The organism is Actinoplanes sp. NPDC024001, assembly GCF_040638955.1.
Lineage (GTDB): Bacteria > Actinomycetota > Actinomycetes > Mycobacteriales > Micromonosporaceae > Actinoplanes.
The window spans coordinates 1-57,671 of sequence record NZ_JBEZZB010000028.1 but is presented as its reverse complement, the minus strand read 5'-3'; the positions used below and the strand labels follow the sequence as shown (position 1 = coordinate 57,671).

44 protein-coding genes and 2 pseudogenes (1 of these 46 running past the window's edge) are annotated in these 57,671 nt (G+C 70.6%); 29 read left to right on the top strand and 17 right to left on the bottom strand.

Annotation, left to right across the window (positions count from 1 at the left end; genetic code table 11):
• Positions 1–10, bottom strand: the 5' end (the start) of a protein-coding gene (locus AB0F81_RS13810; RefSeq protein ID WP_360196018.1) for a DUF6186 family protein. Its footprint begins 191 nt before the window's first position; 10 of the gene's 201 nt are visible here — the first part of the coding sequence; its start codon is at positions 8–10; the stop codon falls past the left edge of the window.
• On the bottom strand, positions 7–387 hold the full coding sequence (locus AB0F81_RS13805; RefSeq protein WP_360196015.1) for a hypothetical protein: 381 nt from the start codon (positions 385–387) through the stop codon (positions 7–9). Before AB0F81_RS13805 ends, AB0F81_RS13810 begins: the two co-directional genes overlap by 4 nt.
• A gap of 93 nt (positions 388–480) precedes the next feature.
• On the opposite strand from AB0F81_RS13805, the gene AB0F81_RS13800 reads away from it, so the two are divergent.
• The 6 genes from AB0F81_RS13800 (at position 481) to AB0F81_RS13775 (ending at position 5,985) form a co-directional block, all read left to right on the top strand.
• Positions 481–1,323 carry a nucleoside hydrolase gene (locus AB0F81_RS13800; RefSeq protein WP_360196012.1) on the top strand — a complete coding sequence of 281 codons (843 nt, stop codon included), beginning with the start codon at positions 481–483 and terminating at the stop codon, positions 1,321–1,323.
• Between the two features lie 145 nt (positions 1,324–1,468).
• Entirely contained in the window at positions 1,469–2,035 is a 567-nt protein-coding gene (locus AB0F81_RS13795; protein WP_360196009.1) for a VanZ family protein, read from the top strand.
• A gap of 231 nt (positions 2,036–2,266) precedes the next feature.
• Complete coding sequence (locus AB0F81_RS13790; RefSeq protein WP_360196006.1) at positions 2,267–2,812, top strand: DUF1062 domain-containing protein; 546 nt, start codon at positions 2,267–2,269, stop codon at positions 2,810–2,812.
• Between the two features lie 59 nt (positions 2,813–2,871).
• Positions 2,872–3,864, top strand: coding sequence for a hypothetical protein (locus tag AB0F81_RS13785; RefSeq protein ID WP_360196003.1), 993 nt, complete (start codon positions 2,872–2,874; stop codon positions 3,862–3,864).
• A gap of 73 nt (positions 3,865–3,937) precedes the next feature.
• Positions 3,938–5,098, top strand: coding sequence for an FAD-dependent oxidoreductase (locus AB0F81_RS13780; protein ID WP_360196000.1), 1,161 nt, complete (start codon positions 3,938–3,940; stop codon positions 5,096–5,098).
• Entirely contained in the window at positions 5,095–5,985 is an 891-nt protein-coding gene (locus AB0F81_RS13775) for an RNA polymerase sigma-70 factor (RefSeq protein ID WP_360195997.1), read from the top strand. The genes AB0F81_RS13780 and AB0F81_RS13775 overlap by 4 nt, the downstream gene beginning before the upstream one ends.
• A 519-nt stretch (positions 5,986–6,504) precedes the next feature.
• Here AB0F81_RS13775 and AB0F81_RS13770 read toward each other — a convergent pair.
• Both AB0F81_RS13770 and AB0F81_RS13765 read right to left on the bottom strand, forming a co-directional pair.
• On the bottom strand, positions 6,505–18,141 hold the full coding sequence (locus AB0F81_RS13770) for a LamG-like jellyroll fold domain-containing protein (RefSeq protein WP_360195994.1): 11,637 nt from the start codon (positions 18,139–18,141) through the stop codon (positions 6,505–6,507).
• 162 nt (positions 18,142–18,303) lie between these two features.
• Positions 18,304–19,200 (bottom strand): alpha/beta hydrolase, encoded by an 897-nt coding sequence (locus tag AB0F81_RS13765; protein WP_360195991.1) that lies wholly within the window; start codon positions 19,198–19,200, stop codon positions 18,304–18,306.
• Positions 19,201–19,279: 79 nt separating this feature from the next.
• Here AB0F81_RS13765 and AB0F81_RS13760 point away from each other — a divergent pair, with 79 nt between their 5' ends.
• The gene (locus AB0F81_RS13760) at positions 19,280–20,053 is read left to right on the top strand and encodes an aminoglycoside phosphotransferase family protein (RefSeq protein WP_360195988.1); all 774 of its coding nucleotides are present in this window, start codon (positions 19,280–19,282) and stop codon (positions 20,051–20,053) included.
• Between the two features lie 120 nt (positions 20,054–20,173).
• Entirely contained in the window at positions 20,174–20,914 is a 741-nt protein-coding gene (locus tag AB0F81_RS13755) for a hypothetical protein (RefSeq protein WP_360195985.1), read from the top strand.
• Here AB0F81_RS13755 and AB0F81_RS13750 read toward each other — a convergent pair.
• Positions 20,844–21,743 (bottom strand): universal stress protein, encoded by a 900-nt coding sequence (locus AB0F81_RS13750; RefSeq protein WP_360195982.1) that lies wholly within the window; start codon positions 21,741–21,743, stop codon positions 20,844–20,846. The two genes, AB0F81_RS13755 and AB0F81_RS13750, sit on opposite strands and share 71 nt — an antisense overlap.
• A gap of 201 nt (positions 21,744–21,944) precedes the next feature.
• Between AB0F81_RS13750 and AB0F81_RS13745 the strand changes: the two genes are divergently transcribed.
• From AB0F81_RS13745 to AB0F81_RS13700, 10 genes and pseudogenes are all read left to right on the top strand, one after another.
• On the top strand, positions 21,945–22,784 hold the full coding sequence (locus AB0F81_RS13745) for a MerR family transcriptional regulator (RefSeq protein ID WP_360195979.1): 840 nt from the start codon (positions 21,945–21,947) through the stop codon (positions 22,782–22,784).
• Complete coding sequence (locus AB0F81_RS13740; RefSeq protein ID WP_360195976.1) at positions 22,765–23,682, top strand: ABC transporter ATP-binding protein; 918 nt, start codon at positions 22,765–22,767, stop codon at positions 23,680–23,682. The genes AB0F81_RS13745 and AB0F81_RS13740 overlap by 20 nt, the downstream gene beginning before the upstream one ends.
• On the top strand, positions 23,679–25,262 hold the full coding sequence (locus tag AB0F81_RS13735) for a hypothetical protein (RefSeq protein WP_360195973.1): 1,584 nt from the start codon (positions 23,679–23,681) through the stop codon (positions 25,260–25,262). Before AB0F81_RS13740 ends, AB0F81_RS13735 begins: the two co-directional genes overlap by 4 nt.
• Positions 25,263–25,367: 105 nt before the next feature.
• Positions 25,368–26,366, top strand: a complete 999-nt coding sequence (locus AB0F81_RS13730; RefSeq protein ID WP_360195970.1) for a nitroreductase — start codon at positions 25,368–25,370, stop codon at positions 26,364–26,366.
• A gap of 86 nt (positions 26,367–26,452) precedes the next feature.
• Entirely contained in the window at positions 26,453–27,859 is a 1,407-nt protein-coding gene (locus tag AB0F81_RS13725; RefSeq protein WP_360195967.1) for a DUF4389 domain-containing protein, read from the top strand.
• A gap of 98 nt (positions 27,860–27,957) precedes the next feature.
• Positions 27,958–30,597, top strand: a complete 2,640-nt coding sequence (gene ppdK, locus AB0F81_RS13720) for a pyruvate, phosphate dikinase (protein WP_360195964.1) — start codon at positions 27,958–27,960, stop codon at positions 30,595–30,597.
• Between the two features lie 24 nt (positions 30,598–30,621).
• Positions 30,622–31,137 (top strand): flavodoxin domain-containing protein, encoded by a 516-nt coding sequence (locus AB0F81_RS13715; protein ID WP_360195961.1) that lies wholly within the window; start codon positions 30,622–30,624, stop codon positions 31,135–31,137.
• 9 nt (positions 31,138–31,146) lie between these two features.
• Positions 31,147–32,634: an alpha/beta hydrolase gene (locus AB0F81_RS13710; protein WP_360195958.1), complete on the top strand. Its 1,488-nt coding sequence runs from the start codon at positions 31,147–31,149 to the stop codon at positions 32,632–32,634.
• Positions 32,635–32,636: 2 nt separating this feature from the next.
• Positions 32,637–32,906: pseudogene (locus AB0F81_RS13705) on the top strand (wax ester/triacylglycerol synthase domain-containing protein); the annotation flags it as partial.
• 82 nt (positions 32,907–32,988) lie between these two features.
• Positions 32,989–33,657, top strand: coding sequence for a WS/DGAT domain-containing protein (locus tag AB0F81_RS13700; RefSeq protein WP_360195955.1), 669 nt, complete (start codon positions 32,989–32,991; stop codon positions 33,655–33,657).
• On the opposite strand, the gene AB0F81_RS13695 is transcribed toward AB0F81_RS13700, so the two are convergent.
• On the bottom strand, positions 33,620–34,894 hold the full coding sequence (locus AB0F81_RS13695) for a DUF1479 domain-containing protein (RefSeq protein ID WP_360195952.1): 1,275 nt from the start codon (positions 34,892–34,894) through the stop codon (positions 33,620–33,622). The two genes, AB0F81_RS13700 and AB0F81_RS13695, sit on opposite strands and share 38 nt — an antisense overlap.
• Positions 34,895–34,983: 89 nt before the next feature.
• Between AB0F81_RS13695 and AB0F81_RS13690 the strand changes: the two genes are divergently transcribed.
• Complete coding sequence (locus AB0F81_RS13690; RefSeq protein WP_360195949.1) at positions 34,984–36,093, top strand: ROK family transcriptional regulator; 1,110 nt, start codon at positions 34,984–34,986, stop codon at positions 36,091–36,093.
• A gap of 19 nt (positions 36,094–36,112) precedes the next feature.
• Here the strand turns inward: AB0F81_RS13690 and AB0F81_RS13685 are convergent, their stop codons facing one another.
• Positions 36,113–36,589 carry a cyclic nucleotide-binding domain-containing protein gene (locus AB0F81_RS13685; RefSeq protein WP_360195946.1) on the bottom strand — a complete coding sequence of 159 codons (477 nt, stop codon included), beginning with the start codon at positions 36,587–36,589 and terminating at the stop codon, positions 36,113–36,115.
• A gap of 162 nt (positions 36,590–36,751) precedes the next feature.
• Between AB0F81_RS13685 and AB0F81_RS13680 the strand changes: the two genes are divergently transcribed.
• Positions 36,752–36,937 (top strand): hypothetical protein, encoded by a 186-nt coding sequence (locus tag AB0F81_RS13680; protein WP_360195943.1) that lies wholly within the window; start codon positions 36,752–36,754, stop codon positions 36,935–36,937.
• On the opposite strand, the gene pflA is transcribed toward AB0F81_RS13680, so the two are convergent.
• The 4 genes from pflA to AB0F81_RS13660 form a co-directional block, all read right to left on the bottom strand.
• Positions 36,924–37,730, bottom strand: coding sequence for a pyruvate formate-lyase-activating protein (pflA, locus tag AB0F81_RS13675; RefSeq protein WP_360195940.1), 807 nt, complete (start codon positions 37,728–37,730; stop codon positions 36,924–36,926). The genes AB0F81_RS13680 and pflA overlap by 14 nt on opposite strands.
• Positions 37,727–39,988, bottom strand: coding sequence for a formate C-acetyltransferase (pflB, locus tag AB0F81_RS13670; protein WP_360195937.1), 2,262 nt, complete (start codon positions 39,986–39,988; stop codon positions 37,727–37,729). Before pflB ends, pflA begins: the two co-directional genes overlap by 4 nt.
• 80 nt (positions 39,989–40,068) lie before the next feature.
• Positions 40,069–42,204: a bifunctional acetaldehyde-CoA/alcohol dehydrogenase gene (gene adhE / locus AB0F81_RS13665; protein ID WP_360195934.1), complete on the bottom strand. Its 2,136-nt coding sequence runs from the start codon at positions 42,202–42,204 to the stop codon at positions 40,069–40,071.
• Positions 42,114–42,662 carry an aldehyde dehydrogenase family protein gene (locus tag AB0F81_RS13660; RefSeq protein ID WP_360195931.1) on the bottom strand — a complete coding sequence of 183 codons (549 nt, stop codon included), beginning with the start codon at positions 42,660–42,662 and terminating at the stop codon, positions 42,114–42,116. Before AB0F81_RS13660 ends, adhE begins: the two co-directional genes overlap by 91 nt.
• A gap of 363 nt (positions 42,663–43,025) precedes the next feature.
• On the opposite strand from AB0F81_RS13660, the pseudogene AB0F81_RS13655 reads away from it, so the two are divergent.
• A pseudogene (locus AB0F81_RS13655) lies at positions 43,026–43,190 on the top strand (winged helix-turn-helix transcriptional regulator); the annotation flags it as partial.
• A 101-nt stretch (positions 43,191–43,291) separates the two neighbouring features.
• Here AB0F81_RS13655 and AB0F81_RS13650 read toward each other — a convergent pair.
• The 5 genes from AB0F81_RS13650 to AB0F81_RS13630 all read right to left on the bottom strand — a co-directional run bounded on the left by AB0F81_RS13650 (position 43,292) and on the right by AB0F81_RS13630 (position 49,675).
• Positions 43,292–43,627, bottom strand: coding sequence for an STAS domain-containing protein (locus tag AB0F81_RS13650; RefSeq protein ID WP_360195928.1), 336 nt, complete (start codon positions 43,625–43,627; stop codon positions 43,292–43,294).
• Positions 43,620–44,393 carry an ATP-binding protein gene (locus tag AB0F81_RS13645; protein ID WP_360195925.1) on the bottom strand — a complete coding sequence of 258 codons (774 nt, stop codon included), beginning with the start codon at positions 44,391–44,393 and terminating at the stop codon, positions 43,620–43,622. The genes AB0F81_RS13650 and AB0F81_RS13645 overlap by 8 nt, the downstream gene beginning before the upstream one ends.
• A 223-nt stretch (positions 44,394–44,616) precedes the next feature.
• A complete protein-coding gene (locus AB0F81_RS13640; protein WP_360195921.1) occupies positions 44,617–46,104 on the bottom strand; it encodes a non-reducing end alpha-L-arabinofuranosidase family hydrolase in 1,488 nt (495 codons plus the stop codon).
• A gap of 19 nt (positions 46,105–46,123) precedes the next feature.
• On the bottom strand, positions 46,124–47,593 hold the full coding sequence (locus tag AB0F81_RS13635; RefSeq protein WP_360195918.1) for an endo-1,4-beta-xylanase: 1,470 nt from the start codon (positions 47,591–47,593) through the stop codon (positions 46,124–46,126).
• A gap of 36 nt (positions 47,594–47,629) precedes the next feature.
• Complete coding sequence (locus tag AB0F81_RS13630; RefSeq protein ID WP_360195915.1) at positions 47,630–49,675, bottom strand: family 43 glycosylhydrolase; 2,046 nt, start codon at positions 49,673–49,675, stop codon at positions 47,630–47,632.
• Between the two features lie 330 nt (positions 49,676–50,005).
• On the opposite strand from AB0F81_RS13630, the gene AB0F81_RS13625 reads away from it, so the two are divergent.
• Both AB0F81_RS13625 and AB0F81_RS13620 read left to right on the top strand, forming a co-directional pair.
• Positions 50,006–51,298 carry a cation:proton antiporter gene (locus AB0F81_RS13625; RefSeq protein ID WP_360195912.1) on the top strand — a complete coding sequence of 431 codons (1,293 nt, stop codon included), beginning with the start codon at positions 50,006–50,008 and terminating at the stop codon, positions 51,296–51,298.
• Between the two features lie 76 nt (positions 51,299–51,374).
• On the top strand, positions 51,375–52,379 hold the full coding sequence (locus AB0F81_RS13620) for an alpha/beta hydrolase (RefSeq protein ID WP_360195909.1): 1,005 nt from the start codon (positions 51,375–51,377) through the stop codon (positions 52,377–52,379).
• Here the strand turns inward: AB0F81_RS13620 and AB0F81_RS13615 are convergent.
• Positions 52,376–52,741 carry a metalloregulator ArsR/SmtB family transcription factor gene (locus tag AB0F81_RS13615; RefSeq protein ID WP_360195906.1) on the bottom strand — a complete coding sequence of 122 codons (366 nt, stop codon included), beginning with the start codon at positions 52,739–52,741 and terminating at the stop codon, positions 52,376–52,378. The genes AB0F81_RS13620 and AB0F81_RS13615 overlap by 4 nt on opposite strands.
• A gap of 89 nt (positions 52,742–52,830) precedes the next feature.
• Here AB0F81_RS13615 and AB0F81_RS13610 point away from each other — a divergent pair, with 89 nt between their 5' ends.
• The 6 genes from AB0F81_RS13610 to AB0F81_RS13585 all read left to right on the top strand — a co-directional run.
• Positions 52,831–53,049: a hypothetical protein gene (locus AB0F81_RS13610; protein WP_360195903.1), complete on the top strand. Its 219-nt coding sequence runs from the start codon at positions 52,831–52,833 to the stop codon at positions 53,047–53,049.
• Positions 53,046–54,293, top strand: a complete 1,248-nt coding sequence (locus AB0F81_RS13605) for a M28 family peptidase (protein WP_360195900.1) — start codon at positions 53,046–53,048, stop codon at positions 54,291–54,293. Before AB0F81_RS13610 ends, AB0F81_RS13605 begins: the two co-directional genes overlap by 4 nt.
• 15 nt (positions 54,294–54,308) lie before the next feature.
• A complete protein-coding gene (locus AB0F81_RS13600; protein WP_360195897.1) occupies positions 54,309–54,638 on the top strand; it encodes a metalloregulator ArsR/SmtB family transcription factor in 330 nt (109 codons plus the stop codon).
• Positions 54,635–55,138, top strand: a complete 504-nt coding sequence (locus tag AB0F81_RS13595) for an N-acetyltransferase family protein (protein ID WP_360195894.1) — start codon at positions 54,635–54,637, stop codon at positions 55,136–55,138. Before AB0F81_RS13600 ends, AB0F81_RS13595 begins: the two co-directional genes overlap by 4 nt.
• 30 nt (positions 55,139–55,168) lie before the next feature.
• Entirely contained in the window at positions 55,169–56,581 is a 1,413-nt protein-coding gene (locus AB0F81_RS13590; RefSeq protein WP_360195891.1) for an NAD(P)-binding domain-containing protein, read from the top strand.
• A partial coding sequence (locus AB0F81_RS13585; RefSeq protein ID WP_360195888.1) for an MFS transporter occupies positions 56,578–57,671 on the top strand: 1,094 nt, incomplete at its 3' end. The genes AB0F81_RS13590 and AB0F81_RS13585, both read left to right, overlap by 4 nt.

Below are 57,671 nucleotides of genomic sequence, written 5' to 3'. Positions count from 1 at the left end.
GCGGCGTCACCGGGTCACCAGCCAGAGGCCGCCGCCGAGCCAGAGCAGATAGCCGAGCACCCGGCCCGGATAGGTGCTCAGCAGCGGATCCGCGAGCGTGCTCAGCGTGGGGTGCGCGGCGTCGTCCGGGCCGAGCCAGACACCCAGTTCAAAAGCCACGGCCAGCGCGGCCGCTCCGAGCCAGACGGCCGCCGAGCGACCACCGGCCGGCTCGGCGCGGCGCGGCCGGCGCCACACGCCGATCAGGACCAACGGCAGACCCGCGAGGAGTACGGCGACGAGCGCCGAACCGGTCAGTGGGCGGCACAGGGCGGCCACCAGGGCATAGGCGACGACGGCGGCGGCGACCGCGGCACGTCGCCGCGCGGAGTGACGGACCGGGTCCATCCCGGGATTGTCGCCCGGCCGTTTGACCCGCACCGGCTGCGGTATTTCCCGACCTGTAACGGCCGGCTCTCACCCGTCGGAGGCAGTCCCGCCATGGAGATCGTTCTCGACACCGACATCGGCAGCGACGTCGACGACCTGCTCGCTCTCGCCATGCTGCTCGGCTCGCCGGAGTGGACGGTGACGGCAGTGTCCACCGTCTACGGCGACACGCTGCTGCGGGCTCGGATGGTGCACCGGGCGTACCGGCTCGCGCGCCGCCCGGCGCCGCCGATCGCGGCCGGAGCGCGCGAGGCGCACTCCGGGCGGCCGGTCTGGTGGGCCGGCCACGAGGGCAAGCTCATGCCGGACCTGGCCGGCGAGCAGGTCGACACGAGCCTGGACGCCACGTCGATGCTGCGCGACGGTACGACGGTCGCCGCGATCGGGCCGCTGACCAACGTGGCCGACGCGCTCGCCGGACCGCACCGCATCGAGCGGCTGGTCATCATGGGCGGGAACTTCACCGCGGGCGAACCGGAACACAACATCAAGTGCGACGTGACGGCGGCGCGGACGGTCTTCGACGCGGGCGTGCCGGCTCTCGTCACCGGCATCGACCAGACCGAACGCGTCGTGCTCGACGACGACTCGATCACGGCCGTGCGCTCCTGCGGGGCGCTGGGCGAGTTGCTGGCCGCGGAGATCCGGCAGTTCCGCACGTGGCTCGGGCGGCCGGACAGCCCGCACGACGCGGTCGCCGTGCTGGCGGCGACGCGGCCGGAGCTGTTCACGACCGTACCCGGCTGGATCCGGGTGGACTCCGAAGGAGTCACCACGCTGGAACCGCAGGCGGGCGGACCGCACCGGGTGGTCGTCGACCTCGACGCGCCGGCGGTGCTGCGCGAGATCGTCAGCCGCGTGTGCCGGGCGGCCACGGTCGAGGCCGATCGCTGAATCGCCGCTCGGCCACGCCGTCGCGCCGGCCAGGACCCGGACGACCCGGCCGGCCGCGGCTCGCACCCGCGCCACCGGATCTTCGGCCACGACGCTCGCGGCGGCCGTCTACGCTGCCTGCCGTACCGACGGGAACGGGGGCGGCATGGTCCGGGGCTGGCACGACTGGTTCGGCACGATCACCGGCGTCGTACTGATCACGATCGTCGTGCTGCCGCTGGCCGCGCTGGTGGTGTGGGTGCTGGCGCGCCGGCGGATCGCCGGCGGCGAGACGCCGGCGTGGGCGTGGCGGCGGTCCCTGGCCGAGGTCGGCATCGTCTACGGGACCGTGCCGTGGGTGTGGATGATCCTGCTGCCGGGTGCGGAGGCCCGCGTGAGCCTGGTGCCGCTGCGGGACCTGTTCACGGTTCTCGCCGCCGGCCCGCTGACGGTGGTCGGACAGGTGGGCGGCAACCTGCTGGTCTTCGCGGCGCTGGGGTTCTTCGCCCCGATGCGGTTCGCGGCGCTGGCGTCGGTGCCGCGCATCCTGGCGCTTGCGGCCGGCTGCTCGGCCTTCGTCGAGGCAGCGCAGTACGTCCTGCGACTGGACCGGGTTTCCTCGATCGACGACGTACTGATCAACGCAGCCGGCGCCGCCCTGGCGGCGCTGGCGTCGCGCCGCTGGTGGCGTGAGCCGGATATTCGATGGAGTCGCCCGGCGGAGCGCTGTTAGCGTCGGCCTCGCGTTTCTGGTCGCCGGACAAGGACGGGCCGTTGTACATCTGCTGAGACATTCCACTGCGCCGAGCTAGCGGCTCGGCGCACGGACCTCCCCGCATGAGCCAAGCGAGTGCGGCGCGCCGTCGTGACACCCGGCCCGCCCCTCGCTGCTGCGTCATGCGCGGAATCTTTCCGCGGAGCGTGGTCTCCGCACGGAAATGTCGCAGCAGATCGGTTTCCATCAGTGACGAATACGCAGTGGGTGGTGTGCCCGACCGGGGTGCCGCTCATCCGTCGCCGCTGCCTGCGCTGCAGGTCGGCGCGGTATCAGACCCACGGGAAGTTCCGGGTCAACGCCAATCACAAACTCCTGGACGTGTGGCTTCTGGCGCTCTGCGCCGGATGCGGGGAGACCATCAAATTGACCGTCCTGGAACGGGTCAATGTTCGCGCCATCGATTCATCGATGCTGGACCGGTTCCACGACAACGACATCACCCTCGCGGCGACATTGCTGGGAGATCCGGGCCTGTTGCGCCGGAACGGTGTCGCGCTCGACTGGGACGGTGCATGGGACCTCCGGAGTACGGATATGCCGGACACCGGAGTCATTGACATATCGGTTCGCTTCATTCAGCCGATTCCGGTTCGACTGACCCGATTGCTGGCCGCCGGATTGGGGATCTCGCGGTCGCAGGTGCTCCGGCTGGTCACCGACGGCAACCTGTCGTCGGCGCGGCGCCTCACCGGGACATCGTCCAGCGATTTCAGCTTCACCCTCCGCCGGTAGGGCTGAGCCGGCGGGGACGGCGGTCGAGGCTGCCGCCCCCGCCGGTAGCGTGTGCCGCCATGATCGCGCTCAACCGCCTCGCGCCTGGCGCTGCTCAGCTCTCGTCGTTGGCGCTGGCGGCGGCGTCCGCGGCGATCTGGGCGGTCGGCGTGACCGTGCTTCAGCCGTTGAGCGAGAACATCGACCCCGGGCTTATGGTCGAAGACCACCGGTACTGGACGCGGGAGCTGCGTTTCGGTGCGCTGATGGCGCTGGTGCTCGTACTCATCGTGCTTGCCCGTGGTGGGCGCCGGGCGACCGGCGCCGTGCTGGCCGGTGGCTGCGCCTGGCTCGCGGCCGATGTGGTCCTGGACCGAATGGACCACGTCTCCGGGACTGCCCAGCTCGCGATCGGCGCGGCCGCGGTGGCGCTGCTCTGCGGTGCCGCCGCGAGCGCCACCCCGGTCTGCGGTGCCGCCGCGAGCGCCGCCCGGGCCGAACCTCGGCCTGATGCGCTGCTCACGGTGGCGACCATCGCCGCTGTCGGGTCTGGCTTGGCGACTCTCACGGATTCGCCGACCGGCACCGAACCCGAGCTCCGCGCGGGCAGCGCGGTGGTCGGCTCCCTGCTGGCGCTGGTCGCCGTCCTCGCCGCGGCGCAGGCGGCCGGACCGGTCAGCCGGTCGCGCGCTCGCACCGTGATCCCAGCCGGTGTTCTGGCCGCAGCCGTGCCGTTACTGCTGCGCTACGCGTCTCCGCGAGTGTCTGGCGGCGTGTTCCTCGCCGTTTTCGCGTTCACAGTGCTGCTCGTGGTCATCGTCGTCGCGCTGGCCAGGCCCCAGCCTCGTTCGCAGTGGCGCTGTCCGGCTGCGGCGGTGATTGCCACAGGTGCGCTGACGGTGATGTTCCCACCGCTGATGATCTTCAGCGCGCTCCTGCAGACGGGCGAGCCGTTCACCGCGCTGGCCGGCAATCCACCGGTCGACGAAGCCGAGGTGGACGCCTTGGTCGTCCTTCTGGCGGTACCGATCGGGCTTGTTCTCGGCTCCGTGCTGCGAGGCTTCACGCGGTGACCTGACTCACGTATGTCACAGGAATCGAGTTCCCGGTGTCTCGTGCTCGAAGCCGAACAACGGAGGGGACACGATGTCTGGGAAGACTGCGGTAGTGGTGGTCGGCGGCGGTTACGCGGGGGTGATGGCCGCCAACCGTCTGACGCAGCGCGACGACGTCACCGTCACGCTGATCAACCCGCGTCCGGCGTTCGTCGCGCGGCTGCGCCTGCACCAGCTGGTCGGTGGATCTCATAAGGCGGTGTACGACTACCGGGAGGTCCTGGCCGAGCCGGTTCTCCTGGTGGTCGACTCCGTGACCAGCATCGACGCGGCCGCACGGACGGTGACACCAGCCGGCGGCGAGCCGATCCGCTACGACTACCTGATCTACGCGGTGGGCAGCGCGGACACCGAACGGCGGGTGCCCGGAGCGGCCGAGTTCGCCCACCCGATCGCCACCCTGGAAGCAGCGCAGCGGCTGCGGGCTGTTGTCGACGCTGCCCCTTCGACCGCTCAGCTGACTGTGGTGGGGGCCGGTCCGACCGGTATCGAGACCGCCGCGGAACTGGCCGAGCAGGGACGCCGGGTGACGCTGGTCTGCGGTGGGGTGCTCGGCCCGTACCTGCATGAGCGTGCCCGCCGCACCGCCGCCAAGCGCCTGGCCAAGCTGGGGGTTTCGGTGATCGACGGGCCCGGCACGAAGGTCGCCGAGGTCACCGGCGCGTCGGTGCGGCTTGCCGGCGGCCGGGAGTTGCCCAGCGACATCACCGTCTGGACCGCCGGCTTCGGGGTGCCGGACCTGGCCGCGCGCAGCGGCCTGCGCACCGATGCCGCCGGGCGGCTGCTCACCGACGAGACGCTGACCAGCGTCGACGACGATCGGATTGTCGCGGCCGGTGACGCGTCGGCGCCGTCGGATCTGCCGTTGCGGATGAGCGCGTATGCCGCGGGTTGCCTGGGCGCGCACGCCGCTGACACGGTGCTCCACCGAATCGCCGGCACGCCGGCCGAGCCGGTGAGTGTGCTGTTCACGGCGATGTGCGTCAGCTTGGGGCGGCACGCGGGCATCTACCAGGTCGCGCACAAGGACGACAGCGCGATGAGGCTGTACTTCAGCGGCTGGGCGGGTGCGAAGCTCAAGGAGATGTCCTGCCAGTTCAGCGTGAAGCACCTGGTGGCCGAGGCTCGCAAGCCCGGCTCACACCGCTGGTTGAAGAACGACACCCGGCAGAAGGTACTGGCGGCGCGATGAGCGACGAAGCCACGGAGGCGTTCCTCGCCCACCGGAATCTGCTGTTCACCGTCGCTTACGAGATGCTCGGCTCGGCGGCTGACGCCGAGGATGTGCTGCAGGAGGCCTGGCTGCGCTGGGTCAGGGTCGATATGGCGCGGGTCTGCGACCCGCGCGCCTATCTGGTGCGGATCACCACACGGCAGTCACTCAACCGGTTGCGCACTCTTCAAAGGCGCAAGGAGTCGTACGTGGGGCCGTGGCTGCCGGAGCCGCTGCTGACCGCGCCGGATGTGGCCGAGGATGTGGAGCTGGCCGAGAGTATGTCGATGGCGTTGATGCTGGTCCTGGAGACGTTGTCGCCGACGGAGCGGGCCGTGTTCGTGCTGCGGGAGGCGTTCGGGATCGGCTATGACGAGATCGCCGCGGCCGTGGAGAAGAGTCCGGCGACGGTCCGGCAGATCGCTCATCGTGCGCGCCGGCATGTGGATGCCCGGCGGCCGCGGCAGGTGGTTTCGGCGGCGGAGACCCGCGTGGTGGTGGAGGCGTTCCGGAGGGCGCTGGAATCTCGGGATGTACGGGGTTTGGTCGACGTGCTCGCCAGCGAGGTGGTCGCCATCAGTGATGGGGGCGGCATACGGCAGGCGTCACCGCGGGCGATCGTCGGCGCCGAGAAGGTGGCGCGGTTCATGGTTGGAGGGCTTGGTAAGGCGGACAGCCGACATGTCATCACGCTTGAGACGAAGGTGGTGAATGGGGGTCCGGCACTGGTTCTACGTGTAGATGGAGTGGTGGATGGGGCCTTGACAGTCCGGGTGCAAGATGGTCATATCGCCGATCTCTACTACGTGCGCAATCCGGACAAGTTGCGCCACGTTACTGCGGAGAGCCCGCTTACTCTGCGCTGAGCATTTCGGATGGTCGACAGGGCTTCGCGGACTATGTCGGCTCTCTGCTGGCCCTGCGCCGTATGACCGCCTGACGAAGGTCAGCCGGGGGCCGGCACGCCGGCCCCCTTGGCTGAATCTTCACACGGGGTTACGAGGGATACGGTTCCAGTATCTGGGCGGTCCCGGCGGAATTACGAACTCCTGCGGTAGGCGACCTTGGTCCCACAGCTTGTCCAGAAGCTCGTAGAACTCATCCGGATTCAGAGCGCCCAGCTCGGTACGCGTGCAGTCAGCCAATGGATCCGTGAAAGTCAACCCTTTCCTCAGAGCGCCGGTTGATCCCGTTCTACGCCGACATGCCCTGCACCACGTTTCTACCATGACTGTGGGAATCGCGCGGCCTTTCGATCTAGTCATGTAGGCGCGAAGTGCAACCTTCCCACACGCCGGGCATTTCCGTTGCGACGTGGTTTCCGGGAAAGGCGGCAACTTCGCCATCTCCCGAAGATGATCAGGGCTGAAGTCTCGCACCTCCCATCACCTCCGACGTCGTCTGTTCTCGAACTTGTCTGCCATCATCTGACCGTATGCCTCGGCCTCAGATTCGGAGCCCTGTCTCTTCTCATATTTGAACGCGTGGTGATGGTAGATCTCGTGGAACACGGTTGCCACGCCCTCGCGCAGGTTGGGAAGCCCGGTACGGGAGATCATGATCAACGGCCGTCCGGTCTGGCCACGCATCGGCACTGGGTTTTTATCACCGATATGCGGGCTGGACCCGTGAAGCACAACCCCATCCTGCCTATTGAATAGAGTTGAAACGTATTCGATGTCGTAGTCCGAGAAAACTTGCATTCCGGCACGGCCGAGCTCCATCTTCAACGTCTTGAGACTAACTCCGCCAGACTGCTGTCCCCCCGACCTCGCCTGCGGATGAGTGTCACATGTCTCTAGCGGCGTCTGCACGTCAAGCGAGATGAAGCCGGGGTCGTTGTTGTGAACCAGGACCGGGTCGTTGCCGGCGATGACGAAGTAGGTGTGGATGTCGGCGACGGTGAGGTCGCGCATGACCTTCGAGCCGGTGAAGTTGCGGACAGCGGTGACGTATTGGAGCTGTCCGTCCGGGCCGACCAGGGTGGAGGTCCCTGGCTTGAGGTCGGCTGCGTTGACCCATTCGCCGGTGGTGGCGTCCCAGAAGGGGTGGTGTGCCGTGGTCTCGAGAACCGACGACTTGGTCGGTCCGCGGGTACTGCGGTCGCCCTTGCCCTCGTTGACGGTTCGCTTGGCTTCGGCGGCCGGCTTGTTCGAGACGGTGACGTCGGTCAGTTCGAGGTCGCGGTTGGAGTGCAGCAGGGTGACCTGACGGGTGCCCTGTTCACCGGTGACCGGGTCCTTGGCCATGACCTCGTCGCCGAGGTTGATCTCGGAGATCGGCCGGGTGGTGCCGTCGGCCATCAGCACCCGCGTCGACGGGTCGAAGCTGTGCACCGAGGGCGGCGGCGAGTACGGGCACGACCCTCCGCCCTCAGGTTCAGGGCGTTCCTCGGCCTCGCGCTCGCGGGTCTCCTGCCGCTCCTGCCGATCCTTGCGATCCTTACGTTCTTCCTTCTGCTTGGACGGTTTGGTGTCCTTCGGCTTGTCCTGCTGCTTCGGCTTCGGGTTCGCCTTCGGCTTCTGCGCCTGCTTGGACGGCTTCGGCTTCGGGTCGGCCTTCTGCTTGGCCTCGGCCTTGGCCTTCGCCTTCGGCTTCTTCTTTGTCGGTGGCTTCTTCTTCTTTTTCGGCGGCTTGGGCTTCTTCGGCTTCTTCTGCATGAGGTCCGTCAGGTGCTTCCGCGCCTGCTGGATCATGTTCTGCGCCGTGCGCATCGCGGTGCGTGCGCCGTCGACGATGCGTTGCCACATTCGGTAGCCGGCGAAGGCGTTCTGGACGGCGTTCCAGATCTGTTTGCCCATCTTGATGGCCTTGACGAAACCGACCGCACTACTGGCCAGATCCGCACAGTCCATCAGGCTGCCGCCGATGCAACCCACCAGCGCCGTGTAACCGATCAGGTCCAGCAGCAGACTGACACCGACCTGGAGCAGGATGTCGTACAGCGAGGTCTGGCTCTCGCGCTCGGCGCGGGCGTACTCCGCTTCCTGGCGGGCGATCTCGGCGCTGGCGGCCTGCATCCCGCGTTCGCGGGCCTCCATCGCCTGGTTGTACTGGGTGAGCTGGGCCTGGTACTTCTTCAGCGCGCAGGCGTAGTCGTACTCGCCACACTTACCGTCCACCGCGTTACCGGTGGTGTCGGTGTTGCCCAGCGGGTCACCCTCGGCGTAGGCGAACCGGTTGGCCGCACCCGAAGCCGGGGTGGGGCTGTTGGTCGCGGTGTCGCGGGTGTCGAAGGCGCCGGTCTCCGGGTCGTACCAGCGCGACCACATGTTGACCTTGCCGGTGCCCTGGTCGGTCCACTCCTGCTGATAACCCAGCTTGCCGACCATGCCGCCACTGGCGAGGATCTTGCCCCACGGGTCATAGGACACCGATCCGGTCAGTGTGGTGCCGGTCGAGGTGAACTCGCCGACCACATCGGTGTGGATGTCGGTCCACGCCAGCCGCTGGTTAGAGCCGGACTTGATACCGACCAGGTCGCTAGTGATGTCGCGGACGTAGGTGTTGGTGCCGTCGGCGGCCAGGTCGTTGCCCAGCCCGGTGTAGGCGAAGCCCGACTGGATGACCCGGCCCAGTCCGTCGTAGCTGTAGTTCGACTGGGATCCGGTCTTGGTGCCCTGCGAGATCACCTGGTTGAAGGCGTCGGTGACCGTGTTGGTCGTAACCCCGTTCGTCGTGCTCGACACCAACGTTCCCCGCGCCGAGTACTGGTAGCTCGTGCCCGACGAGTCGGACAGCAGCTGGTTGCGCTCGTCGTAGGTGAACGTCTTGGTACCGGCCTGCACCCGGTTACCGGACTTGTCGTAGGCGTACACCACCGGCGTGACGCCGTTGTCCCAGCCGGTCAGACGACCCGCGAAGTCGTACGTGTAGGAGTTCGTCGACGCCCCGTTGAAACCGGTGGTGGTCTTCTTCGTGAGATTGTCGTTGACGTTCCACTCGTAAGCGATCTTCGCGACACTGGCGCCGGCGGCGGTGGTCATCTCGTCGCTGGTCAGCTGGTGCAGGTCGTTGTAGCCGAAGGTGCGCTTATTGCCACCGGCGTACGAGATGGTCTTGAGCTGAGACAGGTCGTCGTAGCCGTAGGTCATGTCGACCCCGGCCGTGGTGTTGATCAGCGTGGAAAGTCGGCCCAGCCCGTCGTAGGTGTAGGCCGTCGCCCCCGCCGCGTCGGTGCGCTCGGTGAGCGCGCCGTCGGCGTTGTACTTGTACGACGAGTTGCCCGAGACACCGGTGATCGCGGTGACCAGGCCACGGTCGTCGTAGGTCACGGTGTTCTCGCCGGCGGCGCCGGTGAACGAGGTGATCCGGCCGGTCAGGTCGTAGTCGAACAGCCGGTCCTTGGTGACCGCCTGCGCGCCCGTGCCGGAACTCTTGGTGAGCCGGCCCATCTCGTCGTACTCCGAGGAGACCGACACCCCACCGGGCGAGTCCGCCCGGACCATCCGGCCGGCCGCGTCATACGACATGGTGAACGTACGGTCCGCGAGAGCGGGCGTCTTGGTGGTGGCCGGTTCGATCTGCGAGGCGACCAGGCCCCACGGGTTGTAGGTGGTGATGAACTTGTTACCCCGGCCGTCGGTGAACCGGGTCTGCTGACCCGCCAGGTCGTACCCGAAGGACGAGACGATCGCGTCCGAGCCGCTGATCGGCTCCTTCTGCGAGACCAACTGCCCAACAGCGTCGAACGAATACTCCCGCTTCACCCCCCGGGCGTCCGTCGACGAGATCGGGTTACCCGCCCGGTCGTACTCCTGCGACTGCGACCGCAGCAGCACGCCGGCAGCCGAATATTGGGCCGATCCGACTGTCCGACCAGCGAAGTCGTAGGTCGCCGTCGAGTAGGTGCCATCCGGAGCAGTTACCTTGATCGGGCGGCCGAGCGGGTCGTACGCGGTGATGCTGGTCTTGTTGTTCGCGTCGGTGATGCTGGTCTGCTCGCCGGCCCGGTTGTAGCCGAACTTGGTGATCACCCCAGCCGCCGACTTGACCTGAGTAGGCCATGGGCTGGCACCGTTGGTGCCGTAGGTGTACTCGGTGGTGTGGACCTGGCTGGTCTGCCGCACCGCCTGGCTGGTGGTGAGGGTGCGACCCAGGTAGTCGTAGGTGGCGCTGGCTACCGCCCCGTTGGGGTCGGTGTGCTTGAGCAGCTCCCCATTCGCGTTGTACTCGTACTGCGTGATCCCGGTGTCCGGCGCGATCACCTTGGTGGTGCGGCCGAACAGGTCGTACTCGTACGAGGTCTTCTTGTTCAGCGGGTCGGTGGTCGACTCGACCTGGCCCACCGCGTTGTACTCCGCGACCGTGACCGGCGTGATCGCCGTGTCCGAACCCGGCGGCGTGTACTTCGGCAGCTCCGTCTGCACGATCTGACCCACCGCGTCGTAGCGGGCGATCGTCGTGTTGCCGTTCGGATCCTGCTGATGCGTCGCCTCGCCGAAGGTGTTGTAACCCACCCGCGACACCGACACCGCACTGACCGGGTTGCCCTCACCGGTGACCGTGTTGACCGCCGGCGACGTGGTCCGCACCGTCCGGCCGACCTCATCGTTGGCCATCGTGGTGGTGTTGCCGTTCGGGTCCGTCACCGAAGTGACCGAACCGTCCTTCGTGAGGGTGTAGCTGGTCCGGGTCACCGTCGCGGTCGCCGCCGGCGCCGCACCCGAGAGCACCTGCCCGATCTCCGTGCTGGACAGCACCTTCTGGTACGCCTGCACATCATCGATCTGACCGGAGAAGAACCCACTGTCGACGTTCTGCGCACCGACCAACAGCCCGGTCGCCAGGTTGTTAAACGGCCGCGTCCCCGTCACCGACGCCGACTCCGTGCCACCGACGTAAATCTTCACCGCCCGGCTGCCCGGATCCACCGTGACCGCCAGGTGCGTCCACACCCCCGCCGTCGCCTTCACCGAAGTGGTCGCCGACTCCCACGACACGGTCCCGTCCGGGTTACGCACCGCCAACGTCGCCTGCCACGCATCAGAAGCCTTGTGGTACAGCAACTTCAGCGCCGAACTGCCGATGTCACCCGACATCGAGGCAACGAACCGGTCAGCGTCCTTGTTGTCCAGCTTCGCCCACGCGGCCAGCGTGTACGGGCGGCTGCTGTCCACCACCGGAAGGTTGGTCGCAATCGAACCGGCCGTGCCGTTGAACGACGCCGCACCGCCACGCTCGGTCGACCACGTCACCGGACCCGCCACCGCGCCCGGACCGTTACCGGCCGCGTCCACGGTCTTGGTGCCCGAACTCTGGTCCATCCGCCAGCGCAACACCGGCGTCAACCCGGACGAGTTGTACGTCGTCTGCGCCAACGCCCGCCCGAGCCGGTCGTACATCGTCTCCGAGAACCCGTACTGCGTCGACGCCTGCCGCACCGTCGTGGACAGCACCTCGTCATTGACCGAGTAGCTGTAATCCGTCGTCCGCGGGCTCTCCCCCGTCCAATACGGGTTCGACGGATCAAACGTCGCCGACGTGTTCCGCCCGGCATTGTCATAGTTGCGAGTGGTGATCGCCCCGTTGTTGTTCGTCCACTGGATCGTCTGATTACCGGCCGCGTCGTACTGATTCTTCTCCATCACGAACGACTGGCCCTTGCCGTCCAGACGCGTCACCGTCGACAGCAGATTGTTGTCCGTGTACGTGTACTCGGTCGTCCACCCCATCGCATCGGTCGTCGAGGCGAGACGACCAGCGTCGTCGTACGCCATCGACTGCACCCGCACCGCGTTCGCGTCACCGCGAGTCTTCTCCGCATACGTCGCCAGCTCGTTGCCCAGGCCGTCGTACTCGGTGCGCACCGCCGTGCCGTCCGGGTGGATCTCCCGGCTCACCCGGCCGTACGCGTCGTACTCGTACTCGGTCCGGTTGCCCAGCTGGTCAATCTCGAACTTGCGGCGGCCGAAATCGTCGTACTCATACGACACCGCACGACTCGCGTCACCACCGGTCGCGTCCGACACGCTCTCCGATGCCAGCAGGCCGTCTGCGGTGTAGGCCAGCATCGTGACCGGCGTGTGCACCGCACCGGTAACCGCGTTCGTCACCGCGGCGTCGGTGACCGTGACCACCCGGTCCAGCCGGTCGTGCGTGAACTTCCTGATGGTACGGCTGATCCCGCCCTCGATCTCGAGCTCTTCAACCGTGCGGCCGAGACCGTCGTACCGGTACTGGGTCACCGAGCCGGCCGGGTCGGTCACCTCGGCGATGTCACCGCTGGCGTTGTACAGGATCGTCTGCACCCCACCACCCGGCTTGACCACCCGCCACGGCAACCCCGCCGGCGGCGTCGCACCGGCATAACCACCCTGCGCGCTGCCGGTGGTGTACGCGATCGTCGTCACCCGGCCCAGCGGATCGGTCGCGCTGGTCCGGTTCCCCAGATCGTCATACGTGTACGTCGTCAGGTACGTGTTATCCGAAGCCGACGACGAACCCGGCCCCCGCTGCGTCATCAACCGGTCGTTCTTCGGGCTGTACGCCGGATTCTCGCTGGTCGCGTCCGGGAAGTAACTCGAATAGCTGGTCGAGCACAGATTCGCCGACCGATCCTGACAGTTCGTGATCGACACGACGTTGCCACGCACGTCATGCTCATTGATCACCATGTTGCCCAGCGGATCGGTGACCGTACGCAGATAACCCTTACTGCTGTACCCGTACCGCGTCGTCTTACCCCGCGGATCGACATCCGCGACCTTCCGCCCGTACATCAGGTCATAGAACGTCTCAGTCTTGTGCGGACCGTCGACGACGTACTTGATCTCTCCCGCATCGCCGCCGGTGGCGGCATTGCGGGACTTGAACTGGTACGACACCTGGCCCGCGTCCAGCTCGGAGCCGTAGAAGGCGACCTCGCCGATGCTGCCGTAGAAGTAGTTCATGCCAGCGACGCCGTAGCCTCCGCCGCCGACGTCGGTCCACGTCGAGGTGGCGTTGCCCGTGCCGATGTAGTAGTCAGGCTCGGTGGCGAGCGGGGTCAGGCCGGCGGTGCTCGCCGTCTGAACCTTGGCGCCGTCCACATAGAGCGTCTGCGCGGTGCCGGTGATGGTCAGCGCGACGTGGTGCCATTTGCCGTCGTTGACCGAGCCGCCGGCCAGGCCCCAGTCGAAGGCCTGCCCATACCGCTTCGCTTCGCAGACCTCCATGCCGAGGAGGGTTCCGTTCGGCCAGCGGCTGTCGTCGGACGGGCTCGGGGAGGGGGTCGGCTGCCCCGGCAGCTGGGGGATGATCCGGCCGAACAGCGGAAGCGACAGGCATCGCCCGGCGCTGGGGCTGCGGAGCCCGCCCATGGCTTCCGGCCGCCAGACCTGATTCGCGGCGCCGCTGCAGGTGTAGAGCTCGAGCACTGCGTCGTCGCCGGTGCCGGTGGCTTGGAGGCACTTGCCGTTGTTCGCCCGGACGGCGCCGCTCACGCGGTCACTGCCGACGGTCACACTCCAGTTCTGCAGGGCGGAGCCGTTACAGGCGACGTACTCGACCGGCGTGCCGTTGGCGGTACCGCCGTTGTCCGGCTGCAGGCACTTGTTCTCCGGGCCCCGCAGCGGACCGGTGGGCACGGCTGACGGGGCCATCGCACGTACCCCGCCATAGCTGTCGAGCCAGATCGTCGGCATGACATGCCGGCCGGTGCCCTGAGAGGCCAGGGACTCCCCGAGCAGCACGCCGGCTTCGCCGAGCTCGTCTGACTTGAACCACATCGACACCGACCGGGTGCCGGAGGGCAGCACGCCGGGAGGCAGATCCACGTACGATTGCGCGCCGTTGAACTCGCCCGCCGTGTGGGGTGAGCCGAACGGACCGGCCACACCGCCGAGCCCGACCGCGCTGTAGGTGGCGGTCGTGCCGTTGACCTGGTTCACCGCGTCGGTGGCGCCGGTCTCGGCCATCCGCCAGTAGTTCGTCGGTGCGCCGCTGAGCACCGCGCTCTGATGCACCTTCGCCGTCTTGGTGATCGTCGGCGCGGACGGCTTCCACACGGTGCCGTTGCCGTCGGTCAGCTGCTTCACCCGGCCGGTCGCCGTGTCGTAGGTGACCACCGCGGTCGCCTTCGCCGAAGGCCGCACCACGCGGGTGAGCTGGCTGATCGGCTCGCGGGCGGCCCACAGGGTGTCCACCAGCTGCTGGTTGACAGCGGTGTCGTAGTGCGCCACCTCGGCGATCGAGCCGGTGAAACCGTTCCTGGTTCCCTCGTTGCGAGTGTTGTTGGCGGTCGACTGGTTCGGCCAGCCACCACCGAGGTAGCCGTTACCGATGTACGAGGTGACCGCGGTCATGTCCTGCACCGTCACGCCGGACTCGGAGACGACCCGCTTGCCGTCGACGTACATCTCCTGGGTGTTGCCGGTGGACGACAACACCACGTGGTGCCAGTTGCCGTCGGCCACAACGGCCGGCGACTCCATCGGCGAGTAGTTGCGGGGCACGAACGACTGGTCGGCCCGGCGGTCCCGGCCGCAGGCCCAGATCTGCATGTCCTTGCCGGTCTCGCTGGCCAGACCGGTGCCCACCGAGTCCAGGCAGAGGCCCGCGCTCTCCCCCACGATCTTGCCGTCGGCCCGGACCTCCCACTTCTGGTTCGTCTGGCCGTTGCAGGTGTAGGTGATGACGTCGACGCCATTGGCGTAGCCGTCGCCCTGGGCGTCCAAGCACTTGACCGCGCCACCGGTGGTCACCCGCAGCTCGCGGGTGGAGGTGTAGGTCCACTGCTGGTTGGCCGCCGTCGAACAGGGCGCCAGCGCGAGCCGGACGCTGTTCTCCGCCGAGTTGCCCGGCACGGTGATGCACTGACCGGAGTTACCGGTCGCCATCAGCGTGCCGAGCACCGTGGTGGTGTTCGGCTTCGGCGCCTTCGGGAAGGTACCCATCAGCTTGCCGTTGGCGCCGATGTACAGCGTCGGGTTGTACGCGCCGATCGTCGTCGCCGCGGTCGAGCTCGTCGCCTCCCAGGACGAGCCGTACAGCACACCGTCACCGCTGCCGGTGGGCGCCTTGAACCACATGCTGATCGCCTGGTTGCTGGCGTCACCGTCCAGGTTCGCCGGCACCCGTACCTGTGAGGTGGAGGTGGCACCGGTGCCGCCGGCGAAGCCGGCCGCGGTGGCCGTCGATCCGGACAGCGGGCCGGGCTGGCCCAGCGTCACGTTGCTGTAGTAACCGTTGTCGGTGTACGCGTTCTCCAGAGCTGCGCTGTACGCCGTGGTGGAGCCACTGGGCTCGGTGAGCCGCCAGTACGACTGCGGTCGGGTGTTGCTCACCGCGGTCTGGAAGATCGGACCCGTGGAGTAGTCGTAGGTGTGGCACTCGCCCCAGTTGGTCGGCGGGCACACCTTGGCCAGCTTGTTACCCGAGTACTCGTACCACCAGGTGTTCGCCGAATCCCAGTCGCCGGGCGTCACCGGGTCGGTGGCCACGTATTCCACACGTGCCGGCGTCGTCGAGGTCCAGTACAGCTTCAGCGACCGTCCGGACGCCGCGGTGATCTGGGTCAGCTGGTTGTTCGTGTAGGTGAGCGTCTGCGTCCGCCCGCCGAGGTCCTTGACCGCGGACAGTGCGAACCGCCCGTCCGCGAGCTTGTGGCCGAACTCATAGGTCGTGCCGTCCTTCTCCACCATCCGGTAGCCGCCCGTGCTCAGCGGATAGAAGCTGGAAGCCCGTCCGGCCGGCGAGGAGTAGGTGTTGTCGTTGTTGCGGCCGAACGCCAGCTCACGACCGTTGGGGTAGGTCACCACCACCGTGTTGACCACGGTCGTGCCGTTCGGCGCCGTGGTGTAGCGCTCGACTGCCTTGGCGTCGGCGATGCTCGACCAGCCGGCACCGAACGCCTGGTCCGAGCGGGGGTCGATGCTGTTGTACGACCGGTTGATCTCCAGCGGCGGACCGACCGTGTTGACCATCGCGTCCCGGCTGGCCGTCGTGTAGTTGCCGATCGCCGGGTCGAAGCCCTGATCGGAGTTCTGCGACAGCCCGGACGTGATCGAGGGTTGCGGCACCGGCGTGACCAGCAGATGTTTCGTCAGATACGAGCCGTTGTGCAGCAGGCTGTCGGAGACCTTGACCGCCCAGTAGTAGGTCTCGCCCCACTTCAGCGTGCCCGGCGGAACGATCCAGGACTTCTTGGTGATCGGCTTCGACGTCGCGATCTGGGTCTTGGCGTCCTTGCCGTAGATGATGTACTCGTAGGTCAGCGACTTCGGCCAGTTGTCCGCGTCGTGCGCGTCCGCGATCAGTTCCGGCGTCAGCGTCGGCGCCGCGTAGCCGTAACCCGGGTACTGCTCGTTGAGCTGCGGCGCCGTGTTGGTCTCGTACGTCAGCTCGAGGTAAGGGTTGTAGACCGTGTTGGCCGAGGCGAAGCGCTTGAACGCCGTCGAGTCGGTCTCCGACGCGGTCAGCATCAGACCGTAGTTGGGCAGAGTCCCGGCCGACCACGCGTTGAACGTCGGGGTGTCCAGCGACACCGACCGCCATTCGCCGTTGTCCTGGTCGCCGCTGGTGTTCTGGCACGCCGGATAGTTGTTCGTGATCGTCATCGTGCCGATCGCGCCGGAGTAGGCCGGGGTGTTGGCGAACAGGCCGTCGTTCTCGAAGTCGGCCACGGCCCAGGGCTCGAGGATCCGCCGCACGTACAGCGGCTTGTGGCTGGTGCAGTTGTAGGACCAGGTGTGGTAAAGGAACAGCTTTGCCGCGGTGATCTGGTCGCCGCCGACGTCCTTGCCGAAATCCTTGAAGTGGATCATCGACCGGGACCGGGTGGTGCCCGCGTCCCAGGTGCCGACCGGCAGGTTGTCGCCGTTGTGGTTCGTGGTGGATCGGGTGTCGTCGACGAACACGTCACCGGTGGCGTGGGTCTCGATGGTCGGGTCGACCCGCACCGGGTACTGCCGCGCCGGGTCGTTCAGCCAGGCCCGGTCGGCGGTCATCCGCAGCGCCGGCCCACCGTCGACGGTGATCAGCTCGTAGGTGATGTTCGACGACTCGGCCGGCGCACCCGACTGCGGGTTGATCTTCGAGTCCCACATGTAGCCGCGCGGGATGCGCAGCGCCACGTCGCCCTTGGCGTCGTAGAGGTTCAGCGAGCCGTCGGCCTGCAGCTTGGCGGTCAGGCCCTCCAGCCGCAGCGGGAACACCCACTGGTTCGCCGCGGCCGGCGACTTCAGGACCAGGGTCTCCTTGAGGCCGTTCGAGAGCGTGCGCAGCTCCAGGTCGGTGCCCGGCAGGATCTCGGTGTACGTCGCGACGTTGCCCTTCACCGCCGCCGGCACGTCCGCGGCGCCGACCAGGTCGTACGCCATGGTGTGGCCGGACGCCGTCGTCACCGACGCCAGTGCGTCGTCCGGCGACTTCAGCCGCTTCGCGCCCGCCACCGGGTTCTTCGCCGCCGCCGAGGGAGAAGCGCTGGCCGATGGCGAGGCACTCGCCGACGGCGAAGCACTCGCCGAGGCCGAAGCCGACGGGGACGGCGAAGCAGCCGTCGTGGGAGCGGCTGCCTTCTCGTCGCCGGTGCCGCGCGCGCCCAGCTCCACGTCAATCGAGTTCGCGCCCATCTCCAGGCGGTCACCGTTGCGGGTCAGATCGGTGTCGATCGGCTTGAACGTGCCGTCCGACGCCCGGAAGTTCACCGGCGCCTTGTGGATCCGCCGCGTGATCGAGCCGTCCGCGTTGCGGAACTCGTCGATCGTCGCCGTCGACTTCTCCGGCAGGCGCTTGCTCGTCTTCTCGTCGAAGCTGTCCTCACCGGACTTGTTCTTCGGGGCCTTGAACGCCTTCGGCGGCGCGGGTTTGGCCACCTCCGCGTCGACCGCGCCGACCCCACGGCCCGGCGCCTTACCGGCACCACCGTTCGCCTGCGTCTCCCCCGGCGCGACGTAGTGCTCGTCGCCCGGGTCGCCGCCCCGCTCCTGCTTGGGCAGCAGACCGCTCACCTCGGCCAGCGCCGGCACCTGCCGGAACACCGAGAACAACCCGGACAGCGGCCAGCCGCCGCCCTCCGGCACCGCCCCCGGGGGAATTCCCACCGACAACGCCACGGCAACAGCAGTAACGAACGCAAACCGGCGCCGCATGGCGAGCCCCCGCTCTCAGCAAATACAAGCGCCGCGAAGCATGCGGGACACTCATTGATATACGCAAGATCTTGATTTTCTTGCGTCTGTCCACTTAGCCTTCGCGGTTGTCACTCAGGCGGGCCTGCGACGGCTGAGCTGAACCTCGGTACGCACGAATTCCTCCACCACTCCGGCGAAGGCGGCCGGCTCCTCGAGATGGGCGAAGTGCCCGCTGTTCTCGAAGACGACCAGCTCCGCGTGCGGCGCGGCGGCCCGGATCATCTCGGCGAACCGCACCCCGCAGATGAAGTCGTGCCGGCCCACCAGGACCAGGATCGGCACGTCGAGTGTGGACAGACCGGCACGGGTGTCCAGCGGGTCCGGGTTCTCGCCCTGCGCGGCGTCGAAATAGCCACGGACGGCCTGTCGCATCGGCGCGTAACGATCCTCGTCGGCCCAGTAGGCGGCGAGGTACGCGGGGAAGGTGGCACGCAACCGCCGGGTGAAGCTTTCGTCGTCGTACTCGGGGGTTGGTTGGAGGAAAGCGCGAGCGACCTGCCGGGCTTGCGGCAGGCTGGGGTGCCGTTCCGGGAAAGCGGCCATCCCGGCGAGGGCGGCCTGCCAGAACTCGTCGCCGGTGATCGGCGAGGTGTCGTAGAGGATGAGGCCGCTCACCCGGTCCGGCCGGCCGATCGCGTACTCCTGCGCCACGAAACCGCCGTAGGAGTGACCGAGCAGCAGGATCGGCCCGCCGCCCAGGTCGGTGATCACCGCGTCCAGGAAGCGCGCGTGGGTGGCGCGGGTGTAGTCGCGCGGGTCGGGCAGCCGGCCGGACCCGCCGGTGCCGACCGGCTCGACGTAGACCATGGTCAGGAAGTTCTCCAGCGGAGGCATCCGCAGGTAGCTCCAGTCGAGACCCGGCCCGCCGGGATGCGCCACGCAGAGCGGCCCGCGCCCGGCCACGTGGTAGCGCTGTACGATCCCGTCGACCGTCACCTGATGGGTGTGGAGTTGCGCGCCGTTGCTCATCGTCCGCCCCTTTCGCCATTGCCGGCATCGACCGGAAGACCGGGCGGCGCGTGGTGCTGTGACACGAGAGCGAGCCTCCATGACTGAACGGCAGGAGTTCCGTGGCGGCGTGAACGTCGTGCGCCGCCACGGCGACCTCGTCCACCGCCCGGCCTCGCCGGCCGCGCCCGCGATCCACCGGCTCCTGCGGCACCTGCACGACCACGGGTTCCACGGCGCCCCGGAGCCACGCGGCTTCGACGAGGAGGGCAACGAGCTGCTCACCTTCCTCGACGGGCAGGTGCCCGGCTCGCTCACCCCCGATCTGCGTACGCCCGAACTGCTCGCCTCCGCAGCCCGCCTGCTGCGGGGCCTGCACGACGCGAGCGTCACGTTCGTGCCGCAGCCCGGCGACCGCTGGCTCGTCCCGGTCCGGCAGCCGGCCGAGGTCATCTGCCACGGTGACGCCGCCCAGTACAACTGCGTGGTCCGCGACGGCCTGGCGATCGGCTTCATCGACTTCGACGCCGCCCATCCCGGGCCGCGGGTGTGGGACGTCGCCTACGCCGTCTATCGGTTCGCGCCGCTGCAGGGACCGGACAACCCGGAGACCTTCGGCACACCGCAGGAGCAGGGGCGGCGGGTCGCCGACTTCTGCCGGGCGTACGGGCCGCAGATCGGGCCGGAGGTCGTGGACGTCGTGCCGGACCGGCTGCAGGCACTCATCGACTTCATGCGGGCTCAGGCCGAGCAGGGCAACGAAGCGTTCCAGCAGCACATCGCGGAGGGACACGCCGACCTGTACGAGGCGGACATCCGTTACGTACGGGCCCACCGCGACACTCTGTGCGCCGCTTTCGTCGCGGCGCGTTGATTCGATTGCGCTTGACTGTCGGTAAACAATGCGCTGACTGAACGGCGCGGAATGTGCCATGCCTGATGACGACATTGCATTGATAAGCGGCACAGCAGCGACGGGCGGGCACCCCTCGCATTGTTCAGCGCTTTCATCGCCCTCGTCCTGGCGACGCTGATCTATTCGGTGCTCGCCGGCGACACGGAGGACGAAGCGCTCCCCCGGGCTGCCACCCTGGAGATGATCGACGGGTTGATCTTCGGCCTGGCGGTCGTCTCACTGCTGCAGGGCATCTACCTGGTGATGCGCAGCGCCAATATCGACGTCTCCACGGTGAAGGTCGCCCGCTTCATGGCCGTGGTCGTGTTCCCCAGCATGGCGATCTACTTCGTCGCGCAGGGGGCGTCCGACACCGTGGCGCTGCGCGCCGCCGCGGCGGGGAAGGGCTGCGTCCCGCAGATTCCGACGCTCGGCTTCGCGCTCACCGCGGCCTCCGCCGTGATACTCGCCCTCTCGCTGACGGCGCCGGCCCAGCGGGTTCTGGCCGCACACCGCACCGCCTCCGGCACGGCCGCACCGATCCTGGTGATCAGCGCCTCGATCGCCGGCGCGATGGTCGCGGGGGAAATCAGCACCTACTCGCCGGATTTCCTGATGTCGCCGTTCTATCTCAATGTGTATCTCTCCGGAGTCGCCGTCATTCTCACCACGGTGGGGTTGATGTTCTCCGCGTCGGGAGTCGCGCACCCCGACAATGATCCGCATGGCGCGAATGCGGCAGTCGGCCGAACCCTCACCGCGGAGGAAATCACGCAGGAACTGTCGGTGATCCGTGCTCGTCAGAGCGACGCGGACCGACATTCATGGGAGTCCCGGTGACCGGCCATCCCGGAGGCACGAGCAGCACCGGGCACTGTTGCCGCCCGCCCGGGGCGATGCTGCCGATGCTGTAGAGCGTCTCGACGAACCAGCCCTTGCGGCCTCGCCCGGCGACCAGCAGGCGACCGCGCCGCGACGCCCGGTCCAGTGTGTAGGCCAGCTCGGCCTCGCCGATGACCAGGGGTTCGCAGGGCACGTCCGGCCAGACGGCGGTCCACGTGGCGATCGACGCGGTCAGCCGGCTCCCGGCCGGGCCGGTGCCCGTCTCCTCAGGTGCGCGGACGTGGACCGCGACAAGAGGACAGCCGGCCAGCGAAGCCGCCTCGTAGGCGCAGCCCGCGGTGGCGGTCGGCCGGCCGGACGCGGCCACCACGACCGGACCGCGTCCCGGGGCCGAGCCGCGATGCACCAGCAGCGGGCATCGGCTGTGGTGCGCCAGGTAGGCCGCGGTCGAACCCCAGCCGTGCCGGAGGGTCGTCTCGCCGCGGTGCCCGACCACGACCAGGCAGGCCTGCGCGGAACGCTGGACCAGCGTCTCGGCGGCACTGTCGTCCACCAGTTCGGTGCGTACCAGCAGCGCCGGATGGATGTGCCGGGCACGCCGGGCGGCGAGTTCCAGCAGATGGCGTCCCTCGGCCGGATCCGGCCGCATCAGCCGTTGCCGCGGTGAGCCCGCACGGCGCCCGGGCCAGGCGTGCACGATCTCCAGCGGCACACCTCGATCGGCCGCCTCGGCCGCGGCGGCGTCCAGCACGTGCTGCCCGGCCGGCATGCCATCGAGGCCTACCACGACGGGCAGCTTCTCCTCGACCGACACGACGTTGCGCATATCCGCAGGTTAAACAGCTCAGGCGTACGCCCGGCACGGCCGCCCGGCATCAATGCGCAGTCCGTTGGACCCGCCCCGCCGGGACCTGAAGCTCTGCAGCACCTGCTGCGGCATTCCGCGTGCACCGTCGCGGTGGTCCACCGGGAACTCTGAGAACCCGTCCCTTGACTGTGACGTCACGTCACACCGGACACTGACGACGTGCGTATCAAGGAGCTGGCGGACCTGACCGGCACCACCGTCCGCACTGTCCGCTACTACCACCAGATCGGCCTGCTGCCGGTGCCGGAACGGCGCGACGGGCGCCGCGACTACGACCTGGTTCACGTCGCCCGGCTGGTCCGGGCGCGCTGGCTGGCGCAGGCCGGGATCCCGCTGGCCACCATCGCGGTGATGCTCGGCGACGGTCAGGCGCCGAGCACCACCGCCGCACCGGATCGGCGCCCCGAGTCGGTGCTGGCGGACCTGCGCGCCGGCGTCGCCGCGCTGGACCAACAGCTGCTCGAGCTGCGGACCCAGCGCGACCGCCTGAACCGGTTGATCGCCGGTGTCGAGCGGGACGGCCAGCTGTCACCGATGCCGGCGTCGATGGCGCTGTTCTACGACCGCATCGAGGCCCGGGCGCCCGACGAGAGAACGCGCCGGGTCGTCCGCCAGGAGCGGGACTTCATGGAGCTGGCCTGCTACCGCGGTGACATGCCGGCGGAGTCCGCGGTGGTCTACGAGAAACTCACCGAGGCCGGGTTGGCCCACAGCATCGCCCTCTTCGGTCAGATCGCCGAGCGGGACGAACGCCCGCAACCGCTGGACCAGCGGGAGATGGATCGCATCGCCACCGCGGTCGTCGACCGCATCACTCGCCAGCTGGGGCCCGAGATCGACGATCTCATCGCGTCGATCGACCCCGACCTGGCTCGCCGGGCTGCTGATCTCTACGTCCGTCTCATGGCGCCACCCCAGCGGCGCCTGGCCCGGACCATCGGCGACGCCCTGCTGGCCACCATCGAGAAAGGCCGAGCCAGTGATCACCAGCCGCGGTGACACACCGGTCGTCGACGTCGACGGCCTGGTGAAACGCTTCGGGACCTTCACCGCGGTCGACGGGCTCGACCTGCGGGTCCAGCCGGGCAGCGTGCACGGCTTCCTCGGGCCCAACGGGGCCGGCAAGTCCACCACTATCCGGGTGCTGCTGGGCCTGTACCGGGCGACCGCCGGGCGGGTCAGCGTGCTGGGGCTCGACCCGGCCCGGCACGCCGACCAGGTCACCCGCCGGCTCTCCTACGTACCCGGGGAGGTCACCCTGTGGCCGAACCTGACCGGCCAGGAGGTCCTCGACGCGCTGGCCGGTCTGCGTGGCTGCCGCGACGAGGCGGCAGAGCGCGAGCTGGCCGGCGCGTTCGCCCTGGACACCCGCCGCAAGGTGCGCACCTATTCCAAGGGCAACCGGCAGAAGGTCGTGCTGGTGGCGGCGCTCGCCGCGCCGACCGAGCTGCTCGTGCTGGACGAGCCCACCTCGGGCCTCGACCCGCTGATGGAGGAGCTGTTCCAGCGATGCGTGCGCGACGCCGCCGCGGCCGGGCGCACCGTCCTGCTGTCGAGTCACATCCTCGCCGAGGTCGAGGACGTCTGCGACACGGTCACCATCATCAAGGACGGCCGGCTCGTGGAGTCCGGCCGGCTCGCCGACATGCGTCACCTGGCCGCGTCCACGGTCACCGCCCGGCCGGCCGGGCATCAGCTCGCCGCCGTCACCGACCGGCTGCTCCGGCTCGGCGTCGCCCCGGAACGAACCGACGGCCTCCTGCGCGTGAGCGTGCCACGCACGGCCGTGCCGGCGGTGCTCGGTGCGCTCGCCGAGGCCGGCGCCGACGACATCACCTGCACCCCGGCGAGGCTGGAGGACCTGTTCCTGCGCCACTACGAGGTGGCCGCGCGATGACCCTGACCCGGCTTCTCGTGCGCCGGCACCGGCTCACGCTGACCTGCTGGCTCCTGCTGCTGACCGGCCTGTCCGGCGGCACCGTGACCGCCTATCAGAACACCTACGCCACCGAGCAGCAGCGCGAGGCCGCCGCGGCCCTCGCGCGCGACAACGCGGCCACCACCATGATGTACGGGCGGCTGCCCGTCCCCGGCACACCGGCACAGATGTACGTCTGGGAGATCGGCGCGTTCACCACCGTCCTGGCCGCGGTGATGGCCGTGCTCGTCGCGGTGTCGCTGACCCGCGCCGCCGAGGACGACGGCACCCTGGAACTGCTGCGCGGTTGCGGGATCGCCCCGGCACGGCCGCTGCGCAGCGCGCTCTGGGTGCTGGCCGGCTGCGCCGTCGTCCTCGGCGCCGGCTGCACGGTGGCCGCCGGCGTCCACACCGGCAGCGTCGACGGCGTCACCGGGGCCGGAGCGGCGGCGTACGGAACGGCCGTCGCCCTGACCTTCCTGCTGTTCGCCGCCCTGACCGTGCTGCTCTCCCAGATCGCACCGGCCGCCGGGCAGGCACGTCTGCTCGGCTTCACCGTCGTCGGCCTGTCCTTCGCGGTACGAGCGTTCGCCGACACCCAACAGATCGGCTGGCTCACCTGGTTCAGCCCGCTCGGCCTGCGCGCCACCGTCGAGCCGTTCACCTCCGACCGGTGGACGGCCGCGCTCCTGCCGGTCGCGGCCGCCGCCCTGACCGCCACGGCCGCCGTCCTGCTGTCGCAACGACGGGAGTTCGGCGCCGGCCTGCTGCCGCGCCGGGACCGCCGAACCGCCCGGCTGCGGCTGGGCTCCACCGTGGCCCTGACCGCCCGGCTGAACCGGGCATCCCTGCTGACCTGGACCGTGGCGGTCGCGGCGATCGGCACGGTGTTCGCCGCGATGGGCTCCGGCGCCGTCGACCGCGAGCGGGACGGCGAGGTCGGCGGTTTCCTCGGCGCACAACTGAACGGCGCCGACCCGGCCGCCGCCTTCCTGTCCTACTGCGGCACCGTCGTCGGAATCATCGTCTGCGTCTACGCCGTGCTGTCGGTGTCGCAGAGCCGGCACGCGGAACGCCGCGGGCTCACCGACATGGTGCTGGCCACCGGGGTCCGCCGCTGGGTGCCGCTGGCCGCCCAGTCCGCCGTCACCGCGGCCGGGTGCGCTGTCGTCCTCCTCGTCACCGGCGTGCTCAGTGCTCTGGTGGCGCCGGCGGTCATCGCCGGTGACGACGTCGCCGTCCGCGCCTTCGGCTACATCGCCGGGCAGTGGGGAGCGGTCGTGGCCATGACGGGCTGCACCGCGCTGATCGCCGGGACGGCGCCCCGGTGGACCGCGCTCGCCTGGCTGCCGCTGACCGCCGCCGCCGGGCTGGCCCTGCTCGGCGACCTCCTCGGGGTGCCGCAGCGCGTCCAGGATCTCGGCATCTTCCCGCACGTGCCGGACCTCGCCCTCGCCGATGCCTCTCCAGCGGGGCTGCTGCTGCTCGTCGGGATCGGCGCCGCGCTGTGCCTGACAGGTCTGTGGGGCATGGCGCGCCGTGACCTGATCATCGGGTGACCGGGTCTTCCGGCCTGGCACACGGCTCGGGTCTTTCGGCCCTGACCGGCCGGCGGCGGCACCTGCGACCGTGAACGCACCCCTACGACCGCGGAGGTGTCACCGATGGCCGAACCGGCGAAAGACGTGAGCCGCGCCGAGGCGCGCGAGGCCTTGGAGCTGGCCGCCCGGGCATCGCTGCGGGCCCCGTCCGTGTTCAACACCCAGCCCTGGAGGTGGCGCCTCACCGGCGAGGTGCTCGAACTCGCCTCCGAACCGGAACGCCGGCTCGGCGTCACCGACGCCGAGGGACGCCTGCTGCTGCTCAGCTGCGGCGGCGCCCTGCACCACGCCCGGGTCACCCTGGCCGCCGCCGGCTGGCGCGTGGAGGTGCAGCGCCTGCCCGAGGAACAGCGCCCCGACCTGCTGGCGAGGATCCGCGTCACCGGGCGCGCCGAGCCGGACCCCGTCGTCAAGGACCTCGCCGCCGCGGTCACCCGGCGCCGCACCGACCGCCGCGCCTTCGGCGACCGCGTCGTCGCCGAGCAGACGGTCAGCCGCCTGCGCCGGCTCGTCGAGGCCGAGGGCGCCTACCTGCACGTGGTCCCGGACGACCGGGTGCCCGAACTGGCCGTCTCGGTCGACCTGGCCGCCGACGCCAACTACTTCGACCCGGCGCACCGCACCGAGCTCACCGCCTGGACGCACCGGCCGGCCTGGACCGGCGACGGCGTGCCGCCCGCCACCGCGGTCGAGCCGAGTCTGCGCCGGGTGCCCGTCCGCAACTTCCTGCCCGACGGCTCCCCCGGCATGCTCGCCGGCGCCGACCACGACGAGGGCGCCGCGTACGTCATCGTCTACGGCATGAGCGACCGGCCGGTCGACCTGCTGCGCGGCGGCGAGGCCCTGTCGGCGCTGCTGCTGCAGGCCACCTGCGAGGGCCTGGCGACCGCGCCGATCAGCGAGGCCGTCGAGGTGGCCTGGCCCCGCCGGCTGCTCACCCGGCTGCTGTCCGGCATCGGCGAGCCGTACCTGATCGTGCGGCTCGGCTACGTCGAGTCGCCGGAGACGGTGCCGCCGTCGCCGCGGCGTGCCCCCAGCGACGTCATCAGCATCGAGGACTGATCCACCTCCCGGGACTCAGCGCGTGACTTCCGGCCCTGTCGTGACCGGCCGGGCCGGGGCTGTGCTGAGGGAAAGGGAGGTGTCACATGGAGCTCTACCCGTTGCGGGTGGAGGCACGCCGCGACGAATCCCTGAGCCGCTGGCTCTGGCTCGTCAAATGGCTGCTGCTCGTCCCGCACTATCTCGCCCTGCTGGTGCTCTGGACCGGTCTGGTGGTGCTCACCCTGGTGGCCTACCTGGCGGTGCTGATCACCGGCCGGTACCCGGAGCCGATCCGCGCCTACAACCTCGGGGTGCTGCGCTGGACCTGGCGGGTCGGTTACTACGGTTATCAGGCCCTCGGCACGGACGCCTATCCCCCGTTCACCCTCGCCGAGGTCCCGGACCACCCGGCCCGGCTGCGCCTCGGTGAGCAGCCGGCGCCGCCACGGTGGCTGCCCCTGGTCGCGTGGCTGGCGGCCCTGCCGCACCTGATCATTCTCGGCGCGCTGGCCGGCGCCGCGACCGGCGGCGGCGTCCCGCTCAGCCTCGTCGGCGCGGTGCTGCTGATCGCCGCGCTGACGCTGCTGTTCACCGGCCGTTACCCGAGCGGGCTGCACGACCTGCTGGTCGGCATCGCCCGCTGGGGTCTGCGCGTGACCGCCTACCTGACCCTGCTCACCCCGCGCTACCCGCCGTTCCGCCTGGACCAGGGCGGTTACGAGCCTGATCCGGACCCGGACGGCCCGGTCGCGGCGGCGCCACCGCGACAGCCCGCCTCGGCGGCCGGCTCGGTGGTCGCGCTGGTCGCCGGCGTCCTGCTGCTCGCCCCGGCCACCGGCCTGGGCATCGGCGGCGGCCTGCTGCTGGCCGTCGACGGCGACCGGGACCCGGCGGGATTCGTGTCCAGCCCGGCGCTCGTGCTGAACAGCGGCACGGCGGCCGTCACCGCGGAGAACCTCGCCATCGTGGACACCGGCCTGTGGTACCCGCGGGCCGGCGACATCGGCGTCCTGCGGGTGAGCGTGACCACGCCGTCCGGCGAACCGGTGTTCGTCGGCATCGCACCGCAGTCCGCGGTCGACGACTGGCTCGCCGGCACCGCCCATGACCGGCTGGTCGGCGTGGACTCCGGCCGGGCCGTCTACGACCGGGCTCCGGGCGCGGTGCGCCCGGCCGGAAACCCCGCCGCCCAGGGCTTCTGGCTCGCGCGGGCGAGCGGTACCGGCACGGTGAACCTGCGGTGGGACGTGACGAGCGGCGAGTACGCCGTCGTCGTCGCGAACGCCGACGGCTCACCGGGTGTCGCGGCCACCGCCCGCGCAGCTATGCGGATCCCGGACCTCACGGCGCTCGGCGCCGGCCTGCTGACCACCGGCGTCGTCCTGTTCCTCGTCGCGGTCGGGTTGATCACGCTCGGCGGCGTGGGGCTCGGCCGCCGGCACGGTCCGCCACCGCCGGCCGGCCCGGTCGGCCCGGCGCCGCGGCTGGTCCCGCTCGCACCCACCACCTAGCAGCTCGGCACTGCCGGATGGGGACCTCCGGCCCTGCCGTAGGGGCCGGAGGCGGCGGTACCACGGAGGTAGACCGACGACAGAGGCGAGGTACGAGGATGTCCCGCTACGTCTACGACTTCATCGACGGCAACAAGGATCTGAAGGACCTGCTCGGCGGCAAGGGCGCGAACCTGGCCGAGATGACCCGGATGGGCCTGCCGGTGCCGCCCGGTTTCACCATCACCACCGGGGCCTGCCGCGAGTTCCTCCGCACCGGAACACCCCCGCCGACCCTGTTCACCGAGGTGGAGGAGCATCTGCGGCTGGTGCAGGAACGGCTGGGCAAGCGGCTCGGCGACCCGTCGGACCCGCTGCTGCTGTCGGTGCGCTCGGGCGGGAAGTTCTCCATGCCGGGAATGATGGAGACCATCCTCGACATCGGCCTCAACGACACCACGGTGCTCGGTCTGGCCGCCCGCAGCGGCGACGAGCGGTTCGCCTGGGACTCCTACCGCCGGCTCATCCAGATGTTCGGCAAGACCGTGTACGGCGTGCCCGGCGAACTGTTCGACGCGGAGCTGGCGGCGGCCGGCCCCGATCCCGGCGCCGCGGCGCTGCGCGATCTCGTCGCCACGTACCAGAAGATCTTCGCCGAGCGGACCGGGCGCGACTTCCCGCAGTCGCCGCACGAGCAGCTGTACTCGGCGATCACCGCGGTGTTCCAGTCCTGGAACGCCGAACGCGCCGTGCTCTACCGCCGGCAGGAGCGCATCCCGCAGGACCAGGGCACCGCGGTCAACGTGATGGCGATGGTCTTCGGCAACCGCGGCCCCACCTCCGGCAGCGGTGTGGCGTTCACCCGCGACCCGGCGACCGGCCGCCGTGGCGCCTACGGCGACTACCTGCCGAACGCGCAGGGCGAGGACGTGGTCGCCGGCATCCGCAACACGATGGGGCTGGCCGATCTGGCCGAGATCGACCCGGCGAGCCACGCCCAGCTCCTGTCGATCATGCAGAAGCTGGAGCAGCGCTACCGCGACCTGTGCGACATCGAGTTCACCATCGAGGACGGCCGGCTCTGGATGTTGCAGACCCGGGTCGGCAAGCGGACCCCGGCCGCCGCGTTCGTGATCGCCGCCCAGCTCGTCGAGGAGGGTGTCATCACCCTCGACGAGGCGCTGCAGCGGGTCAGCGGTGAACAGCTCGCCCAGCTGATGTTCCCCAGCTTCGACACCGCTGCCGCGCCCGCGCCGCTGACCACCGGGGTGCCGGCCTCGCCCGGCGCGGCGGTCGGCGCCATCGTCTTCGACTCCGCCGCGGCCAGCGCCGCGTCCGAGCCGGTGATCCTCGTCCGGCAGGAGACCAACCCCGACGACCTGCCCGGCATGATCGCCGCGCAGGGCATCCTGACCAGCCGGGGCGGCAAGACGTCGCACGCCGCCGTCGTCGCCCGGGGCATGGGCAAGACCTGCGTGTGCGGGGCCGAGGAGCTGCTCATCGACGCCGCCGCCGGCACCCTCACGGTCGGCGGCACCGTGCTGCGCGCCGGGGAGGTGATCTCCCTGGACGGCACCAGTGGTCACGTCTACCCCGGTGCGGTGCCGGTCCGGCCGTCCGCGGTGGTCCGCTACTTCGAACGGGAGCTGTCGCCGCTCGGTGATCCGCTGCTCGCCGCCGTCCAGCGGCTGATGACGCACGCGGACCACACCGCCCGGCTCGGGGTGCACGCCAACGCCGACACCGCGGCGGACGCCGAGCGGGCCCACCGGTTCGGCGCCACCGGCATCGGCCTGTGCCGCACCGAGCACATGTTCCTCGGCGCGCGCCGCCGCCTGGTGGAACGGCTGATCCTCGCCACCGGCGACGCCGAACGCGCCGCCGCGCTCGCCGAACTGCTGCCCCTGCAGCGCGACGACTTCGTCGAACTGTTCGCGGCGATGGACGGTCTGCCGGTCACCGTCCGGCTCATCGACCCGCCGCTGCACGAGTTCCTGCCGCCCCTGGAGGAGCTCGTCGCCCGGGTGAGCCGGGCCGAGGCGCTCGGCCAGGATCCCGGCGACGACGCCCGCCTGCTGGCCGCGGTCCGCCGGATGCACGAGCAGAACCCGATGCTGGGGCTGCGCGGCGTACGGCTGGGGCTGGTCGTGCCGGGCCTGTTCGCCATGCAGGTCCGCGCCATCGCCGAGGCCGCGGCGGCGCGGGTCGCCGCCGGCGGCGACCCGCGCCCGGAGATCATGGTTCCGCTGGTCGGGGCGGTGCAGGAGCTGGAGTCGGTGCGCGCCGAAGCCGAGTTCGTGCTGGCCGCCGTCGCCGGCGCCCCGCCGATCCGGATCGGCACCATGATCGAGGTGCCGCGGGCGGCGCTCACCGCCGGGGAGATCGCGCACGCCGCCGACTTCTTCTCCTTCGGCACCAACGATCTGACCCAGATGACCTGGGGTTTCTCCCGCGACGACGTGGAAGGCGCGTTCTTCGGCCGCTACCTCAGCCTCGGCATCTTCGCGGTGTCGCCGTTCGAGACCATCGACGCCGGCGGCGTGGGCGAACTGGTTCGCATCGCCGTCGAGCGGGGCCGCGCCGCCCGGCCGGACCTGACCGTCGGGGTCTGCGGCGAACACGGCGGCGACCCCGCCTCGGTGCGGTTCTTCCACGACGCCGGTCTCGACTACGTGTCCTGCTCACCGTTCCGGGTGCCGATCGCCCGCCTGGAAGCCGGCCGCGCCGCCGGCCGGGCCGCCGGCTCCGACAGCCGGTAGGAAGCGACAGGGAAAGGAAGTCCGATGAAAGCGCTCGTCGTCTACGAATCCATGTTCGGCAACACCGCCGACGTCGCCCGCAGCGTCGCCGACGGCCTCGCCGGCGCCTTCGAGGTCACCGTCGCCGACGTCCGGGACCGGCCGTCGCCGGCCGGGGTGGACCTGCTCGTCGTCGGCGCGCCCACGCACGCCTTCGGGCTGAGCCGGCCGGCCACCCGCGCGGACGCGGCCCAGCAGGGCGAGGTCCGCGAGGGCGCGCAGGAACTCGGCATCCGCGAGCTGCTCGACGGATCGGCCCGGCTGGCCGGGACGCCGGTCGCCGCCTTCGACACCAAGGTGAACAAGGCGTACGTGCCGGGGTCCGCGGCCCGCAAGGCGCTTCGCCTGCTGCGCGGGCTCGGCGGCCGGGCGGTCCTGCCCGCCGAGAGCTTCCGGGTCACCGGCATGACCGGTCCCCTGGTCGCCGGCGAACTCGACCGTGCCCGCCAGTGGGGGCAGACCCTCGCCGCGTCGGCGCTGGCCGCACGGCAGCACGTCTGAGGCGGAGCCATGTCCGCCACCGTCGTTCCGGTCCGCCCGCCGGCACACCCGCTGCCGGCGGCGCCCGGGCCGAGGACCCGATCGGCGATCGCCTGGTCGCTGGTCGTCTGCTCCGGGGTGGCCACCGCCGCCCTGATGCCGCGCGGCCCGGTCACCGGTACGGCCGTGCCGGCCTTGATCATCGGCGCCGCGCTGACCGGTGTCCTGACCGGCCGGCTGATCCGGTCCCGGTGGGCGCTGATCGCGGCGCCGCTGCTGCACGTCGCCGTGTGGGAGCTGGCCCGAGCGACCGTGTTCCGCGCGGAGGGGCTGACCTTCGAACGACCACACCTCGACGTGTCGCTCGGCGTCGCGGTCTTCCTGGCCGTCCACGTGGCGTACGGACTGCTCGCCGGCGTACCGATGCTGATCGGTGTCCTGGCCGGACGGGCCTGGGCCCGCCGGCGGCTGCCGGCCGCCGTCGTGACCGGCGTGGCGCTGCTCGCCGTGCTGGCGGCCGGCCTGCTGATCGTCTGGCCGGCGCGGGTCGCGCCGGTGACCGGCGCGACCGGCGGCGTCGCGGCACTGGAGCGCGTCCGTCTCGGCGGCGCCGCGCAGTGGGTGTCGATGCGCGGTCACGACGGGGCGAACCCGGTGCTGCTGCACCTGTCCGGCGGACCGGGCACCTCGGACGTGGGCTGGGTACGCACCTTCAACCAGCCCCTGGAGCGGTCGTTCACCGTCGTGGTGTGGGAACAGCGCGGGGCCGGCAAGTCCTATCCGGCGCTCGACCCGGCCGGCCGGCTCACCCTGGACCGGATGGTGTCCGACGGCGTCGAGCTCGCCGCCTGGCTGACCCGCCGTTTCGGCCAGCCGAAGATCTATCTGACCGGCAACTCATGGGGCAGCACCCTCGGTGTGCTGATGGCGCAGCGCCGGCCCGACCTGTTCCACGCCTATGTCGGGACCGGGCAGATGGTCAGCCAGCGCGAGACCGACCGCCGGATCTACCGGCAGCTGCTGGACCACGCCGCCGGCACCGGCGACGAGTCACTCCGGCAACGCCTCACCGCCCTGGGCGAGCCGCCGTACCGGGACCTGTACGGATATGCGCTGGTGATGCAGTACTACGACGCGCTGGAACCGTACGAACGGACGGCTGCTTTCGAGGCCGCACGCGGGCTCGCCGGGTTCCACCCCGATGAGTACAGCTGGCTCGACACCTGGAACGAGCTGCGCGGCTTCGCCGACATGGGCGGCCTGCTCTACCCACAGTTGCAGGGCGTCGACTTCCGCGCCGACGTGCCGGCGCTCGACGTGCCGGTCTACTTCGTGCAGGGCAGGTATGAGCTGACCGCGCGCAGCGCGCTCGCCGGCGAGTGGATCGCCCAGCTGCGCGCCCCGATCAAACGCACCTACGTCTTCGAGCACTCCGGCCACAACCCCGACGCGGAGGAACCCGAGCGCTTCAACGCGTTGCTGGTGCGGACCGTGCTCGCCGACACCCACGCGAGGTGATCATGATGGCCGGCCGGCTGCCGCGGCTCAGCGCCGCTGACGCGCTCAACCTCTACGTCGAGGCGCCGCGGGCGCCGATCAACGTGGCCGCGGTCGCGGTCGCCGAGGACACCGGGCGATGGCGTACGGCGCAGATCCGCGCCGAGATCGAGGACCGTCTCGCCGCCGTGCCCAGGCTGAGGCAGGTGCTGCGCTTCCCCGGGCCGTTCGGCGGCCGGCCGGTGTGGATTCCGGCCGCGCGTTTCCGCATCGAGGACCACGTGCACACGGCCGCCGTGGCGCCACCCGGCGACGAGGAAGCCCTGCTGGAGCTGGTCGCGCGGCTCGTCACCGCCCGTCGGCCCGCATCGCCACTTGGCCGTCCTGCACCTCGATCTCGCCTCGGCGAAAGCGGCCGCCCACCGCCATCGGGCCACGGTCAACGACCTCGTGCTCGCCCTGGCCGCCGGCGGGGTACGCGCGCTGCTCACCGCCCGCGGCGAACCACTCGAAGGGCTGCGGCTGCACAGCTCGGTCGCGGTCTCGCTGCGCACGGCCGGCGCAACCGCCGAGGCCGGCAACCGGACCGGCGGCTTCCTGGTGGAGCTGCCGGTCGCCGAGCCCGACCCCGCGCAGCGGCTGCGCCGGGTGGCCGCGGCGACCACCCACGCCAAACAGGAGCAGCCGGTGACCGGCGGCAACGACGTCCTGACCGCCCTGGCACGGCTGCGGGTCATGCGCTGGTTCATCCGTCACCAGCGCCTGGTCAGCGTGGTGGAGAGCGACATGGTCGGCCCGGCCACCCCGATCCGGCTGCTCGGCGCGCCGGTGTCGGACGTCTTCGCGGTCGGCAACCTGGCCGGCAACGTGCCGCTGTCGTTCCTGGCCCTCTCCTACGCGGGCCGGCTCACCATCACGGTGCACGCCGACGCCGATGCGCTGCCGGACCTGGCCGTCCTGCTGGCCGGGATCCGGGCGGACTGGGCCGCTCTCGGCTCGGCTGCGGCTATGCCAGGCCCAGGCCGCGGCGGCCGATCTCGTTGAGGTCGGCGGGCTGGAAGCGGTTGGGCCAGTCGCGCTCGTAGTGCTCGGGCGGGAAGTCGCTGGGGCTGGAGCCGCTGAGGAAGGCTGATCGCACGGAGGCGGCGTACTGCTCGTTGCGCGGGCACCAGGGGGCGGCCGGGATGTACATGACGTTGCCCCAGCCCTTCTGGGCCTCGACCGGGGCGACGCTGTGGATCATGTCGCAGTGCCACCAGACGGAGTCGCCGGCCCGCACGTCGGGGATGCCGGAGAGGGCCTCCATGAGCGGGGCGTGCCACTTGTGGCCGGCCGGGAAGACCTGGTTGACGGTGACGCCGCACATGTCGTCGTCGGGGACGTCGCTCAGCAGCGGGCGCAGCATCAGGTAGGCCATCGCCTCGGGGATCGGAACGGTGTGCAGCACGCCCTGGTCGTGGTCCATGTCGGACAGCGCGGTCCAGCCCTGGAAGGTGCGGAACGCCGAGCACATGGTGGAGCCGGGATATTGCGGGCCGGCGGTGCGGTGGGCGGCGTCCCACGGGTCGTACTGCTCGACGGCGCCGTCGAACAGGTGCCGGAACGCCTGCTGGTAGGCCTGCGTCATCCACAGGTCGAGGGTGCCGGGGTCGAGGTGGGTGCCGAGGCCGGCGGAGTCGGCGCCTTCCGGGCGGCGGCGGATGCGGTCGGGGTAGAGCGAGTCACGGTCGGGGTCGAACCAGCGCACACCGTCGGACTCGGATTTCCACTGGCTGTTGAGGAAGGCCTGCACGCGGGCCATGCGCTCGCTCTGCCGGGCCTGCATCTGGGCGGGCGACCAGTAGATCGGGTAGATCTCGGGCTTGGAGCCGACGCTGCCGAAGAAGTCGTCACCGGGACCGCGGTAGTCGTCGAAGAAGTGATTGCTCTCGACGTAGTCGACGATGTCGGCGTCCCACCGCAGCGCCTGCTCGCGGTCGAAGTGGCCGCGCACGACGAGGCAGCCGCGGCGGCGCAGGTGCGCGACCTGCTCGGCGGAGACGGTGCCGCGGGCGATGTCGGCGTAGTCGATGACCGGCCAGACGGTCTCGCCGCGGCGGCGGGCGGCGGTGATGTCGTCGATCGCGGCCTGGACGCGCCGCTCGACGACGGCGAAGACCTCGTCGACGGTGCGGCCGGAGGCGGCGATCCGCGCCCGCAGCGCCGCCTTGATCTCGCGGATGGCGGCTTTCAGGTCGGCGGGAGTCTGCTCCCAGTGCGGCAGCGCGGTGGTGGTCGGCACGGCTCGTCCTTTCTAGTCAGCTCCCTTTACTTGAACGAGCGTACGAGCCTCCCACCCTTCCAGGCAAGAGCCTTGACTAGTATTCGTGCGTGGAATCCGCCAAGCCGTCGCAGGATCTGGTGCGGTCGCTGACCGACGAGCACGTGCTGACCGCCCTCGTGCGGCACCGCCGGCTCACCCGGGCCGAGCTGGCCACCGCCATCGGCATCTCCAAGCCGACCGCGGGCGAGAGCGTGCGCCGGCTGACCGAACGTGGCCTGGTCGCCGACACCGGCGAACGCACGCCCGGCGGCCGGGGCCGGGGCCGGGTGGGCTCGTACTATGCGCTCTCCCCGCAGGTGGGGGTGGCGCTGGCCGTCACCATCACCCCGGAGGGCGTCATCGCCGAAGCCCTCAGCGTCTACGGCGACACCGTGGCGCGCGCCGCCCGGCAGATCGACCGGCCGGCCCGGCCGAGGCAGGTCTCCGCCGCGCTGCAATCGGTGGCCGCCGAGGTCCGCGACGCCTGCGGCCGGCCCGCCCGCCTGGCGGTCGTCGGCGTGGCCGACCCGGTGGATCGCGCCACCGGCCGCCTGATGCAGCTGCCCGACGCGCCGTTCCTCGTCGGCGAGCTGGACCCGGCCGGCATCCTCGCGCCGATCGTCGGCGAGCGGGTCGTCGTGGACAACGACGTGAACTGGGCGGCCCTCGCCGAGCGCGACAGCGGCGGACCCGGCCCGTCCCGCGACTTCGCCTACCTCTACCTGGGCGAGGGGCTGGGCTGCGCGATCGTCAACGACGGCGAGATCCGGCGCGGCGGGGCCGGGCTGGCCGGCGAGATCGCCCACCTGCTGACCGTCGGCCCCGGCGGGCAGGCGATCCGGTTCATCGAGCTCTTCGGCGAGCTGGGGCTGCGCCGCGCCGGCTCGACCGCGATCGACGTCGACCGGCTGCTGAGCAGCCCCGACCGGACCCACGAGGTGCTGGCCGCCGCCGCGGCCGGGGTGATCGCCGCCGTGGTCGCCCTCGCCGATCCGCTCCGGGTCGTCATCGGCGGGCCCTGGGGCGTGGCTCTGGTCGGCGACATCCGCGCGGCGGTCGACCGGCTCCCGCGGCGCGTTCCCGTTCAGCCCGCGGCGGTGACCGGCGAGCCGGTGATGGCCGGGGTCCGGTCCGAGGCGCTCCACGGGTTACGGGCTCTGGTCACCGCGGGTGCCTGACGCCACGACCGGAGCGTCCTCACAGGTCGGTGCGGTGACCGGTCGCGCGCTGACAGTCCGCCAGCCGGCGGCGCGCCGCGTGCAGACGGTCACCCATGACGTGCAGGAACCGGGTCGTGAGCTTGTGACCGAGGCCGGGGTCGCTCTGGAACAGGGCGCGCACGAGCGGGCCGTTGAAGGTCAGCGCGTGCGTGGTGTGGACCGAGACGGCGCCGAACTGCCACCGGTACGGCGGGAACAGCCACGAGCACCCCAGAACGGCCGGTGCGCGCAGGGTCTCCAGGACGAAGTTGTCGTACCCCGGCACCTCGGTGTCGAGATAGACCCGGCCGTCGGTGATCAGCCAGAACTGCTCGGCCGGTGCGCCCTCGTTGAAGATGCGGTTGCCGGCGTGGAACATCGACCGGCTGGTCAGCGGCGCGAGCAGACTCAGCTGGTGTTCGGTCAAGCCGGCCAGGAACGGCTGCTCGGCAAGCGTCTCGACGGTGGTGAACACGTTCCCTCCCCGGGTCGGAAAGCCGGCGTACACCTGTAGTCAAGCGCTGACCGGCCGTGCCGGGCGAGAGTCATCGGGCCGCCTCCGGCCGGGACCTTCGGCCCGCCGTCTGCGGACCTGCGACCGGCGCAGCCGGGCGCCCTTTCATGGGCCAATAGGGGCATGGGAACCCCTGCGCAGGACCACGAGAAGCCCCGCCGTTACGCCACCCCGACCGGTGAGCCGTGCCCCTACGCTCAGCGGGCCGACGGCACCGTCGAGGGTGACGGCGCCTGCCGGGGATGCGGGACCTGCCTGCTGGGCGCCGGCTGGGAAAGCGCCGGCCGGGACGCCTTCAGACGGTCGTGACGCGCAGACCGCGCCGGGTGAAGTGTTCCGCGGCCGCGGCCAACTGCTCCGCGGTCGGCGGCTGGGTGTCCTCCAGCGGGTAGCGCAGACCCAGCTCCCGGTACTTGGCGACGCCGAGACGGTGGTAGCCGAGGATGTCGACCTGCTCGAGCACGCCGCCCCAGCGGGCGGCGTGCTCGGCGACGCCGGCGATGTTGTCCGGGTCGTCGGTCAGACCGGGAACTAGAACGAAGCGGATCCGCATCCGGTTGCCCCGGGCGGCGAGCCGGTCCCCGAAGGCGATGGTCGGGTGCAGCGCGACGCCGGTCACCTTCCGGTACGTCACCGGGTCGCTCGACTTCACGTCGAGCAGCACCAGGTCGGTGGCGTCGAGGAGCTGGTCGCTTGCGCGGGCGCCGAGGAAGCCCGAGGTGTCCAGGGCGGTGTGCAGGCCTTCGGCCTTGCAGCGTTGCAGGTACGCCTCGACGAAGTGGTGCTGCAGCAGCGGCTCCCCACCGGAAACCGTCACTCCCCCGCCGGCGGCCTGGATGAACGCCTTGAAGGAGAGCGTCTTGGCGACCAGGTCGTCGAGGCTGACGAGCCGGCCGTTGCGGCCCTCCCAGGTGTCCGGGTTGTGGCAGTACAGGCAGCGCAGGTGGCAGCCGGCGAAGAAGGTCACGAACCGGGTGCCCGGGCCGTCGGCGGCGGTGACGACGTCCCAGGAGTGCACCGAGGCGACCAGCTCGCCGGAAGCGTGGTGCGTCCCGGCCGGGGCGATGCCCAGGTCGGGACGGTGGATCACGACGTCCTTCACAGCGCACCGTGGAAGGTGCGGGAGATGACGTCGCGCTGCTGTTCCTTGGTGAGCCGCACGAAGTTGACCGCGTAACCGGAGACCCGGATGGTCAGCTGCGGGTAGTTCTCCGGGTGTGCCATCGCGTCCTCCAGCGTGGCCCGGTTCAGCACGTTCACGTTCATGTGGAAGCCGTCGACCGCGGTGTATCCGTCGAGCACCCCCACCAGGTTGCGGACCTGTTCGGTACGGGTGTTGCCCAGACCGTTCGGAGTGACCGTGGTGGTCAGCGAGATGCCGTCCTGGGCGTGCTCGTACGGCAGTTTCGCCACCGACAGCGCCGCCGCCACCATGCCGTGCCGGTCCCGCCCGTTCATCGGGTTCGCTCCCGGCGCGAACGGCTCGCCGGCCCGCCGCCCGTCCGGGGTGTTGCCGGTGTGCTTGCCGTAGACCACGTTCGAGGTGATCGTCAGCACCGACTGGGTGTGCACCGCCTGCCGGTAGGTCGGGTGCTTACGGATCTTCGCCATGAACGACTCGACCAGCCCGGCGGCGATCGTGTCGGCCCGGTCGTCGTTGTTGCCGTACGTGGGGAACTCCCCCTCGACGGTGTAGTCCACGATCAGCCCGCGCTCGTCCCGCACCGGCCGTACGGTGGCGTGCTTGATCGCCGACAGCGAGTCGGTGGCGACCGACAGCCCCGCGATGCCGCAGGCGAGCGTGCGCAGCACGTCGGTGTCGTGCAGCGCCATCTCGATGCGCTCGTAGGCGTACCTGTCGTGCATGTAGTGGATGATGTTGAGCGCGTTGACGTAGGTCGCGGCCAGCCACTCCATCATCGTGTCGAACCGCTCGGCGACCTGCGCGTAGTCGAGCACCTCCCCGGTCAGCGGCGGCAGCACCGGGCCGACCTGGGCGCCGGAGTTCTCGTCGCGGCCCCCGTTGATCGCGTACAGCAGGGTCTTGGCGAGGTTCACCCGGGCGCCGAAGAACTGCATCTGCTTGCCCACGGCCATCGCCGACACGCAGCAGGCGATCGCCGTGTCGTCACCGAAGCGGGGCCGCATGAGCTCGTCGGACTCGTACTGGATGGCGCTGGTGTCGATGGAGACCTGGGCGCAGAAGTCCTTGAAGCCCTGCGGCAGCCGCGGCGACCAGAAGACCGTCAGGTTCGGCTCGGGCGCGGGGCCCAGGTTGTAGAGGGTCTGGAGGTAGCGGAAGCTGGTCCGGGTGACCAGCGGCCGGCCGTCGTCGCCGAGACCACCGATCGACTCGGTCACCCAGGTCGGGTCGCCGGAGAACAGCTCGTCGTACTCCGGGGTGCGCAGGAACCGCACGATCCGCAGCTTGATGACGAAGTCGTCGACCAGCTCCTGGGCCCGCTCCTCGGTGAGCCGGCCCTCGGCGATGTCCCGCTGCAGGTAGATGTCGATGAACGTGGAGGTACGGCCGAGCGACATCGCCGCGCCGTTCTGCTCCTTCACCGCGGCCAGGTAGGCGAAGTACAGCCACTGGACCGCCTCCCGGCCGGTGCGGGCCGGGCCGGAGATGTCATGACCGTACGAGGCCGCCATCTGCTTGAGCTCGCCGAGAGCGCGGATCTGCTCGGACAGCTCCTCGCGGCGGCGCACCGTGTCCTCGACCATCGGCTGGCCGGCGCAGGCGTCGAGGTCGGCCTGCTTCGCGGCGATCAGGGCGTCCACGCCGTAGAGGGCGACGCGCCGGTAGTCGCCGATGATCCGGCCGCGGCCGTACGCGTCGGGCAGGCCGGTGATGATGTGCGACTTGCGGGCGGCGAGGATCTGCGGGGTGTAGGCGTCGAACACCCCGGCGTTGTGGGTCTTGCGGTACTTCGTGAAGATCTCCGCCACCGCCGGGTCGGGCGCGTACCCGTACGCCTTCAGGCCGTTCTCGACCATCCGCCAGCCGCCGTTCGGGATGATCGCGCGGCGCAGCGGCGCGTCGGTCTGCAGACCGACGATCAGTTCGGCGTCCCGGTCGATGTAACCCGGCGCGTGGCTGGTGATCGTCGACGGGGTGACCGCGTCGACGTCGTAGATGCCGCGCTCCCGCTCGACCGGGAACATCGCCGACAACGTCGCCCAGACGCCGCGGGTCCGGTCGGTCGGCCCGGCCAGGAACGACGCGTCACCGGTGTACGGCTCGTAGTTGGCCTGGATGAAGTCACGCACGTCCACGCCGCAGCGCCAGCCGTCACCGGCGAACCCGCGCCACGGGTCCAGTCCGGCGGCGGTCGTGTCCAGGACGGTTGCGCTCATGTCGTTCCCCCAAGTCGAGTGCCTGCGATTCCAGGATTTCTGACGGACAACCCGCTCACCAGGGTCTTTGGACCCGCGGATCAGTAGTAAGCGGCCCGCATCAGCTCCTGCATGTCGTCGAGCATCGGCATCCGCGGGTTGGCCGGGGCGCACTGGTCCTCGTACGCGTTGAGGGCCTGCTGCGGCAGCGCGGCGAGGAAGGCCTCCTCGTCGACACCCAGCTGGGCGAAGGACGGCTCGATCCCGACCGCGGTGCGCAGCCGCTCGACCGCGGCGGCCAGCGCCTCGACCGCCTCGGCCGGGTTCGAGGCGGGCAGGCCGAGCATGCCGGCGATCTCGGCGAACCGCTGCGGCGCCCGGTAGTTCTCGTACTTCGGCCAGCCGGACAGCTTCGACGGCGCGGTGCCGTTGTAGCGGATCACGTGCGGCAGCAGCACCGCGTTGGTGCGTCCGTGCGCGATGTGGAAGGTCGCGCCGAGGGTGTGCGACATGGCGTGCACAATGCCGAGGAAGGCGCTGCCGAACGCCATGCCCGCGATGGTGCCGGCGTTGTGCATCCGCTCCCGGGCCTCGCTGTCGCCGTGCACCACCGACTGCTCCAGGTTGGCGAAGATCAACCGGATGGCGTGCAGGGCGAGACCGTCGGTGAAGTCGTTGGCGTACACCGACACGTACGCCTCGATGGCGTGGGTGAGCGCGTCGAAGCCGCTGTCGGCGGCGATGGCCCGCGGCATGCTGGCGGTCAGCATCGGGTCGACGATCGCCACCGTCGGGGTGAGCGCGTAATCGGCGAGCGGGTACTTCTTGCCGGTGCGGTGGTCGGTGATCACCGCGAACGGGGTCACCTCCGCGCCGGTGCCCGAGGTCGTCGGCACGCAGACCAGGCTGGCCTTCTCGCCGAGGCTGGGGAAGGCGAACGCCCGCTTGCGGATGTCGAAGAACTTCTCCCGCATGTCGTCGAAGTCGACCTCGGGGTGCTCGTACTTCAGCCACATCACCTTCGCCGCGTCCATGGCCGAACCGCCGCCGAGGGCGATGATCGTGTCCGGCTGGAACGAGCGCATCAGCTCGGCGCCGCGGTCGACCGTGGTCATCCGCGGTTCCGGCTCCACGTCGTCGATGATCTGCAGGGCCACCTGGTTCGGGCGGCGCTGCAGGACCCGGTTGATCCGGTCGACGAAGCCGAGCCTGGTCATCGTCGCGTCGGTGACCACGGTGACCCGGTGCACGTCCGGCATGTCGGTGAGGTAGCGGATGGCGTACGGCTCGAAATAGATCTTCGACGGCACCTTGAACCACTGCATGTTGTTGGTCCGCCTGCCGATCCGCTTGACGTTGATGAGGTTGACCGCCGACACGTTGTTCGACACCGAGTTGCGGCCGTAACTGCCGCAGCCGAGCGTCAGCGACGGCAGGAACGCGTTGTACATGTCGCCGATGCCGCCCTGCGAGGCCGGCGAGTTCCAGATCACCCGGACCGCTTTGACCCGCTTGCCGAACTCGACGACCAGGTCCTCGTCCTCGGTGTGGATCGCAGCGCTGTGCCCGAGTCCGTGGAACTCCACCATCTCGGTGGCGGCGCGCAGGCCCTCCTCCCGGGACCGGACCCGCAGCACCGCCAGGACCGGGCACAGCTTCTCCCGGGTCAGCGGCTCGTTCGGGCCGACCTCGCCGACCTCGGTCAGGATGATCGAGGTCTTCGGCGGCACGGTGAAGCCGGCGTGCTCGGCGATCCAGGCCGCCGACTGGCCCACGACGTCGGGGTTGAGCTTCGCGCCGCCGCACGCGGTGCCGTAGGCGGCGGCGCCGAAGATGAACTCCTCCAGCATCCGCTTCTCGTCGGCCGACGCCACATAGGCGTGCAGACCCTGGAACTCGGCGAGCGCGGCGTCGTAGATCTCCTCGTCGAGGATCACCGCCTGCTCGGAGGCGCAGATCATGCCGTTGTCGAACGACTTCGACAGCACGATGTCGTTGACGGCGCGCTGGAGTTTGGCGCTCTTCTCGATCCAGGCGGGCACGTTGCCCGCGCCGACGCCGAGCGCCGGCTTCCCGGCCGAGTACGCCGCCCGGACCATGCTGTTCCCGCCGGTCGCCAGGATCGTCGCGACACCGGGGTGGTGCATCAGCGCCGTGGTCGCCTCGACCGACGGCTGCTCGATCCACTGGATGCAGCTCTCCGGCGCGCCGGCCGCGACCGCGGCGTCCCGCACCACACGACCGCCTCGGCGCTGCACCGCTGCGCCGCCGGGTGGAAGGCGAACACGATCGGGTTGCGGGTCTTGAGCGCGAGCAGCGCCTTGAAGATCGCCGTCGACGTGGGGTTGGTGACCGGAGTGATGCCCGCGATCACGCCGACCGGGTCCGCGATCTCGGTGATCCCGCTGATCTCGTCCTCGCTGATCACGCCGACCGTGCGCAGTTTCGCCATGCTGTGCGTGACGTGCTCGCACGCGAAGATGTTCTTGACAGCCTTGTCCTCGAAGACACCGCGGCCGGTCTCCTCCACGGCAAGTTTCGCCAGGGCCGCGTGCCGGTCGAGGGCCGCCACCGACGCCTTCTTGACGATGTGGTCGATCCGATCCTGGTCGAAGGCGTCGTAGTCGGCGAGCGCCTTCGCGCCGGCGCTCACCAGAGCGTCGATCATGATCGAAACGTCGGAGGATGCGGCCATGCTTCGTCACCTCGGCTGTCAGTCGCTGAGTCGCGGTCCCGGACACCTCCAGCCTGAGCGATCACGCTGCTCGATACCGGAGGCGCGGGTCCCGGCGGGACGGGCCGGAAGTCCCGAAGCGCAGCCGGCTACGCCGGGCCGGCCAGGCCGACCAGGTTGCCCTCCGGGTCGGTGAAGTGTGCGACCACGAGGATTCCCGCCGGGTGCCGCTCGGGGCCCATCGCGCGGGTCCGCCCAGCCGCTCGGCCTCCCGCAGCGCGGCCGCGACGTCGGGCACGCCGACGTAGAACAGGGCGCGCGGCCGGTGGGAACGGCCGCCGCCGACGCCGCCGGGGATGCCGGTGACCGGCTCGACATAGCCGTATTCGCCCGGCTCGGAGACCGGAGCCGACGAGTCGCACCTACGGGGACGCCTGCACCATCGCCCGCGCGCTCGACGTGGTCGGTGAGCGATGGGCGCTGCTGGTGGTCCGCGAGCTGCTGCTCGGCCCGCAGCGCTTCTCCGACCTGCGCCGCGCGCTGCCGGGGGCCCTGCTCGACGGCTCGGCCTCGCTGTCCGCCGGCGCCGTCGTCGTCACCGGTGACGAGGCAGCGTTGCGGCGCCTGCTGCGATCCGCCGCCCCCTGACCTCACGGTCCGGGCGAGGACGGGCACGAGCGCAGGTAGCCGACCCCGAGCTGGTCGAGCAACCAGACGATCTGCGGGTGCACCTGCCGCAACTGGAAGGTGCCACCCTGGGCGGCCACCACGTCGGCCAGCGACGTCAGCTCCCGGGCCCCGGCCGCATCGCAGAAGTCGACGCCGGCCAGGTCCACGACGACCTGGCCGGGCTTCGCGGCGGTATAGGCGGTGTGGAACTCGTCGGCCAGCACCTGCGCGGTGAACGTGTCGATCTCACCGCTGACCTTGACGGTCAGATGGTCGCCGTGGACGACGGTGGAGACATCGATGGGCGGATCATCCATCGGAACTCCCGCGCCGGACGCTCGTCAGCGGCCGGATCGTCGCCCAGACCGCCTTGCCGTCCTGAGTCGGTATCGCGCCCCACACCGTCGCCGCGGCATCGACGGCGCGCAGCCCCAGGCCACGCTGATGCGACAGCCCGGCGCTCACCGGCAGCGGCTCGCGCAGCCTCGGCGGCCGGGGATCGCCGTCCCGGACCATCGCGTGCAGGCCGGTCCCTCGGCGGGACAGGACGACCGTGATCGGGGTGCCGGCGTGCTCGACGGCGTTGATCACCAGCTCGGAGACCACGAGCCGGGCGCGGTACCGCAGATCGGGCAGCTGCCAGGCGGTGCAGGCGTCGGAGACCGCGGTGCGGGCCGTGGCGGCGGCCCGGTGATCGGGCGACAGCCGCAGCTTGATCCGGTCGGTCATCGGACCTCGCTGCGCCGCCGCGGCCGCGGCACGGCACTGGGCGAGCGTGGCGAACATGGGCAGGAATCGTGCGGAGCCCAGTCGACGCAGCCGCCGGCTGATCGCACTCGACTCCGGAATGCAGGCGATGACCTGGACCGGTGGGCTCATCCCCTCGCCCCGGCGTCCGGCGCCCATCCACATGGTCACGCTGCCCGCCCGCGGATCGCTCAGGTACGACAGGTCGAGAAAGAGCGTGGCGGGGTGCTCGACCAGACACTTGCGGATCGCGACGTGAGTGGCCTGCTGGAGATGCCGGCCCCAGTCGCCGTGCACCACGACGGTGATCGCCGAGGACTCCACGTCCAGGGTCACGCCGACACCGTCACCCTGGACGGTATCGTTCGGTTCCAGCAGGTACGGCGACCGCACATCAGACCCGACGAATCGTGGCCGTCTCGCGGAACCGCCCAGCCCATAGTGATGCACGATGCACACAACCTGGCAATCGGCTTGTTGACGTCCTGTGCAGATTCGCAGAATCCCCCCATGGTCACAAGCAGACGAGTGACCATGAGGGGATTCGCGTTTCACACCGTCAGCGTCGCAGGGTCAGCAGACCCGGCCGGTACGGCAGGAGCCCGTAGTCACCGCCCGAGTTCGGCGACCGCCCCTGGTAGAGCAGCTGCAGGTTGCACGGATCGATGGTCATCGTCTGGTCGGCGTTGCTGCGGATCAGCTCGCCGTGACTGATGTCGTTGGTCCAGGTGGCGCCGCTGTTGGCCTTGCCCGCGAACGGGTTGCTCTCGGTGGCCGCCTGCGGAGTCCACGATCCGCCCAGGCTGCTGGCGGTGAACGAGCGGAAGTAGCGCCCGTTGGCCCCGATCGCCTCCACGATCATGAGGTACTGGTTCTGGCCCTGCACCTTGTAGACCTGGACCGCCTCGAACAGGTTGTTCGTGGTGTCGCTCATGATCGTCGTGTAGGAGGAGCCGAAGTTGCCCGGGAAGTTCCCGATCGGCATGCTGGCCCGGTAGATCTTGCCGTTGTCGCCGGCGAAGAAGAGGTACATGTTCTGCCCGTCACCGATCAGCGCCTGGTCGATCGGCCCGGTGCCGGAACCGGTGATGCTCCCGGTGAAGAGCGTCTGCGGCGCGGACCACCCGTTCGGGTTGGTCGGGTCGCTCGACGTGCGGTAGGAGAACGCCGGTCCGCCCCACTGGTAGGCGAGCACCCAGATGTTCTTCGGGGCGAAGTAGAACAGCGACGGCGCCACCGCCGAGAAGTTCATCGAGTTCTGGCTGGCCGAGGCCATCTCCGACCAGTTGGTGAACAGGCCGAAGTTCATCGAGCCCCAGGACGTGCCGGTGTCGTGCGTGGTCGCGTACACCAGCTGCCGCCCGTTGTAGGGCGCGTGGGTGAAGTCCTTGAGCGAGACCCACCCGGCTCGCGGGTTGGCCAGCACGCCGGTCGAGTTCCAGCGGTAGGTCGACGGCAGCGCGCAGGTGCCGCCGGTCGGCGAGGTCGTCGGCGTGCCGCCGCCGACCCGCACCAGCTGCCACTGCTGGTTGGCACCGTTCCAGTCGCTGTACTGCACGATGTTCGCCCCGTCGGCGGTCGAGGCGCCCTGCACCTCCAGGGCCTTGCCGCTGTTGCGGTTGATCAGCTGGATGTAACCGTCGACGTCCTGCACGCTGAACTGCTGGTTCGCGGCGTTGCGGTCGGTCCACTGCACGATCGAGCCACCGTCGGCGGTCGACCAGTTGTAGACGTCGAGCACCTTGCCGGAGTGCCGGGACTTCAGCCGGTAGTAGCCGCCGCCGGAGTCGACGAACTGCCACTGCTGCTGCGCCTGGTCGTTGCGCGTCCACTGGGTGATCCGGGCGCCGTCGTTCGTCGCCAGGTTGTAGACGTCGAGGGCCTTGCCGCTGGTGCGGTTGACCAGCACGTAGGAGGCGCTGGTGTCGATCGTCGCCGCCGAGGCGGCCGTCGCGGTCACCGCGACGGCTCCGCCGCCGACGAGCAGGATCATCGCGGCCAGGCCGCTACGCCACCGGCGACGCCGGGGTACGGGTGAGCTGTCCATGTTCTCTCTCCTGGGGGATTCAGCTGATCCGGACGAGTTGCCACTGCTGGTTGGCGCCGTTCCAGTCGCTGTACTGGACGATGGCGGCGCCGTCGGCGGTGGCGGCGCCCTGCACTTCGAGCGCCTTGCCGCTGTTGCGGTTGATCAGCTGCAGGTAACCGTCGATGTTCTGCACACTGAACTGCTGATTCGCGGCGTTGTAGTCGCTCCACTGCACGATCGAGCCGCCGTCGGCGGTCGACCAGTTGTAGACGTCCAGCACCTTGCCCGAGTGCTTCGACTTCAGCCGGTAGAAGCCGCTGCCGGAGGACACGAACTGCCACTGCTGCTGGGCGCCGTTGTTGCGGGCCCACTGGGTGATCCGGGCGCCGTCGCCGGTGGCCAGGTTGTAGACGTCGAGGGCCTTGCCGCTGGTGCGGTTGACCAGCACGTACCAGGCGCTGGTGTCGATCCCGGTGGACGGGCTGGTCGGCGTGGTGCCGCCGTTGAGGGCGTTGAGCACCGCGGTGTAGGCGGCCTTCTTGGTGCCGTTCGCGTCGAACAGCAGCGGGTTGGCCCCGGTCCGCCAGGAGTCGCTGTCGCGGATGCCCCAGACGGTGATGCCGGTGCACCGCGACACCGCGAGGCAGGCGTTGGTGACCGCGGCGTACGCGGTGGCCTGGCTGCTGCCGGAGATGTCCAGCTCGGTGATCTGCACGTCCACGCCGAGGTCGGCGAAGCGCTGCAGGTTGGCCCGGTAGTCGCTGGGCGCCGAGTTGGTCAGGTGCGACTGGAAGCCGACGCAGTCGATCGGGACGCCGCGCGCCTTGAAGTCGCGGACCATGTTGTAGACGGCAGTGCTCTTCGCGTTGACGCCGTCGGTGTTGTAGTCGTTGTAGCAGAGCTTGGCCCCGGGGTCGGCGGTCCGCGCGGCCCGGAAGGCGGCCTCGATCCAGTCGTTGCCGGTCCGCTGCAGGCTGGAGTCACGCCGCGAGCCCCGGCCGTCGTCGGCGAACGCCTCGTTCACCACGTCCCAGGAGTGGATCTTGCCGCGGTAGTGGGCGGCCACCTGGGTGACGTGATTGAGCATCGCCGAGCGCAAAGTGCTGCCGGACAGCGACTGCGCCCATCCCGGCATCTGCGCGTGCCAGGCGAGCGTGTGCCCGCGTACCTGCTGGCCGTTGGCCTGGGCGAGCGCGACGATCCGGTCGCCGCTGGTGTAGTTGAACGAGCCACGCGAGGGCTCGGTGGCGTCCCACTTCATCTCGTTCTCCGCGGTGACCGAGTTGAACTCGGTCCGCAGGATCGAGGTGTAGGTGCTGTCGCCGAGCCGGGACGCGGCGACCGCGGTGCCGAAGTAGCGGCCCTTGGCCGCCGCCGAGGCGCCGAGGGTGGACGCGGCCTGCGAGGTGCTGGCGAAGGCGATCGCGGCGCCGGCGGCGATCGCGCCGGTCAGCAGGACCGGCAGGATCCTGCGCAGCCGACGGTACGGGGATGGGGGTCTTGCCACGGTGGTGCCTTTCGGGGGATGGGGATGGACGAAACCTCAGGGGGTGGTGAGGTCGAATCGTTTGACCGTGACGGCGCCGCCGAGCGCCTGGGTGGCGTGGTTGAAGATCCCGAACCGGTAGCCCATAAAGAACTGCCAGGCGTTGTTGAGGGTGAACGCCGGGCCGAGCCGGGTGAAGGTGACGCCGTCAGTGCTGTAGGAGAAGGTGGCCTGCCGGCCCGATCCGGGGCGGATGTCGGCCTGGGCGCGCAGCCAGATCCGGCCGCCGGTGACCGTGGCGGCGGCCGCCTCGGTGCCGGTCGAGGTGGTGTTCCAGCTGGAGTTCATGGCCAGGCCGTTGACCATCGTCACCCGGGTGGCGCCGTTGTCGCGTTTGACGCCGATCCACGCCGAGGAGTCGCGCAGCATGGCCAGGCCGGTGCGGTCGCCGTCGCGCATGCCGGTGTAGTCGAGCTCGACGGTGGCGGTCGAGGTCGGCCCCTGGATGCGGTGCGTCAGCGTGTTGCGGGCCGCGTAGAGATCGCCGGTCACGGTCGCGGTCTGTAGCCGCAGGCCGTTGGTCAGCGACCACTTGGTGTCGTCAGGGTTGTGGTTCCACTCCCAGCGGTGGCCCAGCCGGGTGCCGGTGAACGTGTCCGGGCCGGTCATCGGCTGCACGGTTCGGGTCGTGCTGATGTTCGGCTTCGGGTAGGTGGCGCCCCACCGGCCGTTCACGGTGGTCAGCACCGGCCAGCCGTCGCCGCTCCAGGTGATCGGCGCCAGGGTCGGCACCCGGCCACCGGGGTAGGCGTCGGTGAAGGCCATGTACCACCAGTCGCCGTTCGGGGTCTGCACCAGGCCGCCCTGGTGCGGCACCCCGCCGCCGGAGATCGGGCCGGGCAGGTCGAGCAGCACCTGGCGCTGTTCGTACGGGCCCCACGGGCTGGTCGAGCGCAGCACGTACTGGCCGTTGGCGGGGCGGGTCAGCCAGATGTAGTAGTAGTTGCCGCGCTTGTACATGCGGGCGCCCTCGAGGGTGCCGATGCTCGACGGCGTGGTGTAGACGGTCTGCGCCCGTACCTGCGACGTCAGGTCCGCCGACAGCTGGGCGACGCTGATCGTCCCGTTCCCGTAGGCGACGTACGGGGTGTCGTTGTCGAACAGCAGGCCGGCGTCGTAGTAGCAGTTGTTGATCCGGGCCTTCTTGCTCCACGTGCCGTCCACCGCGGACGCCGTGTAGACGTAGGTGCGGTTGAACTCGGTGCAGCCCAGCCAGTAATACGTGCTGTTGGACGGCCGGTAGTTGAACGCCGACGCCCAGATACCCTTCACGTACGCCCGGCTGCCGGAGAGGTCGTAGGCGGCGTTGTCGAAGTCCAGCCGCGGCACCGAGTGCCCGGCGTACTCCCAGTTGACCAGGTCGTAGGAGCGCAGGATCGGCGCGCCGGGCGAGTAGTGCATGGTCGACGCCGAGTAGTAGTAGGCGTCGCCGACCCGGATGATGTCGCCGTCGGCGAAGTCCTGCCACACCACCGGGTTGGTGAAGGTGCCGCCGCCCGGGGTGCTCCCGCCGCCGACCTTGACGAGCTGCCACTGCTGGTTGGCGCCGTTCCAGTCGGCGTACTGCACGATGTTCGCCCCATCAGCGGTCGAGGCGCCCTGCACCTCCACCGCCTTGCCGCTGTTGCGGTTGATCAGCTGAACGTAGCCGTCGATGTCCTGCACGCTGAACTGCTGGTTGGCGGCGTTGTTGTCGGTCCACTGCACGATCGCGCCGCCGTCGGCGGTCGACGCGCCGGAGACGTCGAGCACCTTGCCGGAGTGCTTCGACTTCAGCCGGTAGTAGCCGTTGCCGGAGTCGACGAACTGCCACTGCTGCCAGGCGCCGTCGCCCCGGGTCCACTGGGTGATCCGGGCGCCGTCGTTCGTGGCCAGGTTGTAGACGTCCATGGCCTTGCCGCTGTTGCGGTTGACCAGCACGTACCAGGCGGTCGTGTCGATCGTGGCGGCGGACGCCGTCGTGGCGGTCACGGCGACCAGGCCGCCGGCGGTGAGCAGCAGCACGGCGGCGAGGAGCATACGTGCCAGTGGGCGCGGGATCATCGCGCACTCCCTTCTTTTGCCGGCGAGAAAGCGTCGGCGCACACCATCATTGGGAGCGATCCCAAGCTGTTGACGGGATATTGCCAGAACATTTTTCCAAACTCAAGCGGCCAATCATTCTTAGCTATAATCGCAGCTCACGGACGCGACAAAGAGCATCAGGAAATGCGCGACTCGCTGGACCGGCGCCACATAACAACTTTCCGGGGAACATTTTTCGATTCGCATTCACGTGGCGCCGAGGCGGTCCGCCGGCCTCGGAAAATCATCCGTGGCGAATGATCGGCGCGGCCGCCGGGCCCGTAATCTCTACCTCGGGAGAGGCCGGGCATGGATGCAGCAGCCGTGGCGCTGACAGCGCTGATCGTGTTCGTCTGGGGCGCGTTCTCGACCCGGCTCGGCCGGGCCGATCTCAGCGCCCCGATCGTCTTCGTCACGGTGGGCGTGCTGCTCGCCGAGGTGCTCCAGGTCATCGAGCTCGACCTCACGCCGGAGGCGATCAAGCTGCTCGCCGAGGTCACCCTGGTGTGGGTGCTGTTCGCCGACGCGTCCCGGGTGGGTTTCCGCGAGCTGCGGGCCGACCTCGGGCTGTACGCGCGCCTGCTCGGCCTGGGCCTGCCACTCACGATCGCCGCGGGGACGCTGCTGGCGGCGTGGCTCTTCGACGGCCTGGGGTTCTGGCTGGCGCTGCTGGTCGGCGCCGCGCTGGCCCCGACCGACGCGGCACTCGGCGCCTCGGTGATGACCGATCCCGCGGTGCCGGAACGGGTCCGCCGAGCGCTGAACGTCGAGAGTGGCCTCAACGACGGCATCGCGACTCCCGTGGTGATGGTCGCCATCGCCGGCGCCGTCGCCGCCGAGGGCCTGCAGGGCCACGGCGTGCGCACCGCTCTCGCCGATCTGGCGATCGGGGTGGCAGCCGGGCTGCTCACCGGCCTGGTCGGCGGGCGCGTGATGCGGATGTCCCGCCGCCGTGGCTGGGCGTCCGAGGACTTCGCCGGCCCTGCCGTTCTGGCCCTGGCGCTGGCGGCCTACGCGGGCACGCTGTGGCTGGACGGCAACGGCTTCGTCGCCGCGTTCGTCGCCGGCCTGGCGTTCGGGCACGTCGCCCGCCGCGGCGAGGCCAAGGAGGTTCTCTACGTGGAGCAGACCTCCGGACTGATGTCGTTGCTGACCTGGCTGGTCTTCGGCGCGGTCGCGGTGCCGATCGTCGTCGAGCGGGCCGACTGGCGGGTGGCCGTCTACGCCGTGCTCAGCCTCAGCGTCGTCCGGATGCTGCCCGTCGCGGCGGCCCTGGCCGGCGCCCGCTTCCCGCCACCGACCGTGGCGTTCCTCGGCTGGTTCGGGCCGCGCGGCCTCGCCTCGGTGATCTTCGCGGTGATCGCCCTGGAGGAGCTGCACGCCGAGGCCGACCGCGCCGTGGCGATCATCGGTTTGACCGTGCTGCTCAGCGTGCTGGGACACGGGCTGAGCGCGAAGCCCCTCGCCGGCCGGTACGCCACGGCCATCGCCGACGTCGACCACGCGGCCCCCGGCCGAGAGGCGGCGCCGCACCTCCCGGTCCGCGGCCTCCTCCCGCTGCACGCAGCGAGAACAACCGCGCGCACCGAGAAGGGCGAGTGACGAGAGCGCGGTGCTACCGGACCGCCGGCATCCGGGGCAGAATGCCTCCACTATGGGGGGACCTGCCGCACCGTACGTGAATCCCTTCGAGGGCCGGCGCGGGCCGCTGGCGCGGCGCGTCGCCGGGGCGGGGTTCCGCCATGAGGCCGTCGACCTGGACGGGGTCACCATCAGTTACGGCAAGGGCCCCGACAACGGCCGTCCGCTGGTGCTGATCCCGGCCCAGATGGCCACCTGGGCGACCTACGACGCCGTCCTGCCGGCGCTGGCCGAGCGTTTCACCGTCTACGCCGTGGACGTCCGCGGCCACGGCAACTCCAGCTGGACGCCGGGCGACTACTCGTGGGCCAGCGTCGGGCGCGACCTGCGGCTCTTCCTCGAACGGGTCGTGCAGCGCCCGGCGATCATCAGCGGCAACTCGTCCGGCGGCATCATCGCGCTGTGGTGCGCCGCCAATGTGCCGGCACACACCGCCGCCATCGTGCTGGAGGACGCGCCGGTCTTCTCGCTCGAGATGCCCCGCTTCCGCGACCGGGACCGGTTCGTCCACGACGGCCTGGTCCACGCCGTCGACGTGCTCGCCGACTTCGAGAAACGCCACCTCGCCGAGTATTTCCGCGGCCAGGTCCTCCCGGTGTCCGAGCGGCGTTCGAAACGGCTGCCGGACTGGTTCGTCGACCTCCTCGACCGGAAGGTGCAACGCTACGAGCGGCGCCACCCGGGCGAGCCGTCGGGTTTGTCCGCCTGGTGGTTGCCGGGAAACATCGGGGAGCTGTTCCGCTCGCTGTCGATGTTCGACCCGGATTTCGCCCGGGCCTTCGTCGACGGCCGGTTCTACGGCGACTTCTCCCACGCCGCGGCCCTGCGCGCCGTGTCGTGCCCGCTCCTGCTGCTGCACGCCACCTGGCACCGCTTCGCCGCACACGGCCTGGTCGGAGCGATGGACGACGACGACGCCCGGCGGGTGCGCGAACTCGCGCCGCAGACGGTGTACCGCCGGATCCCGGCGAACCACGTCATCCACCGGTACCGGCCGCGGCAGTTCGTCGAGGCGCTGAACGCCTTCGCCGAGGAAAGCTAGCCGGCCTCGGCGGGGCTGACCGTGAGCAGGCCGGCGAGCTGGCGCATGAGGCCGGGCCGGGCCCGGTAGTAGACCCAGGTGCCGCGGCGCTCGGCGTCGACCAGGCCGGCCTCGCGCAGCGTCTTGAGATGGTGCGAGATGGTCGGCCCGGAGAGGGTGAACGCCGGGGTCAGGTCACAGACGCACGCCTCGCCGCCGGGCGCTGACGCGATCATCGACATCAGCTGGAGCCGGACCGGATCGCCGAGGGCCTTGAACGCCGGCGCGAGGGCCGTGGCCACCTCGGCGGGCAGTTGCTGCTGGGCGAGGGGCGGGCAGCACGGCACCTCGAGGAGCGAGATCGGCTCGGCTTGTTTCGGCATGCGTCTAGGTTGACATCCATCAAAGCAACGTGCAACTCTCTGTTTCGACAGTCGTCTAATTCGAGAGACACCGAGACAGGAGCACGATGATGAGCGAGACCACCACGACCTCCGGCGGCTTCACCGGCGACCCGGCAGCCGCGTTCACCGCGGCCGGCGCCGGCGCCGGCGGATGCTGCGGCAACCCGGCCCAGGCCGCTCCCGCCCCGTGTTGCGGCACCGCCGCCGAGGCACGCCAGGAGTCCGCCTGCTGCGGCACCGCCGCCAAGCAGGAGGCGGTCGCGGCCGGACAGGGCTGCTGCGGATGACCAGCCCCACCGCCCCGGCGTCCGCGGTCGCCGGGCTGGAGGCGCTGCTGGCGCGGGCGTCCGCCGAGCGGATGAGCGCCACGGTCGCGACCCTCGCCGGCGAAGCGTTCGCCGGACGGCGCGTCGGCAGCCCGGGCGCGGCCGCGGCCCGCGACTGGCTCGCCGGCCACCTCACCGGCACCGGCGCCCGGGTGACAGCGGAGCCGTTCGCCGTGCGCCAGGTGTCTGAGGTGTACCGGTCGCCGATGGTGACCTGGCAGCGCGATCGGACCACGGTGGCGCTGACGTTCGGCCGCGATGTCGCCGTGCACCTCGCATCGGCCGACATGCCGAAGATCCATGCGGCCGGGCTTGCCGTCGCCGGTTACGGCGACCCCGCCGGGCGGTGGTTGCTCGTCCCGGCCGGGATGGGCCTGTTCGACGCCTACGGGCACGCCGACGGCGCGGCCGGCCTGCTGGTCAGCCGGGGTGTGGACGCCGACGGCTGGCACTTCACCACGCTGGCCGGCTCCGGCCCGGGTCCCCTGCCCGTGCTGTCCGTGGAGAGCGGCCTGCACCAGCGGATGACCGACGCCGCCCGGCGCGCCGACGGCGGCGGGACCCTGGCCGCGAGCACGCCGATCCGCCGGATCGACGTGACCGGGGTGAACCTGCACGCCCGCTACCGGCCGGCCCGGCCGGGCGGCACGGATCTGCTGCTCACCGCCCACTACGACGGGGTCGGTGACCATCCCGGGCTGCGGCAGCCCGCGGCCGCCGACAACGCCAGCGGCGTCGCCGTGGTGTGCGAGGCCGCCCGCCTGCTCGCACCGGCCCTGCCGGACGGCGCCGGGCTGTCGGTGGCGCTGCTCGACGGCGAGGAGACCGGCGCGCTCGGCTCCGCCCACCACGCCCAGCGGTTGGTCGCCGCCGGACAGCAACCGCTGGTGATCAACGTCGACGGCGCCGGCCACCTCCACCAGGCCGCCGCGGTCGAGGCGGGCGGTCCCGCCCACGGGCTGCTCGCGGTCCTGGACCAGGCCGCCCGGCACGTCGGCCTTCCCCTGGCGGCGGGGCCGGTGGCCTCCGACAACCGCAGCTATGCGGCCGCCGGGCTCGCGGCGGTCGGCATCGGGGCGGGCATGGCCGGTTATCACAGCCCGGCCGACACGGCCGACCGCGTCGAGCCGGAGACGATGACCGCTCTGGCCCGTCTGGTGGTGGCGACCGCTAGACTTTCATCGTTGATCGGCGATGAACGATGAAAGGCGTGATGGCGCATGGCCGACCTGCTCGACCGGGGCGTGGCCGAGGAGTACGCCTCCTGGTTCCGCGCCCTCGCGGATCCGTCGCGGGTGCAGATCGTGGAGTACCTGGCTCGCCAAGCCCGCCCCCTGCCGGTCGGCGAGATCGTCGCCGCGGTCGGCCTGGCCCAGTCGACCGTGTCCCAGCACCTGAAGATCCTCACCGACGTGCGGTTCGTGCTGGTGGAGCCGGTCGGCACCGCCCGTCACTACCGGATCAACACGCGCTGCGTCGACTGCTTCCCGTCCGCCGCCGACGTGGTGATGGGCCGTCCCGCACCCACCCCGGCCGGGAGCTGCGGATGACCGTCACCGTCCGGCCGATGCTGGCCGGCGACGCCGGCGCGGTGCTGGAGATCTACCAGGCGGGCCTGGACGGCGGAAACGCCAGCTTCGAGACCACCGCGCCGACCTGGGAGCAGTTCGACGCGGCGAAACTGCCCGGCCACCGCCTGGTCGCCGTGGACGCCGGCGGCGCCCTGCTGGGCTGGGTGGCGGTGGCGCCGGTGTCGGCCCGCGCCGTCTACGCCGGCGTGGTCGAGCACTCGGTCTACGTCCGTCCGGCCGCCCAGGGCCGGGGCGCCGGCCGGGCCCTGCTCCAGGCCCTGATCGCCTCCACGGAAGCGGCCGGCGTCTGGACGATCCAGTCCGGGGTCTTCCCGGAGAACACCGCCAGCCTCGCCCTCCACCACGCCTGCGGGTTCCGCACCGTCGGCGTCCGCGAACGCGTCGGCCGCCACACCGCCCGTGACAACCAGTGGCGCGACGTCGTGCTTCTCGAACGCCGCAGCCCGCTCATCAGCTGACCTCTTACCTCCTGACAGGAGTTCCTCACCATGACGACCGATCTTCCGGTTGTGATCATCGGCGCCGGGCCGGTGGGCCTGGCCGCCGCCGCCCACCTCGCCGAGCGTGGCCTGCCGTTCCTGGTCCTGGAAGCCGGCGACGAACCGGCTGCCGCCGTGCGCGAGTGGGGCCACGTGCGGCTGTTCTCGCCGTGGCGCTACAACATCGACGCCGCCGCGGCCCGGCTGCTGAGCGACGCCGGCTGGGTGCGGCCCGACGACGACCGGCTGCCGACCGGCGCCGAGCTCGCCGCCGACTATCTGCAGCCGCTCGCCGACCTGCCCGCCGTCAAGCCGAACGTGCGCTACCGGGCCCGGGTCGCGGCGGTGACCCGGTTCGGACTCGACCGGGTCCGCAGCGCGGGCCGCGAGAACACCCCCTTCCTGATCCGGCTCGCCGGCGGGGAGGACATCCGCGCCGGCGCCGTCATCGACGCCTCCGGCACCTGGAACACCCCGAACGTGCTCGGCGCCCACGGGATCGCCGCGCACGGCGAGACCGAGGCTCAGGCGTACGTCGAAAGTGCTCTTCCGGACGTGCTGGGCCGCGACCGGGACCGGTTCGCCGGCCGGCGAACCGTCGTGGTGGGCGCCGGGCACTCGGCCGCCAACACGATCCTGGCGCTCGCCGCCCTGGCCGAGCAGGCCCCGGGCACCAGCGTGACCTGGGCGATCCGGTCGAGCAGCCCGGTGCGCACCTACGGCGGTGAGATCGCTGACGCGCTGCCGGCCCGCGGCGCGCTCGGCACCCGGCTGCGCGAGCTCGTCGAATCCGGAACGGTCACGCTGCTCACCGAGTTCCGGGTGGAGCGGGTCAGCGCCGACGGTGCCGCGGTGCGGCTGTCCGACGGCGAACGCACCGTCGTCGCCGACCGCATCGTGTCCGCGACCGGCTTCCGCCCCGACCACGGCATCGTCTCCGAGCTGCGGCTCGACCTCGACCCGATCCTCGGATCGACCCGGGCGCTGGCTCCGCTGATCGACCCGAACGAGCACTCCTGCGGCACCGTCCCGCCGCACGGCGTCGACGAGCTCACCCACCCGGAGCCGGGCTACCACGCGATCGGCGTGAAGAGCTACGGGCGGGCGCCGACGTTCCTGCTCGCCACCGGCTACGAGCAGGCCCGCTCGGTGGTGGCCGCGCTCGCCGGCGACTGGGACGCCGCCCGTGACGTGCGGCTCGACCTGCCCGAGACCGGCGTCTGCAACAGCGACCCGATCGAGGGCGCCGACTCGGTCGCGGCCGGCGGCGGCTGCTGCGGGGCGCCGGCCCCGGTCGCGGTCGAACCGGCCGGCCGCGGGCTCGCCACCGGCATCGCCGGCGGGCTGCTCAGCGCGCCGCTCACCGTGATCACCCTCGGCGACCAGCCCGCCGACGGGCAGACCGGTTCCTGCTGCGGATGACCAGCGACGGCCCGCCGGCCACCACGAGTGGCCGGCGGGTGTTCCGCGGCCGGCGGATCGTCGCCACCTTCGCCGTCACGCAGACCGTCGGTTACGGCTGCCTCTACTACAGCTTCGCCGTCCTGCTGCACCCGCTCGCCACCGACCTGGACGCCTCACCCGCCGCCGTCACCGGGGCCTTCACCCTCGCCGTTCTCGTGCAGGCCGCGATGGCCGTACCCGTCGGAAGGTGGCTCGACCGGCGCGGTGGCCGCGCCCTGATGACCGCCGGCGCCGCCCTCGGCGCCGGCATGCTGATCGCCTGGTCGCAGGCGCAGACCGTGTGGCAGCTCTATCCGATCTTCGCCGGTCTCGGCGTCGCGGCCGCGACGGCCCTGTACGAACCGGCCACCGCCGTCATCGTCTCCTCCTTCGACGCCGGCCGCCGCCCGCGGGCGATCCTCGGCATGATCGTCGTCGCCGGCTTCGCCAGCACCATCTTCATGCCCCTGACCGGCCTGCTGGAACACCGCTACGGCTGGCGCGCCACCCTGCTGCTGCTGGCCACGCTGTACGGGTCCGTCGCCGTCCCGCTGCACCTGCTGGTCGTGCCCCGCCGCACCCACGCCGCCGCGCCGGCGGCCGCGATGCAGCGCCGCGCCGCGATCCGCGACGGCCGGTTCTGGTGCCTGGCCGTCGCGTTCGTCGCGCACAGCGCCGCGATGAGCACCATGACCGTCCACCTGGTCGGTTTCCTGACCAGTCGCGGACACCCGGCCACCTTCGCCGCCACCATCGCCGGGCTCCTCGGCGTTCTCTCCGTCACCGGGCGGCTGCTGCTCACCGCCGCCGGGCGCCGGATCCGCCTCTACCGGCTGGTCGCCGCCGTCTTCGCCCTGCAGGCCGTCGCCGCGTTCAGCCTGCCGCTGGTCGCCGGCAGCCGGGCCGGGGCGGTCGCCGGAGTGGTCGCTTTCGGGCTGGGCTTCGGCCTGGCCAGCCTGGCCACCCCGCAGCTGCTCGCCGACCGCTACGGCACCACCGCGTACGCCGGCATCGCCGGCACCCTCGCCGCCTTCGTCACCGTGGCCAAGGCGGGCGCGCCGCTGGCCGG

What these genes read in the sequence shown, in the direction of transcription:
- AB0F81_RS13785 (WP_360196003.1), top strand. Translation starts at nt 2,872, where the DNA reads ATGATCGCGCTCAACCGCCTCGCGCCTGGCGCTGCTCAGCTCTCGTCG.
- AB0F81_RS13640 (WP_360195921.1), bottom strand. Translation starts at nt 46,104, where the DNA reads ATGGACAGCTCACCCGTACCCCGGCGTCGCCGGTGGCGTAGCGGCCTG.
- AB0F81_RS13610 (WP_360195903.1), top strand. Translation starts at nt 52,831, where the DNA reads ATGAGCGAGACCACCACGACCTCCGGCGGCTTCACCGGCGACCCGGCA.
- AB0F81_RS13595 (WP_360195894.1), top strand. Translation starts at nt 54,635, where the DNA reads ATGACCGTCACCGTCCGGCCGATGCTGGCCGGCGACGCCGGCGCGGTG.
- AB0F81_RS13615 (WP_360195906.1), bottom strand. Translation starts at nt 52,741, where the DNA reads ATGCCGAAACAAGCCGAGCCGATCTCGCTCCTCGAGGTGCCGTGCTGC.
- pflB (WP_360195937.1), bottom strand. Translation starts at nt 39,988, where the DNA reads ATGAGCGCAACCGTCCTGGACACGACCGCCGCCGGACTGGACCCGTGG.
- AB0F81_RS13650 (WP_360195928.1), bottom strand. Translation starts at nt 43,627, where the DNA reads ATGGATGATCCGCCCATCGATGTCTCCACCGTCGTCCACGGCGACCAT.
- AB0F81_RS13680 (WP_360195943.1), top strand. Translation starts at nt 36,752, where the DNA reads ATGGGAACCCCTGCGCAGGACCACGAGAAGCCCCGCCGTTACGCCACC.
- AB0F81_RS13805 (WP_360196015.1), bottom strand. Translation starts at nt 387, where the DNA reads ATGGACCCGGTCCGTCACTCCGCGCGGCGACGTGCCGCGGTCGCCGCC.
- AB0F81_RS13780 (WP_360196000.1), top strand. Translation starts at nt 3,938, where the DNA reads ATGTCTGGGAAGACTGCGGTAGTGGTGGTCGGCGGCGGTTACGCGGGG.
- AB0F81_RS13630 (WP_360195915.1), bottom strand. Translation starts at nt 49,675, where the DNA reads ATGATCCCGCGCCCACTGGCACGTATGCTCCTCGCCGCCGTGCTGCTG.
- AB0F81_RS13725 (WP_360195967.1), top strand. Translation starts at nt 26,453, where the DNA reads ATGGAGCTCTACCCGTTGCGGGTGGAGGCACGCCGCGACGAATCCCTG.
- AB0F81_RS13800 (WP_360196012.1), top strand. Translation starts at nt 481, where the DNA reads ATGGAGATCGTTCTCGACACCGACATCGGCAGCGACGTCGACGACCTG.
- AB0F81_RS13765 (WP_360195991.1), bottom strand. Translation starts at nt 19,200, where the DNA reads ATGAGCAACGGCGCGCAACTCCACACCCATCAGGTGACGGTCGACGGG.
- AB0F81_RS13710 (WP_360195958.1), top strand. Translation starts at nt 31,147, where the DNA reads ATGTCCGCCACCGTCGTTCCGGTCCGCCCGCCGGCACACCCGCTGCCG.
- AB0F81_RS13660 (WP_360195931.1), bottom strand. Translation starts at nt 42,662, where the DNA reads ATGGCCGCATCCTCCGACGTTTCGATCATGATCGACGCTCTGGTGAGC.
- AB0F81_RS13735 (WP_360195973.1), top strand. Translation starts at nt 23,679, where the DNA reads ATGACCCTGACCCGGCTTCTCGTGCGCCGGCACCGGCTCACGCTGACC.
- AB0F81_RS13590 (WP_360195891.1), top strand. Translation starts at nt 55,169, where the DNA reads ATGACGACCGATCTTCCGGTTGTGATCATCGGCGCCGGGCCGGTGGGC.
- AB0F81_RS13730 (WP_360195970.1), top strand. Translation starts at nt 25,368, where the DNA reads ATGGCCGAACCGGCGAAAGACGTGAGCCGCGCCGAGGCGCGCGAGGCC.
- AB0F81_RS13600 (WP_360195897.1), top strand. Translation starts at nt 54,309, where the DNA reads ATGGCCGACCTGCTCGACCGGGGCGTGGCCGAGGAGTACGCCTCCTGG.
- AB0F81_RS13715 (WP_360195961.1), top strand. Translation starts at nt 30,622, where the DNA reads ATGAAAGCGCTCGTCGTCTACGAATCCATGTTCGGCAACACCGCCGAC.
- AB0F81_RS13605 (WP_360195900.1), top strand. Translation starts at nt 53,046, where the DNA reads ATGACCAGCCCCACCGCCCCGGCGTCCGCGGTCGCCGGGCTGGAGGCG.
- AB0F81_RS13775 (WP_360195997.1), top strand. Translation starts at nt 5,095, where the DNA reads ATGAGCGACGAAGCCACGGAGGCGTTCCTCGCCCACCGGAATCTGCTG.
- AB0F81_RS13750 (WP_360195982.1), bottom strand. Translation starts at nt 21,743, where the DNA reads ATGCGCAACGTCGTGTCGGTCGAGGAGAAGCTGCCCGTCGTGGTAGGC.
- ppdK (WP_360195964.1), top strand. Translation starts at nt 27,958, where the DNA reads ATGTCCCGCTACGTCTACGACTTCATCGACGGCAACAAGGATCTGAAG.
- AB0F81_RS13795 (WP_360196009.1), top strand. Translation starts at nt 1,469, where the DNA reads ATGGTCCGGGGCTGGCACGACTGGTTCGGCACGATCACCGGCGTCGTA.
- AB0F81_RS13625 (WP_360195912.1), top strand. Translation starts at nt 50,006, where the DNA reads ATGGATGCAGCAGCCGTGGCGCTGACAGCGCTGATCGTGTTCGTCTGG.
- AB0F81_RS13760 (WP_360195988.1), top strand. Translation starts at nt 19,280, where the DNA reads ATGACTGAACGGCAGGAGTTCCGTGGCGGCGTGAACGTCGTGCGCCGC.